We start from the raw sequence: 54285 nt of genomic DNA on the forward strand, positions 1-54285 counted from the left end.
CAGGATGCCGCCGACGGCCGCCCAGGGCGCGTTCACCAGGAAGCGGCGGCGCCGCGCGCGCAGCTCGGCGCGGTACGCGTAGGCGCCGCCGAAGCTGCCCGCGAGCAGGCCGACCGACGAGGTGATGTTCGCCGCGAGCGGGCTCATGCCCGCCGCGAGCATCGCCGGGAAGGTGATGAGCGTGCCGCCGCCCGCGGCCGCGTTGATCGCGCCCGCGCCGACGGCGGCGAGCGCGACGAGGAGGTAGCCGCTCAGCTCCACGGGGCTGATCCGGATGCGTGGCGGTGGTCTCGAGACGCGTGCGCCTTCGACGCGCGCTCCTCGACCAGCGGGAGGGGCGCGCGCTCGACCAGCGGGTGAGCCGCCGCGGCGGTCACTCGCGGCGCGAGACGCGGATCATCTCGTCGCGCGGCACGACCTTGATGCGGGCGCGGCCCTCCGGCTCGCCCAGGCCCATCTCGTGCTCGTCGAGGCGGATCCAGCCGGCGATGTCGGTCCAGGCGACGCCCCGCTCGGCGAGCAGCGCCGGCACCGCGTCGGCCTCGTAGGGCTGCGGCTCCCAGCGGCTGTTGTCATCGGCGAGCAGCTGCTCGATCGTCTCCTTCGCATCGGACTTCGTGTGGCCGATGAGACCCACGGGTCCGCGCTTGATCCAGCCCGTCGCGTAGACGCCCGGCAGCGGCCGGTGGCCGTCCATGACGCGGCCGGCCTCGTTGGGGATGACGCCGCGCAGCTCGTCGAAGGGGACACCCGGCACGGGCGAGGAGAAGTAGCCGACGGCGCGGTAGACGGCCTGCACCGGGAACTCCCGCAGCTCGCCCGTGCCCTCGAGGCCCGTGCCGTCGTCGGTGGGGCGCGTGCGCTCGACGCGCAGCGCCTCCACGCGCCCGTCGCCGAGCACCGCATCCGGCTTCGACCAGAAGTGCAGGTGCAGGCGACGCGACGCCTGCCCGACCTCGCGCGTGCGCCACTGCTCGAGCGTGCGCGAGATGACGAGGATCTGCTTGTTCTGCTTCTGCTGCTCCTCGTTCGGGTCGACCCCGAAGTCCTCGTCGTGCACGATCATGTCGACGTCGCGCAGCTCGCCGAGCTCGCGCAGCTCGAGCGGCGTGAACTTCACGCCCAGCGGGCCGCGGCGGCCGAAGACGTGCACATCGGTGACGGGCGAGGCCTTGAGGCCCTGGTAGACGTTCGGCGGCACCTCGGTGGGCAGCAGGTCCTCGGGGTGCTTCACGAGCACGCGGGCCACGTCGAGCGCGACGTTGCCGTTGCCGATGACGGCGATTTCCTTCGCCTCGAGCGGCCACTCGCGCGGCACGTCGGGGTGGCCGTCGTACCAGGAGACGACGTCGGCGGCGCCGTAGGATCCGGGGAGGTCGATGCCGGGGATGTCGAGCGGCGCGTCCTTCGTGGCGCCGGTGGCGAAGATGACGCCGTGGTAGTGCCGCTGCAGGTCGTCGAGCGCGATGTCCTCGCCGAAGCGGACGTTGCCGAACAGGCGCACGACGCCCGACTCGAGCACCTCGCGGAGCGCCCGGATGATGCCGGTGATGCGCGGGTGGTCGGGCGCGACGCCGTAGCGGACGAGGCCGTACGGGGCGGGCAGGTGCTCGAACAGGTCGATGAGCACGTCGCCGCCGCGCGCGGCGACCTCCTTCTTCAGGATGTCGGCGGCGTAGATGCCGGCGGGGCCGGCGCCGACCACGGCGATGCGGAGCGTCTCGCTCACGGTCCTCCTCGGGTGCGGGGCGGCTGCGCCGCCCGGGGTGTTCAGCGGGTGCGCGCGACGACGTGCTCGGCGAAGGCCTCGAGGCCTCGGCGCACGGTGCCGGCGGGCAGGGGGGCGAGCGCGGCGAGCGCCTCGCGCTGCCAGCGCTCGGCCTCGGCGACGGTCTCGGCGACGACGGGATGCGCCGACAGCTCGGCGATGGCCGCGTCGAGGTCGGCGTCGTCGGCGGGCGACTGGAGGCGCGCGCGCAGCGCGACCGACGCCTCGTCGGTGCGGCGCGCGAGCAGCAGCGTGGGGAGGGTGACGACGCCCGCGCGCACGTCGGTGCCTGCGTCCTTGCCGGTCTCCGGGTCGCTCGAGAGGTCGATGACGTCGTCGACGAGCTGGAAGGCGACGCCGATCCGCTCGCCGAACTCGCGCACCGCGGCGCGGTACGACGCATCCGCGCCGCTCACGACGACGCCGAGCTCGGCGGCCGCGGCGATGAGCGAGCCGGTCTTGTCGGCGAGCACCTGGATGTAGTGGTCGACGACGTCGCCGTCGCCCGGCCCGAGCGTCTCGTGCAGCTGGCCGAGGCACAGGCGCTCGAAGGTGCGCGACTGCAGCTCGGCCACTTCGGAGCCGAGCGGCGCGGTCAGCTGGCCGGCGCGCGCGAACAGCAGGTCGCCCGCGAGGATCGCGACGTTGTTGCCCCACACGGTGTGCGCAGAGGGCACGCCCCGGCGGGTGTCGGCCTCGTCCATGACGTCGTCGTGGTACAGGCTCGCGATGTGGGTGAGCTCGACCACGCCCGCCGCCTGCAGCACGCGCTCGTCGACGCCCGAGCCGAGGTGCGCCGTGAGCAGGAGGAGCAGCGGCCGGGCGCGCTTGCCGCCCGCCTCGAGCAGGTAGCGCGCGACCGCGTCGGCGACCGGATCGGTCACGCGGAGGTGCTGCTCGAGCAGCGTCTCGAGCTCGGCGAGGCCGCGCTCGACCTCGTCGACGACGCGGCGGTCGCCGGGCAGCGCGAAGCGCGCGCCCCTGAGCCCGAAGGCCTCGGCAGTGGAGCGCATCACGCCTCCTGGTCGTCCGCCTGCGCGTGGCGCGCCAGGCGGATGGCGCCGGTCGCCTCCGTGGGCTTGCGCCCGCGGTGCAGCGCGACGACGCCGAGCGTGAGGTTGCGGTGCGCGACGCGGGTGAAGCCGGCGGTGCGGATCCACTGCGACAGCGCCTGCTGGTCGGGCCACGAGCGGATCGACTCGACGAGGTAGCGGTACGCCTCCGGGTTCGAGCTCGCGAGGCGCGCCATGCCGGGCAGCACCGTGCCGAGGTACGCCTCGTAGCCGCGCCGCACGACGTTGACGGGCGGCTGCGAGAACTCGCACACGAAGAGCCGGCCGCCGGGCTTCAGCACGCGCAGGAACTCCGAGAGCGCCGCGCGCGGGTGCTGCACGTTGCGGAGGCCGAACGAGATCGTGACGGCGTCGAACGTGTCGCTCGCGAAGGGCAGCTCCTCGGCCGAGCCGTGCACGAACTCGATGTCGGGGTGCCGGCGCCGGCCCTCCTCGATCATGCCCGCGCTGAGGTCGAGGGCGGTGACGAGCGCGCCCGCCTTCGCCATCGGCGCCGACGACGCGCCCGTGCCCGCCGCGACGTCGAGGATGCGCTCGCCCGGCTGCGGCTTGACGGCGCGCTGCATGTGGATGCGCCACAAGCGGTCGTTGCCGCCGGAGAGCAGCGAGTTCAGGAGGTCGTAGCGCTTCGCGGTGGCGTCGAACATGCCCGCGACATCGTCCGGATCCTTCTGCATGTCTGCCCTGCTCACACGCACCATCCTAGGCGCCCCCCACGTGCGAGCGGCCCGGGCGTCGCCCAGGTGGGCGCGGGCGTAGGCTGGCGAGCATGGGAGGCCTGCGAGCGCGCTCCGAGCGCGCGGAGCTCGGGCGCCTGCTGGAGCACGCGAGCCCCCGCTCGCCGCTCGCGATCCGTCGCGGCGCCGACGGCATCGTCGGCCGCGGCGAGGCGATGCGGATGGGCTTCCGCGGGCCCGACCGCTTCGTCGACGCGGCGCGCGCCTGGCGCGAGGTCGCGGCCGCCGCCGAGGTGGACGACGCCGTGGGCGTGCCCGGGTCCGGCCTCGTCGCCTTCGGCGCCTTCGCGTTCGACGACGCCTCCGAAGCCGAAAGCGTGCTCGTCGTGCCGCGGCTCGTCGTGGGCCGCCGCGGCGACGACGAGTGGGTCACCTGGATCGGCGCCGACGGCGATGCCGACCTGCCGATCCACGAGACGGCGATCGACGAGGTGCGCGTCGAGCTCTCGGACGGCGCGATCGGCCGCAAGCGCTACCGCGCGATCGTCGCGGAGGCCGTGGCGCGCATCCGCGCGGGCGAGGCCGAGAAGCTCGTCGTCGCGCGCGACCGCGTGGGCGTGCTGCCGCAGGACGGCGACGTGCGCTCGGTGGTCGTGGGGCTCGGGCGGCGCTACCCCGATGCGGTGGCGTACGCGGTCGACGGGCTCGTGGGCGCCAGCCCCGAGACGCTCGTCGCCGCCCACCGCGGCCACTTCTTCTCGCGGGTGCTCGCCGGCACGGCGGCGCGCGGGGCGACGCCCGCGCTCGACGCCGAGATCGCCGAGGCGCTCGCCGCCGGCGACAAGGACCTCCGCGAGCACCGCTACGCCGCCGACTCGGCGATCGAGGTGCTGCGCGGGCTCGCGCCCGACGCGAGCGCGTCGGAGCCGTTCCCGCTCCGGCTGCCGAACCTCTGGCACCTCGCGACCGACATCACCGGCACGCTCGGCGACCGCTCGACGCTCGACGTGCTCTCGCTGCTGCACCCGACCGCGGCGGTCGCGGGCACGCCGCGAGAGGCGTCGCTGCGGATCATCCGCGAGCTCGAGGGCATCGACCGGGGTCGCTATGCGGGGCCGGTCGGCTGGGTCGACGGCGACGGCGGCGGCGAGTGGGTGATCGCGCTGCGGGGCGCGGAGATCTCGCCGGACGGCGCGATCCGCGCGTTCGCGGGCGCGGGCGTCGTGGCCGGCTCGGAGCCGGAGGCGGAGCTCGCCGAGACCGCGGTGAAGCTGCGGCCGATCACCGACGCGCTCGCCGACCCGCTGCCGTAGGGGCGCGGCGACCGCTGGTCGAGGAGCGCGCGGCGCAGCCGCACGCATCACGGGACCCGCCCCGCCGACGGGGTCTCGTGACGGCAGCGCCCTGGCGGGCGCGGCCTCCTCGACCAGCGAGGCAGCACCGGGCGGTCAAGCCCCCGGGCGTGCAGCCTCCTTCGACTTCCTCGACTTCTTCGACTTCTTGGCCTTCTTCGACTTCTTGGCGCTCTTGGGCTTCTTCGACTTCTTGGGCTTCTCGGACTGCTTCGGCTCGTGCAGCTCACTGGCCTTCACGACGCTCTCGTCCGCCTCCGGCTCCGCCACGGGCTCGACCGGCACGCCGCCCGCGGCGATGAGCCGCTCGCGCTCGGCCGCGACGTCGAAGTCGGCCGGCGGCCACTGCGGATCGACGCGCTCGAGCGCCTCGACGAGCAGCTCCTGCACCGCGAGCCGCGCGTACCACTTGCGGTCGGCGGGCACGACCGCCCACTGCGCGCTCGCCCGCGCCGTGCGGTTGATCGCCACCTGGTACGCCTCCATGTAGGCGTCCCAGTGCTCGCGCTCGTCGATGTCGCCGGGGTTGAACTTCCAGTGCTTGTCGGGGCGGTCGAGCCGCTCGAGCAGCCGCGCGCCCTGCTCCTCGCGCGAGATGTGCAGCATGACCTTGACGAGCTCGATCCCGCGCTCAGCGACCTCCTGCTCGAAGGCGACGATCCGGCCGTACCGCTCCTGGACCACCTCGGGCGTCGACAGCCCGCGCACGCGGTGGATCAGCACGTCCTCGTAGTGCGAGCGGTCGAAGACGCCGATCATGCCCGGCCCGGGCAGCGCCTGCTCGATCCGCCACAGGAAGTCACGGCGCCGCTCGGCCGCGGTGGGCGCCTTGAACGCCGTGATGCGCACGCCCTGCGGATCGACCTGGCCGACGACGTGCCGCAGGATGCCGCCCTTGCCGGAGGTGTCCATGCCCTGCACGACGAGCAGCACGGCGCGTTCGGCGCCCGCCCGGCTCGCGGCGAAGAGCCGCTCCTGCAGCTGGGCGAGCCGGTCCGCGCCCGCGGCGAGCGCCGCCTGCCCTGCGACCTTGTCGCCGGTGAAGCCGGGCGTCGACGACGGGTCGACGGCGTCGAGCCGCACGGATCGGGTGATGCGGAGGGCGTCGGTGATCTCGCTCATGCGCGGAGCCTAGCCCCGCCGCCTCCCGGTGCGCCGGGGCCGCTGGGCGGGGGCGGCTGCCTCGGGCGGCGCGGCCTCCGCGGCGGGCTGCCTCTGCCCGACGCCCGGCGCGACGGCCCTGCCGAGCCGCGGCCGCGCGGCGCCCTCCGGCTTCGACGAGATGAGCTGGCTGATCCACGACAGCCGCGGGTCGCGGTCGACGAGCAGCGTCTTCACCGCGAGCGTCGACGGCAGCGCGAGCAGCGCGCCGACCGGCCCGAGCGCGAACGCCCACACGAGCAGCGACAGGAACGACGTCGCTGGCGTGACGCCCACCGCATCCCCCGCCACCTTCGGCTGGATGAGCGACTGCATGACGAAGTTGATGACGCTGAACAGGATCGCCGTGAGCAGGGCGTTGAGCGGCCCGTTGGCGAGCAGCGCCATGAGCGTCGGCGGGATGACGCCGATGACGAAGCCGACGTTCGGGATGTAGTTCGTGACGAAGGCGAAGACGGCCCAGACGAACGCGAGCGGCACCCCGAGCGCCCACAGCGCCACGAGGTCGAGCGCCGAGACGATGAGGCCGAACAGCGTCGCGACCACCCAGTAGCGCTGCACGCCGGAGGCGAAGCGGTCGATGCCGCGCACGAGCCCCGGGTTCGTGGCCGCGATGCGCTGCATGCGCTCGGGCAGCTGCATCGAGTCCCAGGCGAGGAAGAAGATGACGACCGCGAGGGTGGCGAGGAAGCCGAGCGCGCTGCCGGCGTTCGAGAGCACGCTCGTGAGGGCGCCGGTGATGGCGCTCGGGCTGAACGCCGCCTGCAGCTGGTGCAGCGCCTCGTCCTGCGAGATGCCGAAGCCGGCGAGCCAGTCGAGCGTCTGCCGGTACAGCGCGTTGAACTCGGCCGAGTAGCCCGGCAGCTCCTGCACGAGCGACTGCACCGACCAGTAGAGCGACCAGAAGAGGGCGATGAGGAAGGCGAAGACGGTGAGCATCGCCGCGAGCGCCGCGACGGCCTTCGGCGCGCCGATGCGCAGCAGCCACTGCTGGAGCGGCATGACGGCGATGACGAGGTTGAACCCGAGGAAGACCGGCGCCACGAACGTCGCCACCTGGCTGAGCAGGATGAGGGTGGCGATGACGGCGATGATCGACAGCAGCACGATGAGCGCCCGCGGGAGGGCCCAGCGGCGCTCCTGGTCCTCGGTCACCTGCACGACGGGCGGCTCGGGCCGCCGTCGCTGCCACGGCCAGCGCATCAGGCGGTCCGTCCGCTCGCCGCGGCGTCAGCCGGCTGCGTCGCCCGCGTCGTCCTGTGCTGCGTCATCCTGCGCTCCCTCCAGCACCGCCTCAACGATGCCAGGCCGAGACTGCGAGAGGGCCCGGCGGAGGCCCGCCCGGTCGACGACGCGCTCGAAGTCCCAGCCGTAGGCGGCGGCGAGGTGCTCGAGGTCGACGTCGTGCGGGGTGCGCTGCACCCGGCGGAAGTCGTCGGGGTCGGCGGTGCCGGCGACCTCGAGCAGCTCGAACAGCGAGCCGCCGCGGTCGTTGCCGACGACGATCTGCAGGCGCGGGCGCTCCTCCCCCGGCGGAATGAGCAGGCCGCCCGCGTCGTGCAGCAGGGCGAGGTCGCCGATGAGCAGCCGCGTCATGCCGCCGGGCTGCTCGCGCTCGTGCGCGATCGCGACGCCGACGGCGGTCGAGACGGTGCCGTCGATGCCGGCGAGCCCGCGGTTGGCGCGCGCGGTGACGGCCTTCGGGCCCGCGTGGTCGTCGAGCTCGCGGATGAGGCGAGAGGCGGCGACGACGAGCCGGTCGTGGGGCCAGGTGCGGTCCCAGACGGCCGTGACGAGGTCGCGGCGCGAGACGCGCGTGCGCCCCTCGGCGAGCTCGGCGCGCGCGTAGTCGGCGCGCGCCAGGGCCGAGTCGGGCGCGGCCTCGGCGTCGGCGGCGGCCGCGAGCGCCCGCCCGGCCGACACCCAGCGCTCGATCCAGGCGCGATCGGTCTCCTCGGCCTCCTCGACCCGGATGCGGCCCGTGAGCACGCGGGTGGTGCCGGTGCCGCGGATGTTGTCCTGGCCGGCGCGGCCGAGCACGACCACCTCGACGGCGGGATCCCGCAGGAGCGCCGCGATCGGGCGCGTCAGGGTGGGATGCCCGATGACGACGGCGCGCCGCACCTCGCGGTGGAGCGCCGCCACGACCTCGCGGCCGTGCTGCACGAGGTGGGGGCCGAAGCGGGCTCGGGAGGTGGGCTCGGCGACGAGCGGCGCGCCGATGGCTTCGGCGAGGTCGACCGCGGCGGCGCCCGCATCGGCGCCGGCGACGACGACGGTGCGCTCGGCCGCGTCGAGCGTCGCGCTCGGCATGGGCGGGCGGCCGACCGCCTCGACGGCGGGGCCGGCGGCGGCCTCGCCGCCGGAGAGCGGCTCGCGGAAGCCGACGTTGAGCTGCACGGGGCCCGGCTCGGTGTGGCCGTCGTCGCCCGTGCCGCGCCAGCCGAGCGCCGCGCGGACGGCTGCCACCGCATCCGCCTCCGGATCGGACAGGTCGTCGGCGCCGATGTCGAGCACGACGCGGGCGCCCTCGCCGAGCGCGCCCGGCTGCCGGGTGGTCTGGTTGGCGCGGATGCCCTGCAGCTCGGCGGGCCGGTCGGCCGTGATGGCGATGAGCGGCACGTCGCTGTGGTGCGCCTCGAGGAAGGCGGGCGCGAGGTTGGCGACGGCGGTGCCGCTCGTGACGACGACCGCGGCAGGCGCGCCGGACTCGCGGGCGAGGCCGAGCGCGAGGAAGGCGGCGGTGCGCTCGTCGATGCGCACGTGCAGCGCGATGCCGCCGGCCCGCGCGGTGCGGGCGGCGGCGAGGGCGATCGCCTGCGAGCGGGATCCCGGGCAGACGACGACGTCGGCGACGCCGGCGGCCGCGAGCGCGGCGACGAGCCGGTCGGCGTAGGCGGCGGCGGGCAGCGCGGCCCGCCGGTCAGGCACGTGCGGAGGGGCCGTCGCCGGGCGCGCGGTGGCCGCGCTCGTCGGTCTCGTCGTCGGCGGCCGCGGGCTCGGCCCCCTGCTCTGGAGCGGGCTCCGGGGCCTCGGGCTCGGCGGCCGCCTCGGGCTCGGGCTGGGGCTGCGGGCGCTCGGGGCGGCGGATCTCGATGTCCTCGGCGTCGAGCGCCGCGAGCTGCGCCTCGAGCTCGGCGATGCGGCGGTCGGCCTCGGCATCGGTGACGTCGCTCGAGCGCGAGAACGAGGGGTCGTCGTCGGGCGCCATGGGACGGGCGGAGGCGCGCGGGCCCTTGCCCCATGCGAGCCAGCCGAGCGCGCCCAGCACCGGGACGAGGACGATGAGCACGACCCACAGCACGCGGTTCAGGCGACGGATGCGGCGGTCGTCCGTGACGGTGAGGTCGACGAGCGCGTACACCATGACCACGAGGGCCAGGATCCCGCCGATGATGAGCCACCTCATAGGGATCACACTACGGCGCGCACCTATGCACCGCTCATAGGATTGGTGCATGGCCCCCTCCCTGCGGTACCTCGTCGTGCGCACGGTGCTGTTCCTCGTGCCGTTCGCGCTGCTCATGGTCGCCGGGGTCGAGTGGTGGCTCTCGCTGCTCGTCGCCCTCGCCTTCGCGTTCGCGGCGAGCCTCGTGTTCTTCGCGCGCCTCCGGAACGACGCCGCGGGCGATCTGCAGCGGCTCCGCGAGGGCCGGCGCCGCGAGGGCGCGGCCGCCGACGACGGCGACGTCGAGGACTCCGCGATCGACGCGCCCGAGGATCCCGAGCGCCCGATCCGCTGACCCCGGGCTACGGGATGGGTGCGGGCGGCGGCACGAAGCCGACGGGTCCGCCCCAGATGGCGACGGCGAGGCCGACGCCGTAGAGCAGCGCCGTCAGGCCCGTGAGCCCGAGCGCGAGGATGAGGTCGCGCGGCGTGCGCGCGAGGCAGACGATGACGATCGCGGGGCCGGCGATGAGCAGCACCACGAACACCGCGGCGCCGTAGACGAGCGCGTACGAGAAGATCCACAGCACCGCGAACGGGACGAGCATGAGGAACGCGTAGAGCGCCTTCGAGGCGCGGCGGCCGATGAGCGTCGGCAGCGTGCGCTTGCCCGCGGCCCGGTCGGTGTCGATGTCGCGCAGGTTGTTCGTGAGCATGAGCGCCGCCGAGATGCAGCCCATCGCGATGCCGAGCGCGACGGCGTCCTCGGTGATCCGGCCGATGATGGCGTAGGTGGTGCCGACGACCGCGATCGGGCCGAAGAACAGGAACGAGACGAGCTCGCCGAGACCGAGGTAGCCGTAGGGGCGCTTGCCGCCCGTGTACGTCCAGGCCGCCACGAGCGCGACGGCGCCGACGAGCAGCAGCCACCAGCGCTGCGAGAGCAGCACCACGACGACGCCGGCGATCGCGCCGGCGACGAGGAAGGCGATCGCGACGTTCCGCACCGCCGCGGGCGAGGCCTTGCCCGCGCCCACGAGCCGGCCGGGGCCCACGCGCACGGCGTCGGTGCCGCGCACGCCGTCGGCGTAGTCGTTGGCGTAGTTCACGCCGATCTGCAGGCACAGCGCGAGCACGAGGCAGGCGAGCGCGATCCCCAGGTGGTAGCCCTCGGCGTTGAAGGCCGCGGCGGTGCCGAGCGCGACGGGCGCGACCGCCATCGAGAGCGTGCGGGGCCGGGATGCGGCGATCCAGTCGCGCGCGGTCGCCGGTCGGGGTGCGGTGCCGGCGGCCTGGGCGCGCTTGGCGGGGTTGCCGGATCGGGGGTGCGGTGCCATCGCCTCCGATCGTATCCGCGCCCGCCACGACCGGCCGCGGGACGACGACGGCGGCGGCCTCCTGGGTGGAGGCCGCCGCCGGGTCGGACGCGCGCTAGAGCCCGAGGAAGGGCACCACGAACAGCGCGAGGGTGACGAGCGGTCCGATGATGACCATCGACAGGCCCCACGTCGCGAGGTGGCGGTACAGGCGCGGCCGCTCCTCCTCGACGCCCGAGGCGACGATCGTCGCGCCCGTCGTGCCGAAGGGGGCGCAGTCGACGAGCGAGGCCGAGATCGCGAGCGCGTAGATGAAGCCGGTCATCTCGAGCCCGCCGCCCGGCACGAGCAGCGGCACGGCGAGCGGGATGAGCGCGCCGATGATGCCGATCGTCGACGCGAAGGCCGAGACCAGCGCGGCGATGACGCACATGACGAACGCTGCGAGCAGCGGCACGTTCACCGAGCGCGCGACCTCGCCGAGCTGGTCGATCGCGCCGAGGCGCGTCAGCACGCCCACGTACGTGATGATGCCGCCGAGCAGCAGGATCGTGTTCCAGTCGATCTTCCCGAGCGACTCCTTGCCGACCTTCGGGTCGATGAACGCGAGCAGCACCGCGAGGGTGAGCGCGACCGCGCCGAGGTTGAGGTCGATGTCGAGCATCGTGACCGTGGCGAAGCCGACGATGAGCACGGGGATGGCGACGAGCGTGAGCACGCCGAAGCCGCTGAGGCGCACGGGCGCCTCGGTGCGGGTCGCGACGGCGACGCCGCCGCCGCTGCCGGCCGGCTCGCCCGCGTCCGCGGCGGCCTTCGCGGCCCGGCCGCGCGCGATGAGCTCGCGGCCGCCGAACATGAGGAACGCGGCGAGCGACACGACCACGTTGATGCCGACCGAGAGGCCGAACATGAGCGCCGGGTTGTAGGGGATGTCGGCCGTGTTCGCGACCGTCATCACCGTGATGCCGACGATGCTCGTCGGCGCGAGCGCGCCGCCGACGATCGCCGAGCTCATGAAGATGCCCATCATCGTCGAGTGGATGCGGTGCTTGTGCGCGAGCGACATCGCGATCGGCACGATCGTGAACGCCGCGTGCGAGGTGCCGAGGCACGCGACGAGCGTGCCGACGAGCAGCATCGCCCACGGGATGAGCGCGACGCGGTCGCCGATGAGGCGCACCGAGCGGTCGACGAGCCAGTCGACGGCGCCGACCGTGCGGGCGATGCCGAACAGGTAGGTGATGCCGAGCAGGATGAGGAGCGCGTCGACGGGGAAGCCGCCGAGCACGTCGTCGAGCGGCTCGCCGACGACGATGACGCCGACGAGCAGCGCCGCGACGAAGGCGAGCGCGCCCATGTGGACGTTGCGGATCGCCGAGATCGCGAAGACCGCGACCAGGACGACGAGGGCGATGGCCTCGATCATGCGCGGGCCTCCCTCACGGGCGGGCGGGCGGGGGCGTGGTGCATCGTCGTCGAGCTCCTCGTCGTGGGTGGGTGCTGGGTGCGGGGTGGGTCAGGCGCCGAGCGCCAGGCCGGCGCGGTACGCCTCGAGCGCGCGCTCGGGCACGCCCTCCAGGTCGGCGAGCCGGACGAGCTCGCCCGCCGGCACGTCGGCGAGCAGCCGGGCGCCGGAGAGCAGGTAGTAGGGCGCGACCTCGCCCGCGTCGGGGTCGATGATCACGGGCGCGACGCCGGCGATCTCGTGGTGGTGGCCCTCGACGCGGAACTCGGTGCCGGCGGCGAGGTCGGCCGTCGCGCGCGCCGCGAGCACCGTGTGCTGGCGGGGCTCGGCGACGACGGCGGTGCCGTCGACGGCCGCGGCGATCGTGAGCGGCGTCTCGACCCCCATGTAGTGGTACGGCCAGTAGATGCAGGCGTAGCGGCCGTCGCGGCTGATGACGTGCCCCTTGCCGCGCAGCGTCTCCCACGTGACGGGGTCGCCGGTGCGGACGACGACGAAGACGCCGCCCGCGAAGCTCGCCTCGCCCGGCAGGCGCAGCATCGAGAAGACGTCGACGGATCCGGTGCGGCCGATGAGGCCGCCGTCCTCGCGCGCGGCGTACAGGTCGGCGAGCTCGTGGGGGCGCGCGACCGGGTAGTGCATCGCCTCGACGTCGCTCACGGCGCCCGTGTAGAGCGAGACGACGTTCATCTCGCACGCATCGGCGGCCGCGGCGCGCTTGAGGCCGGCGACCTGCTCGGCGCGGGCGGCGAGGGTCGCGTGCGGGTCGTCGCCGAGCTCGAGGAGGCCGGCGAGGCCGGGTGCGTCGACGCGGACGCCGTTCTGGTCGACGACGCCGGTGGCGGGGTCGAAGCGGAGGTCGTACTCCCCCGACTTGCCGAGGGCGACGATGTCGAACCCGGTCTCGAGCACCCAGGCGACGAGCCGCAGGAGGTTGGCGGGCTGGTCGCCGTCGCCGGGGAGGTAGCGCAGGCCGAGGCCACGCGCCTTGGCCGACAGCGCGACGCCGGCGACCGACTCGATCTCCTTCGACACCATGACGACGTGCGCGCCGGCGTCGAGCGCGGCGTGCGCGTAGCCGACGCCCGCCTCGACGCGGCCGGTGGCCTCGACGAGCACATCGACGGCGCTCCAGTCGATCGCGGCGCCGTCGGCGAGGGCCGCGACGCGGCCGTCGGCGAGCGCGGCGGCGGTCTCGGCGGCCGTGGTCGGTGCGACGATGGCTGCGGGGTCGACGCCGAGGTCGACGAGCATGCGCGAGACGCCCTCCACGTCCGGGTCGACGAGCTGGGCCGCGCCCATGTCGGGCAGGCGCCGCAGCTGGTCGAGCAGCGTGCGGCCGTAGCCGCCGTTCGCGCCCGTGAGGACCACGCGGATCGGGGAGGTGCGGCGGGGCGCCTGGCTCTGGATCACCATCGTTCCTGTCGTTCGTGCGAGAGCCCCCGCGGTCGGCGAGGGCGAGCGTGGCAACTGTATCCGAGGTTCACAGATTGTCAAGCATCGTCACAAATCATCACATACACTGGTCGCGGCAGGGGCATCCGCCCCCGTCGCCGCAGAACGAAGAGGCCCCCATGCACATCGGCGCCGTCGCCGACGACTTCACCGGAGCGACCGATCTCGCCACGACGCTGCAGGCGCGCGGGCTCCGCGCGGCCGTCGTCATCGAGGACCGCCCGGTCGACGAGCGCGCCCTCGACGGGCTCGACGCCGTCGTCGTCGCCCTGAAGTCGCGCACCGCGCCCGTCGAGGAGGCCGTGGCCGCCTCGCAGCGCGCGCTCGACCGCGTGCTCGGCTGGGGCGCCGACCGCGCCTACGTGAAGTACTGCTCGACCTTCGACTCCACCGACGCCGGCAACATCGGGCCCGTGCTCGACGCCGCCCGCGAGCGCCTCGGCGTCGACCGCACCGTCGTCGTGCCCTCGTTCCCCGCGAACGGCCGCACCGTCGAGGACGGCCTGCTGCTCGTGCACGGCGAGCTGCTCGAGGACTCCCCCATGCGGCACCACCCGCTCACCCCCATGACGCGCTCCCGCGTGCGCGACCTCCTCGCCCCGCAGACGGCGCAGCCGGTCTCGGAGATCCCGCTCGCGGTGGTGCGCGAGGGCGCCGACGCGCTCCGCGCCGCGATCGACGGCGCCGACCCCGGCTACCTCGTCGTCGACGCGGTCACCGACGACGACCTCCGCGTCATCGCCGCCGCCTCCGAGCACCTGCGCCTCCTGAGCGGCGGCGCGGCGCTCGCCGCCGGCATCGACGCGACGGGCGGCCACGGCGCCGCGCCCATGCCGCCGCTGCCGGGCGGCCGGCTGGTCGTGGCGGGCTCCGCCTCCGCCGCCACCCGCGGCCAGGTCGCCGACGCGATCGCCGCCGGCCTGCCCACCCGCCAGGTCGACGTCGCCGCCGCGATCGCCGACCCCGATGCCGAGGCCGACGCGCTGGCCGCCTGGGTGCGCGGCCGCATCCCCCGCGTCGTGCCCGTGGTCTACTCCGTGGCGCAGCTCTCGGACGTGCGGCCCGACCCCGACGGCGTCGCGGCGGCCGCGGTCGAGCGGGTGCTCGCGCGGCTCGTCGCCGAGCTGGTCGGCACCGGCGAGGTCGACCGCGTCGTCGTCGCCGGCGGCGAGACGAGCGGCGCCGTCGTGCAGGCGCTCGGCGTCGGCATGCTGCGCATCGGGCCGCAGCTCGCGCCCGGGGTGTGCTGGAGCGCCGCGACCACCGCCGACGGCCGCGAGGTGGGCCTCGTGCTCAAGAGCGGCAACTTCGGCGCGCCCGACCTCTTCACCAGCGCCTGGGAGGCACTCCGATGACCGCGCCCGACCTCGCTGCCGCCCTCATCGACGCCGGCCGCCAGCTCGTGGACGCGGGGCTCAGCCCGGGCAGCTCCGGCAACGTCTCGGTGCGCGACGGCGACCGCATCCTGATGACCGGCACCGGCACGCGGCTCGGCGCGCTCGAGCGCACCGACCTCGCCGAGCTCGCGCTGGACGGCACGCCGCTCGGCGGCGCCCGGCCCTCCAAGGAGGTCGCGCTCCACCTCGCCCTCTACGCGAAGAACCCCGAGCACGCCGCCGTCGTGCACGTGCACTCCCCCAGCGCCGTCGCCGCAGCCTGCCTCGCGCCGTGGAGCGACGAGAGCGCCGTGCCGCCGCTCACGCCGTACGCGCTCATGCGCGTCGGCCAGGCGCCGCTGCTGCCCTTCGCCGCGCCCGGCGACCCCGCCATGGGCGAGCGGATCGCCGCGAGCCCGCACCCGTTCCGCGCCGCGCTGCTCGCCAACCACGGGGCCGTCGTCAGCGGCGAGGACCTCGCCCGCGCGGTCGACAGCACCATCGAGCTCGAGGAGTGGTGCCGCATCGCGCTGCTCACGCAGGGCGCCGCGCGTACCCTCATCGCGCCCGAGCACGTGCGCGCGCTCGCCGACCGTTGGGGCATGCCGTGGACCGGCCCGCTCGCGTGACGCGGATCGCCTAGGCTGACCGGCGGGGAGGGCCGAGGATGACCGAGCAGAGCATGGCCGACGCGGCCGCGGCGAGCGCGCCGCTCATCCCCGAGCAGCGTCGCGAGAGCATCGTGCGCCACCTGCAGCGCGAGCGGGTGCTCAGCTTCCGCCAGCTCACCGAGCTGCTCGGCGTGAGCCACATGACCGTGCGCCGCGACGTCGCCGCGCTCGAGGAGCAGGGCCGCGTCGCCGCGACGCCCGGCGGCGCGAAGCTCGCGCCGCGCCTGCTCGCCGAGCCGAGCCGGGCAGAGAAGCAGGACGCGGACCTCGCCGAGAAGGACGCGATCGCCCGCGCGGCCGCCGCGCTCGTGCGCGACGCGATGACCATCTACCTCGACGCGGGCACGACGATGCAGGCGATGCGCCCGTACCTGCAGGGCGTCTCCGACCTCACCGTCGTCACGAACGACCTCGCCACCGTCCAGGCGTTCCTCGACCACCCCTCCGTCGACCTCATCTCGATCGGCGGCCGGGTCGAGCGCTCGAACCTGTCGACGATGGGGCGGCTCGCGCGGCTCGCGCTCGCCGAGCTCTCGATCGACGTCGCGTTCATCTCGTCGAGCTCGTGGGACCTCCAGCACGGCATCACGACGCCCGTCGAGGCCAAGGTCGAGGCGAAGCGGGCGGCGATCGAGGTGGCCGAGACCGCGGTGCTCGCGGCCGACTCCTCGAAGTACGGCCGGTTCGGCAAGTACCGGGCGCTGCGGCTCGACGAGATCGACGTCGTGATCTCGGACGCGGGGCTGCCGCCCGAGGCCGCCGCCGACCTCCGGGCCGCCGGCGTCGACCTGCGGATCGCCGGCGAGCCCGCGGCCGACGCGGCCTGAGCCCGCGGGGGCGACCCGCCCGCCACGCGGCGGTCTCGACTCGGGCGGCGCCTGCGGCGCCGTCCGGCTCGACCGGCGGAGGGGCGAGCGGCTACCCGAACAGGCCGCGGCGGCGGCGCTCGCCCGTGCGGCTCGCGACGAGCTTCTGCAGGCGCTTGCGGTCGGGCTTGCCCGACGCGGTCGTGGGCATCACCGACACCGTCACGAGGTGGTTCGGGCGCGCGGGCTTGCCCAGCGCGTTGCCGACCGCCGCGCGGATCTCGGCGAGCGACGGCTTGAGCGTCGTCACGACCGCCGGCACCTCGCCCCACTCCGGGTGCGGCGCGGCGACGACCACCGCATCCGGTGCGAACACCTGCACGACGTGCTCGACCGAGGCGAGCGAGATCTTCACGCCGCCCGAGATGATGACGTCGTCGATGCGGCCCGACACCTGCAGCGTGCCGCCCAGCAGCGACCCGGCGTCGCCCGTGCGGTACCAGCGCACGCCCGCCCCGTCGGTGATGAAGCGCTTCGCGGTGAGCTCCGGGTCGTCGTAGCCGTCGGCGAGCTGCGGCCCCGAGATCTCGATCTGGTCGGTGAGGCGGATCTTCACGTCGCGCAGCGGCCGGCCGTCCCACACGCAGCCGCCCACCGTCTCGGTCGCGCCGTACGTGCGCGTCACGCGCCAGCCGAGCCGCGCGGCGCGCTCGATGAGGCCGAGCGGCGCGCGCTGGCCGCCCAGCAGGATGCGGTCGAGGCGCGCGATGGGTCCGATGAACGAGCGGTCGAGCGCGGCAGCGTCGACGAGCCGCGCGAGCTGCGTGGGCACGAGCGACGTGAACGTGCGGTCGTGCTCGAGCTGGCCCAGCGCCTCCACGAACGCCTCCGCGGTGAACGACCCCTCGGTGCGCACGAGCGGCGCGCCCGACGCCTCGTTGCGCCAGATCACGTTCTTGCCCGCGATGTAGTGCTCGGGCAGCGCCAGCACCCACTGGCCCGCGCCGCCGAGCCGCTCGTTGGCGGCGTCGGTCGAGGCGCGGATCGCCTCCTCCGAGATCACGACGCGCTTGGGCACGCCGCTCGACCCGCTCGTCTCCACGACGATCGGCATGCGGTCCACCTCCTCGTGCGTCAGTACTGCCACGGGAACGGCGACCAGTCCGGCTCCCGCTTCTCGAGGAACGCGTCGCGCCCCTCCACGGCCTCGTCGGTGCCGTAGGCGAGCCTCGTGGCCTCCCCCGCGAACACCTGCTGGCCCACCATCCCGTCGTCGACGGCGTTGAACGCGAACTTCAGCATCCGGATCGCCGTCGGGCTCTTCGTCAGGATCTCGCGCGCCCAGTCGAGCGCGGTCGTCTCGAGCTCGGCGTGCGGCACGGCCGCGTTGATCGCGCCCGCCTGCAGCGCGCGCTCCGCCGAGTACTCCCGCGCGAGGAAGAACACCTCGCGCGCGAACTTCTGGCCCGTCTGCCGCGCCATGTACGCCGAGCCGTAGCCGGCGTCGAACGAGCCGACGTCGGCATCCGTCTGCTTGAAGCGGCCGTGCTCGAGGCTCGCGATCGTGAGGTCGCAGACGACGTGCAGCGAGTGCCCGCCGCCGGCCGCCCAGCCGGGCACGACCGCGATGACGACCTTCGGCATGAAGCGGATGAGGCGCTGCACCTCGAGGATGTGGAGACGGCCGGAGCGCGCCTGGTCGATGGAGTCGGCGGTGTCGCCCTCGGCGTAGCGGTAGCCGTCGCGGCCGCGGATGCGCTGGTCGCCGCCCGAGCAGAACGCCCAGCCGCCGTCCTTCGGGCTCGGCCCGTTGCCCGTGAGCAGCACGACGCCGATTCGGGGGTCCTGGCGCACGTCGTCGAGGGCGCGGTACAGCTCGTCGACGGTCCGCGGACGGAACGCGTTGCGCACCTCCGGGCGGTCGAACGCGACGCGCGCGATCCGGCCGTCGAGCGACCTGTGGAGCGTGATGTCCTCGAACCCGGGAGCCGCGTCCGCCCACTCGGCGGGGTCGAACAGGGGCGAGATCGTCACCCTCGCAAGCCTAGTCGCGAGGGCCATGCCGCGGGCTGGGCGTCAGCCGCAGGGCCCCCAGTCGAAGCTCGCCGAGCCGCGCATGTATGCGTTCGGCTCGAGGCACTCCCAGGTCTCGGTGCCGTCCGCGGCGCGCTGCACGCGGACGGGCACGTCGACGTGCTGCACCTGGTAGTTGCCGCTGCCCGACGTCCCGGACGTGACCCCGATCGCGACGCCGAGCTCGATGCTGTCGGGCCCGTTCATCCCGCTGAGGTACGCGGGCTGGATCCCCTCGAACCGCGCGTCGGCGGGCAGGTCGCACGCAGGATCGGCTGCGCACGCGGCCGCGCGGCGCAGCGCCTCCTCGGTCGCCGCCTCGGAGAGCTCGGGCACGACCTCGGTCGAGAGCATGACCTCGGACGGCGTCGTGGGGTCGCCGTCGACGCGCACCTGGCCGGGCTCGACCCGCACCCACTCGTCCTCCTGCTCGTCCGTGGTGTAGATCCCCGGGTACAGCAGCGACGGCCGCGCCGGGTCGAGCGCGACCCCGGCGATCGTCGCCGCGGCGCCGAAGCCCATGTCGTACAGCAGGACCGGCTCGGCGAGGGAGGTGCGGATCGTCCACCCCTCGGCCGCGCGCTCCGCCTCGAGCGTGCGCGTGCGCTCGCCGCTGCTCGAGCGGAACCGCACGTCGACGCGGGCGCTGTCGCCGTCGATCTGGACGACGCCGACCGCGGGCTCGCCGATGCGCTGCGCCGTCGCGAGCACGGCGTCGACGAGCAGCGGTGCACCACCGGGCGCCGATGGCGGCACGAGCGCCGTCGCGTCGTCCGCCCGCCCCTCGGCGATCGCGGTGACGTACTCGAGCGCGAGCGCCTCGAGGCCCGCCCGGTCGGCCGCGGCGGCGCTGCGCTCGACCGCCTGGAGGCCGCCTGGGATCGCCGCGCCGACGACGACGCCGATGGCGCCGGCCGCGATGAGCTGCCGCCACGGACGTCGCGAGCGGACAGGCGGATGCTCGCGCGGCTCGAGCTCGGAGGGATGCAGCGCCGTGACGCCGGGTGCGGGCCGCTCGTCGAGCTCAGGCGGAGCGCTGGCGGCCGGCGGTCCCGCAGGCGGCTCGACCGGCATCACGAACTCCGGCATCGTCCCTGCATCTCGGTCCGCGGTCATGGCCTGCTCCCTCGTCCGGGCCTCATGGTGCCTCCCCCCGGCACGGCGCGAGCTCGGCGCCGTCCGCATCCGCATCGCCGACCGGGCCTCGGCAGGTCCATGCCGGCGTCCCGTCCTCGGCGACCGTGCCCCGCACGTCGATCGCGAGCTGCGCCGGCGCCTGCTCGCCCGACCGCAGGGCGGCCGTGCTGATGCGCACCGTCATGCCGCCGTCCTCGCCGAGCGCCAGCACGGAGAGCGAGCGCTGGCCGGTGAGCGCGCCGTCGGCCAGCGGGCACGAGCCGTCCGCCTGGCAGGCGGCGAGGTGCGCCGCCGCGATCTCGAGCTGCGCTTCGGGCGACGAGCCACGGGGCGACAGGACGACGCCGAACGGCTGCCCGCCCGGCACGCCGTCGACGACGACGCGGGCCGGCTCGTACGCCCACAGCGCCGCCACGTGCGGGTCGGTGCCGTAGGCGCCCGGGTAGAGCAGGCTCGACCCGTCGAGCGCGAGCGGGATGCCGCGGATGCTGGGGGCGATGCCGAGCGCCGGCTCGTCGCGGATCGCGACCGGCTCCGCGAGCGACGTGGTGAGGACCCAGCCTGCACCGACCCTCGCGGCGTCGAGCGAGCGCTCGACGGCGCCGCTCCACGCCCGGTACGCCACCCGCACGGAGGCGACGTCGCCGTCCACCTCCACGGCGCCGACCTCGGTGCCGGAGATGCGCTCGGCGCCTCCGAGCACCGCGTCCAGCAGCAGCGACGCGTCGCCCTCGACGGGCGCGAGCTCGGTGGCATCGGCGGCACGGCCCTCCTCGATGGCGTCGAGATATGCCTGCGCGAGCGTCGTCACCGCCTCGATGTCGGCCGCCCGCGCCTCGCGCGCCATGCGCTGCGCGAGGACCGAGCCACCCGCCGCCAGCATGATCGCGACGGCCGCGATGATGCCGACCACGAGGCGCGTCCGACGCGGTCGCTCCACGGTGCCCGAGCCGGGCGTCGTCTCGAGCACCTCGCCCGGGGCTCGGTCCGGCGGCATCTGGAACTCCGGCATCCGCGACGACACTTTCCCATCATGGCGCCCTCGCTGCGACCCGTCGAGGGAGCCGGCGGCATGTCCCGGCCGGAGCCGAGGAATCCCCAGCTTCCCCGCGCGGTCGCGGATCCATCACGGCGGTGCGCCCCCGCACGGCCCGAACGGGGCCGTGCCTGCGTCGTCCAGTGGCACGGGGCCGGCGCACGACCAGGCCACCGCGCCCCGCCCGGTGGCGGTCGCGAGCACGTCGACGACCACCTCGACCTGCTCGCCCGCCCGCTCGGCGGCGCTCCCGATGCGCCCCGCGACGCCCCCGTCCCCGGCGAGGCCGAGTGAGCTCCAGGTGGTCTCGCCGAGACGGGCGTCGAGCCCGCGCGGCGCGGGCACGCACGCGCCCGCATCGCGGCACGCGGCGAGGTGGAGCGCCGCGAGGTCGACCATCGCAGGGAGCGGGGAGCTCGCGCCCGCCAGCTGCATCGCCACCGGGTTCGTCACGGTGCTCGGATCGCCGTCGACGGCCACCCGTGCCGGCGACAGCGTCCAGACCGCTGCACGGGCGGCGTCGGTCAGGTACAGGCCCGGGTAGAGCAGCGACGCTCCGCGCACGGCGAGCGGGAGGCCGGCGATCGACGGCCCGACGCCGAACACCGGCTCGGCCTCCAGCGCGACCGGCTCGGCCAGCGACGTCGTCAGGCGCCAGCCCTCGGGCGTCCGCTGGGCATCGATCGCGCGGCGGACGGGCCCGTTCCACGCGCGGTACGCGACCTGGACGGTGGCGCCGTCGCCGCCGACATCGACCCGGCGCACGACGGCGTCGGAGATCCGCACCGCCGCGCCGAGCACCGCGTCGACCAGCAGCGCCTCGTCGCCCTCGACCGGCACGAGCGCCGTCGCATCCGCGGCGCGGCCGTCCTCGATCGCGTCGAGGTACTGGGCCGCGAGCCGGGCGACGGCGTCCGAGTCGGCGGCTCGCGCGTCTGCGGCCGCGCGCTGCACCATCGCCGAGGCCCCGGCACCCAGGAGCAGCGCCACCGAGGCGACGATGCCCGCGATCAGGCGCGCCCGCCCCCGAGGAGCCTCGGAGCCGTCGTCGATCGGCGAGCGCGCCGCCCGGGCCGCGCGGACGGATGCGCGGGACGACTCCCGCGGCATCTCGAACTCCGGCATCCGCGTCGGCACGCCTCCATGATCGCTCGCGCGCACCCGGAGCGCGAGGGGTCGATCGTGCCGCTGATGGCCGTCGAGGGCTCGGGCTCAGACCGTCTCCGACAGGGCCGCGAGGAAGCCCCAGCCGAACGAGGAGGCCGCGCCGAAGAGCACGAGGCTCGCCAGCGCGAGCGCCGCGCCGAAGGCACCGGTGCGGCGACCTCGGCGCGAGGCGAGCGCGACGCAGCCCGCCACGACCGCCGCGACGCCGAGGAGCGTCGCCGCGACGATGCCTGCGATCACCGCCCCCAGCTCCCCCGGTCGCGGGGCGAAGAGGTAGCTGAGCTGCTGCGCGAGCGAGAGGGCCTGCAGGAGCGCGGAACCGCCGAGCAGCCAGAGCGACAGCGGGCCGAGCCGGGCGCGGTCGAGGCGGCGGACGGCGGAGGGCACCGGGCGAGCGTACGCGGCGATCGGGCGAGGGCCGGACAGGCGCGCTGTCCGCGCATCGCCCGCCGCGTCAGCGCAGGATGCCGAGCGCGAAGCCGATGACGAGGAACAGCACAGGGTTCGAGACCACGAGCAAGCCGCCCGCGATCGCCGCCATCGTCACGTTGCCCGCTCCGCGCCGCGCGGCGGCCGTGATCGCGAACGCGACGGCGAGCAGCGTCACGACGCCCCACACCGGCAGCACCCAGACGACGAGGCCCGCCAGGCCCGCGTAGCCGATCACGAACGAGAGCAGGAAGAGCGCGCCGCAGACCACCGCGGCGACGAGCGCGAGGATGCCCCAGACCGGGCTGCGTCGGCGGCCAGCGGGCGTGCGCGTCTCGACGACCCAGGGCAGCTCCACGCCGCCATCCTGGCAGGCGCCCGGCGGCCCCGCGACGCGGCGCGCGTGGGAGCATGGCCGCGTGGACCTCGACCTGGAGCGGCTCGCCGACCGCATGCACGTCGTCTCGCTGCCGCTCGCGACGCGCTTCCGCGGCGTCGACGAGCGCGAGGTGGCGCTGTTCTCCGGCCCGGCCGGCTGGGGCGAGTGGAGCCCCTTCCTCGAGTATCCGCCCGAGGAGGCGGCACGCTGGCTGCGCGCGGCGCTCGAGGACGCGGACCTGGAGCGGCCCGCGCAGGTGCGCGCATCCGTGCCGGTGAACGCCACGCTGCCCGCCGTGGAGCCCGCGCGCGTCGCATCGGTGCTCGCCCGCTACGACGGCTGCCGCACCGTGAAGGCGAAGGTCGCCGAGCGCGGACAGCTGCTCGCCGACGACGTCGCGCGCATCGCCGAGGTGCGGGCGCTGCTGCCGGATGCGCGCATCCGGGTCGATGCGAACGGCGGCTGGAACGTCGACGAGGCCGAGACCGCGATCCGCGCGCTCGAGCGCTTCGACCTCGAGTACGTCGAGCAGCCGTGCGCGAGCGTCGAGGAGCTGGCCGAGCTGCGGGGGCGCGTGCACCGGCTCGGCATCCCGATCGCCGCCGACGAGTCGGTGCGGCGGGCGGAGGATCCGCTGCGCGTCGCCCGGGCCGGCGCCGCCGACCTGCTCGTCGTCAAGGCCCAGCCGCTCGGCGGCGTGCGGGCGGCGCTCGCGATCGTCGAGGAGGCGGGGCTGCCGGCGGTCGTCTCGTCGGCGCTCGACTCGAGCGTCGGGCTGTCGATGGGGGCCGCGCTCGCGGCGTCGTTGCCCTCGCTGCCGCACGACTGCGGGCTCGGCACCGGCGCGCTGCTCGCCGCCGACGTCGCGTCGCCGCCGCTCGTGCCCGTCGGCGGCGCCGTCTCGCCGGCCCGCGTCGCGCCAGACCCGGCCCTCCTCGCCTCCCTCGCCGCACGGCCCGCTCGCGTCGACGCCTGGCGCGCCCGCCTCGCCGCGACCCTCCCCCACCTCTGACCCGCGCTGGTCTCAACCGGGTCAGTGGTCAGCCGACGGGATAATGCCCCCGGCCGACCATAGGACCGGTTGGGATCTCCACAGACCGCCTCCTGCCGCGCGTGCGCGTCGGCTGGTGCCCTGCAGAGTGCGCGCATGGACTTGGTGGAATGGATGCGCGCGACCGGCGGGCTGTGCACGGTGCAGGCGGCGCGCGACCGCGCGAGCAGTGACGAGATCGATGCGATGCGCGGAAGCGTGCTGTGGTCGCCGCTGCGAGGCTGGCTCGCGCTCGCCGGGATGCGCGACGAACGCACCTGGGCGCTGCAGCACGGCGGCGTCGCGACCTGCGTCACCGCCTTCGCGCGCCATGGGATGTGGGTGCCGCACGGACCGCAGCACGTGCATGTCCGCGTCAACCGCGAGACGCACAGCGCCAGGGTCGCCGCTGCAGCGAGCGTGCCCGGGATCGTCCTGCACCGGATGCACCTGCGGCTGCCTGACCGCAGGCCGGGACACGGCGTCGACGTGCCCCTCGCGGCCCTCGCCGTCGCGTCGGGCTGCGTGTCCGCCGACGATCTCGTGGCGGCGGCGGACTCCGCGCTCGCGGCCGGTCTCATCGGACGAGACGATCTGCGAGCGCTGGCAGCTGCGCTCCCGCGTCGTCGCCGACGAGGTCTCGAGCGTGCCTCTTCGCTGTCCGGATCCGGGACCGAATCGGCCTTCGCCGCCGTGCTCCGCCGTGCAGGCATCGCGTTCGCTCAGCAGGCCGAGCTCGTGCCCGGCGAGTACGTCGACTTCCTGATCGGCACGTCGCTCGTCGTCGAGATCGACTCGCAGCGCTGGCACGGGAGTCCGGATCAGCAGGCTCGTGATCGGGCTCGGGACGCCGCACTCACTGCCCTGGGCTACCGCGTGCTCCGCTTCACCTATGAGCAGGTGCTGTTCGAGCGCGAGCGCTGTCTGGCCGCGATCCTGGCGATCGTGCGTCGTGACGGGCACCGACGCAGGAGCTGGCGTTGAGATCTCAACCGGGTCTGTGGCCGCCCGAGGGCACTATCCCCTCCGCCGACCACAGAACCGGTTGAGAAGCGCGGGGCTAGAGGCCGCTGTAGGCGTGGAGGCCCTTGAAGAAGAGGTTCACGACCGTGAAGTTGAAGAGGACGGCGACGAAGCCGACGAGCTGCAGCCACGCGGAGCGCGAGCCGCGCCAGCCGCGCGTCGCACGGGCGTGGATGTAGCCGGCGTAGACCACCCAGATGATGAAGGTCCACACCTCCTTGGTGTCCCAGCCCCAGTAGCGGCCCCACGCGTGCTCGGCCCAGACGGCGCCGGCGATGAGCGTGAAGGTCCAGAAGATGAAGCCGATGACCGAGACGCGGTACGAGAGGTCCTCGAGCTGCGTCGACGACGGCAGCGACCGCAGGAAGCCGCCGGCACGCCGCTCCTTGAGCAGCTGCAGGATCGACAGGCCGGATCCGAGCGCGAAGAAGCCGGTGGCGAGCGTCGCCACGAAGACGTGGATGACGAGCCAGTACGACTGCAGCGCCGGCGGCAGCGGGATCGGCTCGACGTAGAAGTTCACCGTCGCGACACCGAGGAACGCGGTCGCGAGGCCCGTGATGTAGACGCCGAGGAACGTGAGGTCGCGCCACAGCCGCGACAGCACGAACACGCCGACGATCACGGCGATGCCGGTGAGCGCGAACTCGTACATGTTCGCCCACGGCACGCGGCCGGCGGCGACGCCGCGGAGGACGACGGACGCGACGTGCAGCGCCCAGGCGAGCACCGTGAGCACGAAGCCGATGCGGGCGCCGCGGCCAGGGCCGATCGCCACGGGCTCGGCGGGCGCCGACACCGCCGGGCCGCCGGCGCCGACGAGCTCGTGCGCCGGCACGGGCCTGGCGGCCGAGCGGCGCGCGACGTCGACCGCGAACGCGACGAACGCGACCGTGTAGACGGCCATGGCCGAGTACACGAGCAGCAGCGAGAGCGCGTCGAGGGCGGGCGTGTTCATGCGTCGATCCTACCGTCGGGGCCTCGCCGGGCGGCGGGGCCGGTGGCGTCGGAGCGGGGCTCCGGGGTGGTGTCGGAGGCGGATGCGGCGGCGTCCGCGTCGGGGCGCGCGGAGGCATCCGAGCGGGATGCGTCGGCGCCCGGTTCGGGATGCGCCGAAGTCTCGGAGCCCGCCTCCGCCTCGTCGCCGCCGATCCGCCTCGCGAGGTCGGCGACGGCACGCTCGAGCGTCGGGTCCTCGCCGCGCGCGAGCCCCGCGAGCTCGAGGCGCCCGCCCGCGGCCTTCACCCACATGCGGCGGCGCGGGATGAGCAGCGACGCCAGCAGCGAGACGAACAGCACGATCGTGATCCAGAGCACCGGCACCTGCGTGACGTCCTCGTGCACCTCGATCACGCCGTAGCGCTGCACGTCGGCGAACTCGATCGTGCCGAGGCCTCCCGGGATCTCGGCCGTCTCGCCGAGCGCCATCGTCAGCTCGTCGGCCTCCGCGTCGCCGCCCGCGATGGGCGTCAGGTCGTCGGTGTCGAGGGCGTAGACCGAGCGCGGCACGCCTGCGTCGAGCCCGAGGTCGCCGGTGAAGCCGCGCAGCGACAGCACGGGGTTCAGGAGGTCCGGGTAGATGGAGGCGAGCGCGCCGGTCTCGAGCTGGCCGGCCGACGGGTAGAAGAAGCCGAGGAGGCCCAGCTGCTCGTCGAGGCCGTCGGGCACCTTGAGCACGCCGAGGCTCGTCATCATCGGGTCCTCCTGCGCGAGGAACGGCGTGTACTCGTCGAACACCACCTCGCCCTCGGCGTCGCGGACGATGACGCGCGGCGCGTACCCGTTGGAGATGAGGTAGAGGTTGGCGCCGGCGATGCGCAGGGGCTCGTTGACCTTGATCTGACCGGGCCGCGCCTCCTGCCCCGGCTCGGTCACGGTGACGCTCGCGGTGAAGTCGAGGGGTGCCCCGATCGCGTTCGGGTTCTCCATCTCGTACACGACGTCGAGGTCGTCGAGCGAGAGCGAGAACGGCTCGAGCGCCCCCTCGTCGAACCAGCGGCCCGACGTGAACGTGTCGTACGACGACTGCGCGTTCGCGAAGGACCGCCCCTCGACCACGAGCCGCTGCCCCTGGTAGCCGAAGCCGGATCCGATGCCGACCACGAGCAGCAGCGCGAGCATCGAGATGTGGAAGACGAGGTTGCCGGTCTCGCGCAGGTAGCCCCGCTCGGCCGAGATCGAGTCGCCGTAGCGGGCGGTGCGGTAGCCGAGCTTCCGCAGCACGCCGTCGGCGCGATCGAGGTCGGAGGCGTCGCCGGCCACGGTGCGGAAGCCGACGAGCCGCGTCAGCCGCGCGGGCGTCCTGGGCGGCTGCGCCCGCATGGCGCGCCAGTGGTGCGCGAGGCGCGGGATGACGCAGCCGACGAGCGACGTGAACAGCAGCAGGTAGATGGCCGAGAACCACGGGCTCGAGTAGACGTCGTGCAGCGAGAGCGCGTCGTAGAGCCAGACGAGCTCGGGGTTGTCGGCGCGCACCTGGATGACGCCGTTGGGGTCGGAGGATCGCTGCGGCACGAGGCTGCCGGGCACCGCGGCGATGGCGAGCAGCAGGAGCAGCACGATGGCCGTGCGCATCGAGGTGAGCTGCCGCCACAGGAACCGCAGCCAGCCGACGAACCCGAGGCGGGGGTTGCCGCCGTCGCCCGCCGCCTCGGGGGCGGCGTCGATGTGGTCGCTCGGCCGGAGCGGGTCGGACTCAGACGATCGTGACAACGGAGGCGATCCATCCCTGGAGCTGGTACATGAGGGCGTTCCACGCGCCGCTGACCATGAGCAGGCCGACGGCGACGAGCATCGCGCCGCCGGCGACGTTCACGGCGCGGATGTGGCGGCGCAGCCAGCCGACGGCGCCGCCGGCCCAGCCGAGCCCGAGGGCGATGGCGAGGAAGGGGATGCCGAGGCCGAGTGCGTAGGCGAGGCCGAGCACCGCGCCCTGCCAGGCGCTGCCGGTGGTGACGGTGAGGGCGCTGATCGCGGCGAGCGTGGGGCCGGAGCACGGCGTCCAGCCGAGCGCGAAGACGACGCCGACGAGCGGCGCCGACCACATGCCGCCGGAGCGCACCTGCTGGGGCTTCCACATCCGCTGCAGGAACGAGAACTGGCCGACGAACACGAGGCCCATGACGATGAGCACCGCGCCGAGGATGCGCACGAGCAGGTCGCCGTGCTGCAGCAGGAAGCCGGAGACGGCGCCGACGATCGTGTTCGCGAGCACGAAGACGAGCGTGAAGCCGGCGATGAAGAGGCCGACGCCGCCGACGAGCCGCCCCCGCCCGGCATCGCGGTCGCCGACGAGCGAGCCGACGAGCCCGAGGTAGCCGGGCACGAGCGGCAGGATGCAGGGGCTCGCGAACGAGACGAGCCCGGCGAGCAGCGCGATGGGCACCGAGACGAGCAGCTGGCCGCTGAGGACGGCGCCGGCCGGGTCGAAGGACGCGAGCGCCAGCACGGCGGGCAGGAGCGCGCTCACCGCGCGAGCTCCTCCTGGAGGAGCGTCGAGAGGATGCTCGTGTCGCTCACGGCGCCCGAGACGCGCGCGGCGACGCGGCCCTCGCCGTCGAGCACGAGCGTCGTCGGCACGGCGTTCGGCGCGACGATCCCCGAGAACGCGAGCTGGGCGGAGGAGGTCTCGTCGTCGAGGATCGACGGGTACTCGATGCCGAACTGCTCCTCGAAGGCGAGCGCCTGCGCGGCGCCGTCGCGGGTGTTGACGCCGATGAAGTCGACCTGGTCGCCGAACTCGGCGTGCAGCTCGGCGAGCACGGGAGCCTCGACGCGGCAGGGAGGGCAGCCCGCGTACCAGAAGTTCACGACCGAGACGCCGTCGAGCGAGGCGGAGTCGAACTCGCCGCCCTCGGCGAGCGGCCCCGTGAAGGGGGTGGGCGCCTGCCGCTGGTCGGGCACGATCTCGGTGATGAGGCCGTCGCCGGCGATGTAGCCGGCGTCGCCGACCTGGCCCGCGACGCCGTCGGCGCTCGAGCAGCCGGCGAGGGCGAGCGCGGCGACCGCGACGGCGGCGCCGATGCGGAGGCGGCGCATCACACGGCCCCCGCGTCGATCGCGTCGACCTCGGCGGCGGGCTCGGCGTAGCCGACCTCGACGAAGGCGTCGCCGCGGCGCTCGAGGCTCGTGATCGACGACAGCTGGCAGCGGCGCCGGCGCGGGTCGTGCCAGAGCGGCTCGCCCGCGAGGTGGCGGTGCACGATCCAGATGGGCGACTGGTGCGAGACCATCACGACGTCGCCGTCGTCGGCCGACTCGTCGAGCTCGCTCCAGGCATCCTCCATCGCGGCGACGACGCGGTGCGCGATCGCGCGGTACGGCTCGCCCCACGAGGGCCGGAAGGGGTTGCGCAGGAGCGGCCACGCGCTCGGGTGGCGCAGCGCGCCGGAGGCCTCGAAGGTCTTGCCCTCGAACTCGTTCGTCGGCTCGATGATCCGGTGCTCGGTGCGCACGTCGAGCCCGAAGCGGTCGGCCCACGGCTCGGCCGACTGCTGCGCGCGCTCGAGCGGGCTCGCGACGAGCCGCACGACGGGTCGCGCGGCGGCGCCGTCGGCGAGGTGGTCGGCCGCGAGCGCAGCCATGCGCTGACCCCGCTCCGAGAGGCGGAAGCCGGGGATGCGCCCGTAGAGGATGCGATCGGGGTTGTGGACCTCGCCGTGGCGCACGAGATGGATGCGACGGGCGGGCATGGCCTCCAGCCTACCGAGCGTTCCTATCAATCGTTCAGGTCGCTCAGGCCTGGCACCATGGCCGGGTGCCCCTCCTCGTCCCCGTCGTGCTCGCCCTCGTCGTGGCGCTCGGCGCGTGCCTCATGTGGGTGCACACCCGCTACCTCGCGCAGCGCACGCTCGGGGCGCCCGCCGCCCTCGTGGTCGTCGTGCTCGCCGCCGCCGGCGTCTGGGCGATCGTCGCGTCCGAGCAGGTGGGCGACGCCGGCACCGCGGTGCTCGGCTGGTCGCTGCTCGCCGCGTCCGGCGCCTGCCTCGTGGGCGGCTGGTTCGCGCTGCGCGCCTTCGCGCCGCCGCGCCGCGAGGCGCCGCGCCGCCGGTAGGGCCGCCGAGGCCGAGGACGGGGCGGCCGAGCGCCGTCGGTAGGATCGTCGCCGTGACCCACACCCAGCCCCGGACGCTCATCAAGGACCTCGCCACGCTGCCCGACGGGCCCGTGACCGTGCAGGGATGGGTCGAGACCGTCCGCGACCAGAAGCGCGTGCAGTTCGTCATCCTCCGCGACGAGTCGGGCTCGGCCCAGCTCGTGAACCCCGTGAACGAGGACACGGCCGAGACGGCTGCCACGATCTCGGGCCTCATGCACGGCTCGTTCGTGACCGTGCGCGGCGACCTGAAGGCCGACGAGCGCGTCAAGCTCGGCGGGCTCGAGGTGAAGGTGGGCGAGCTCGTCGTCGAGACGGTCGCCAAGGACTCCCCCATCGCCGACGACTCGTCGATCGACAAGCGCCTCGACTGGCGCTTCCTCGACCTCCGCCGCCCGGAGGCGCAGCTCATCTTCCGCGTGCAGACCACGATCGAGCACGCCTTCCGCCAGCACTGGATCGACGAGGGCTTCATCGAGATCCACACGCCGAAGCTCATGGCGACGGCGTCGGAGTCGCGCGCCGAGCTCTTCGAGGTGCCGTACTTCGAGACCACCGCGTACCTCGCGCAGTCGCCGCAGCTGTTCAAGCAGATGGCGCAGTCGGCCGGCTTCGGCAGGATCTTCGAGATCGCCCCGGCGTTCCGCGCCGACCCCTCGTTCACGAGCCGCCACGCGACGGAGTTCACCTCGGTCGACGCCGAGATCTCGTGGGTCGAGAGCCACGAGGACGTCATGGCGATGCACGAGCAGCTGCTCGCGAAGGCCGTGACGGCCGTCATCGAGCGCCACGGCGAGGAGATCCAGCAGCGCTTCGGCATCGAGCTGCAGGCCCCGACGCTGCCGTTCCCCCGCATCCCGCACGCCGAGGTGAAGCGGATCGTCGAGGAGGGCGGGCACACGATCGAGCGCGCCGACGGCGACCTCGACCCCGAGGCGGAGCGCCGCATCTCTGCCCACGTCAAGGAGACGCAGGGCCACGACTTCGTCTTCGTGACCGAGTACCCGTCGACGGTGCGGCCGTTCTACCACCTGCGCCCCGAGGGCCGCGAGGAGGTCACGAACTCGTACGACCTCATCTACAACGGCGTCGAGATCTCGACCGGCGCGCAGCGCGAGCACCGCATCGAGCGCCTCCGCGAGCAGGCGCTCGAGAAGGGCATGGACGTCGCGGAGCTCGAGGAGTACCTCGGCTTCTTCGAGTACGGCGTGCCCCCGCACGGCGGCTTCGGCATGGGCCTCGCCCGCGTCGTGATGCTCATGCTGGGCCTGTCGTCGATCCGCGAGACGACGTTCCTGTTCCGCGGCCCGACGCGCCTGCACCCGTAGGCGCGGCCGTGGTCGAGGTCACGCTGCTCGCGAAGCCCGGCTGCCACCTCTGCGACGAGGCGCGGCCGGTGGTCGAGCGCGTCGTCGCCGGGTTCGAGGGCGTCACGCTCGCCGAGGTGTCGATCCTCGACGACCCGGCGCTCGAGGGGCGCTGGAGCGAGGACATCCCGGTCGTGCTCATCGACGGGCGCCCGCACTCGTCGTGGCGCGTCGACCCCGTGAAGCTGGCCGACCGCATCCGGGCGCGGCTGGAGGCCTAGCGGCGCGCTCGCCGGTCGAGCCGCCCCCGAGAACGCTGAAGCCGGGATCCTGCAGAGCAGGTCCCGGCTTCGACGTGTGTGCGCGCTACTTGCGGTTGCGGCGCTGGTGGCGGGTCTTGCGAAGCAGCTTGCGGTGCTTCTTCTTCGCCATGCGCTTGCGGCGCTTCTTGACCACAGAACCCATCGAGGTTCCTCACTTCCATCGGATTGCTCGTCGACGCTGCGCGATCGGGTCGACCGGCGCAGGAAAACGCTCAGAGCATCGTACCGAACCCGCGCGCGCACCGCACACCCGGGCCGGGCGGGCGGGGCTCAGTCGAGCTTGGCGTCGTCGCCCTCGCGGGCGGCGTGGCCGTCCTCGAGCGCGCCGGGCGCCTCGTCGTCGCGGCCGCGGATGCGGTCGCGCGCGCCGTCGATGCGCTGGCTCGCGCGGCCCTGCAGCTCCTGGATGCGGTCCTGCACGTCGTGGATGCGGTCGCGGGCCTCCTGCACGCGGGCCTCCAGCTCGTGCACGCGCTCGGCGGCGCGGCGGCCGAGCGAGGCGCCGACGGGCGCGGGGTGCTCGACCTTGTCGCTGACGCGCGCGAGCGCCTGCTCGGCGGCGACGCGCGCCTGCTCGGCGGCCTGGCGCGCCTGCTCGGCGGCGGCGCGCAGCGGCGCCTGCACGTTGGCGCCGGCCCAGGCGGCGAAGGCCGCGGCGCCGAGCGAGACGTCGTGCGCCTGCTGGCCCTCAGCGAAGATGAACGGCATCAGCCAGTCGTCGACCTGGTCGAAGGGCTCGAGCACGATCGCGTAGAGGCGGTGCTGGCCCTCCTCTCGCACGGTGACGAGGCCGACGTCGCGCAGGGTGCGCAGGTGCTTCGAGATCGTGGGCTGCGGGACACCCAGCGCGTCGACGATCTCGCTGACGCTGGCCTCCCCCGTCGTGGCACGCCGATCGAGCAGCACGGAGAGGATGTCCCGTCGCGTGCTGTCGGCGATGACGGAGAAGATGTCGGCCATGGTGGAAGCATGGCAGGGCGTGGCGGGCCTGCCAAACCGCGGCGACGCGGCACGCCAGGCAGACCCGGCACGTCAGAGAACGGGGCTACAGTGACTCCGGCCCTGCGCCGCCGGACGGCGCGGCCCCTGTGCAGGAGGCGGAACGGTGGCTGAGCAGCGGACGGGCGCGGATCGACCGCTCCTCGTGCGATGGCGCGATCGCTTCGAGCAGTTCGCCTCGCAGTACCCGTCGCGCTTCGCGATCCTCGTCTTCGGCGGCCTCAACGTGCTCTGGACCGCCCTCCTCATGACGCCGTGGGCGTCGGCGACGGGCGAGCCGACACCGCTCGTGGACGCCTTCTTCCAGGCGGTGTCGATCATCTGCGTGACGGGACTCACGGTCGTCGACATGGCGACGCACTGGAGCCCGTTCGGCAACGCGCTCGTGCTCGTGGGCGTGCAGGTGGGCGGCATCGGCGTGCTGACCCTCGCCTCCATCCTCGGCCTCACCGTCGCGCGCAAGCTCGGCCTGCGCCAGCGCCTCCTCGCCGCGGGCGACTCGAACCCCTCCCGCGTGCGCAAGGGCGCCGTGGTCGAGAACCAGGCCGTGCGCCTCGGCGACGTGGGCGCGCTGCTGCGCACCGTCGCGCTCTCGGTGCTCGTGTTCGAGGCCGCGCTCATGCTGCTGCTGTACCCGCGCATCCTGCTCGAGGGCACGAATCCGCTGCAGGCGCTCTACGAGGCCGCCTACTGGTCGTTCATGTCGTTCACGAACTCGGGCTTCGTGCCGACCGTCGCCGGGCTCGAGCCCTACGCGACCGACCCGTGGTTCCTCACGGTGCTCATGATCGGCGTCTTCCTCGGCTCGCTCGGATTCCCCGTCTACTTCGTGCTGCTGAAGAACCTCGGCAACCCGCGCCAGTGGTCGCTGCACGTCAAGCTCACGATCACGGTCTCCGTGCTGCTCTTCCTGCTCGGCGGCCTCGTCTTCCTCGTGCTCGAGTGGGGCAACAGCAACTCGTGGGGCGAGGAGGACTTCGGGCAGCAGGTGCTGCAGGCCTTCTTCCTCTCCTCCATGGCCCGGTCCGGCGGCTTCGCCGTGTACGACCTGGGCCTGCTCCACAACTCGAGCCTGCTCGTCACCGACATGCTCATGTTCGTCGGCGGCGGCTCCGCCTCCACCTCCGGCGGCATCAAGGTCACGACCCTCGCGATCCTCTTCCTCGCAGCGGTCGCGGAGGCGCGCGGCCGCAGGTCGATGGAGGCGTTCGGCCGCCGCATCCCCTCGGATGTGCTGCGCCTCGCCGTCGCCGTCACGCTGTGGAGCGCGACGATCATCGCGGGCGTCACGATCGTGCTGCTCGAGATCACCGGGGCGCCGCTGTCGTTCGTGCTCTTCGACGTGATCAGCGCGTTCGCGACCGTGGGCCTCTCGACCGGCTTCACGCATCCGGGCCTCGAGGAGGAGGCGAAGGTCATCCTGGCACTGACGATGTTCGCCGGCCGCATCGGCAGCGTGACCCTCGCCGCCGCGCTCGCGGCGAACCAGCGCACGCAGCTGTTCACGCGACCGGAGGAGCGCCCGATCGTCGGTTGAGGACGCCCGCGCGGCGCACCCGGGCCGCCGGCCCTACGCTGGTGCGCATGGTGGACAGGATCCCGCACGACGCCCCCGTGCTCGTCATCGGGCTCGGCCGCTTCGGCGCGGCCACGGCAGGACAGCTCGCGCGCCTCGACCGCGAGGTGCTCGCGATCGACGGCAGCATCGACCTGGTGCAGAAGTGGTCGGAGCGGCTCACGCACACCGTCCAGGCCGACGCCCGCTCCATCGACGCGCTCAAGCAGGTCGGCGCGCACGAGTTCTCGATCGCGGTCTGCGCCGTCGGCTCGTCGATCGAGGCCTCGGTGCTCATCGTCGCCAACCTCGTCGACCTCGGCATCCCGCAGATCTGGGCGAAGGCCATCAGCCAGTCGCACGGCAAGATCCTCAGCCGCATCGGCGCCAACCACGTCATCTACCCGGAGGCGGAGGCCGGCGAGCGCGTCGCGCACCTCGTCTCGGGCCGGATGCTCGACTACATCCAGTTCGACGACCGGTTCGCCATCGTGAAGATGTACCCGCCGAAGCACATCCGCGGCGTCACGCTCGCCGAGTCGAGGATCCGCTCGAAGTACCACCTGACGGTGGTGGGCGTGAAGAGCCCCGGCGGCGAGTTCACGTACGCGACGCCCGACACGGTCGTGTCGAACCACGACCTCATCATCGTCTCCGGCAATCAGGACGACATCGAGCGGTTCGCGGGCCTCGGCTCGTGACGCGGCCCACCCGCTGCCCCTGCGGCACCGGCCTGCCGCTCGACGAGTGCTGCGGCCCGGTGCTCGCCGGCGAGCGCGAGGCGGCGACGGCCGAGACGCTCATGCGCTCGCGGTTCACGGCCTTCGCGCGCGGCGACGTCGACCACCTGCTCGCCACCTGGCACTCCTCCACGCGGCCGCGCTCCCTCGAGCTCGACCCGGGCATCCGCTGGCTGCGCCTCGACGTGCTCGGCACGAGCGGCGGCGGCCCGTTCGACGCCGAGGGCACCGTGGCGTTCGAGGCGCACTGGGTGGCCGACGGCACGCGCGGCTCGATGCGCGAGCTCAGCCGGTTCCGCCGCGACCGCGGCTGGCAGTACGTCGACGGCGACGCGATCTAGCGGGGCCGGCAGCGCGGAGGCGCAGCCTCAGTTGGCCGCGAGCTCCTGCGCACGGGCGAGCGCCGCGGCCGTCGCGCGGTCGAAGACCTCGCCGAGCCGCGCGTCCTGCAGCACGGCGACGGCCCGCTCGGTCGTGCCCTTCGGGCTCGTGACGCGGCGGCGCAGCTCCGCCGGCGGCAGCTGCTCCGCGGCGAGCAGCTCCATCGCCCCGCGGAACGTGCCCTGCACCATCGTGGCCGCCTGCTCGGGCGTGAACCCCATCCGCTCGGCCGCGTCCGTGAGCTCCTCCACGAGCAGGAAGACGTAGGCGGGCCCGGAGCCCGAGATGCTCGAGAGCGCGTCGATCTGCGCCTCGTCGACGACGAGCACCTCGCCGACCGCCTCGAACAGGCCCACCGCGAGCGCCACGTCCGCCTCCGACGCCCGGCTGCCGCCGGCGACGCCCGTCACGCCGAGCCCGACGTGCGAGGGCGTGTTCGGCATGGCGCGCACCACCGCGACGCCCTCGGGCAGCACCGCCTCGATCGCGGCGATCGGCGTGCCGGCGGCGATCGAGACGACGACGGATCCGGGGCGCAGGTCGCCCGCGACCTCCCGGGCGAGGTCGACGATCCCGTACGGCTTCACGCCGAGCACGACGAGGTCGGCCTCGGCCGCCGCGCGGCGGTTGCCGCCCGGCTCGTCCTCGAGCGCGATCGCCTCGACGCCCTCCTGCGCGAGCGCGGCCGCCTTCTCGCGGCTGCGGTTCGTGGCGAGCACGCGGCCCGCGCCAGCGCGCAGGAGGCCTGCCAGGATGGCGCCGCTCATGGAGCCGGTGCCGAGGAACGCGATGGTGGGCTGCGACATGGCGCCAGGCTATCGGCGACGGTGCGCCCCGACCCGAGCGGTGGCCCCGTCGTGCGCCCGCCGCGACCCGCATCGCGGCCGTCGCCACGCCGCCGCGCGTAGACTCGCCGCCGTGAGCGCAGAGCACGGCACCAGAGCAGTCATCGCGGCCTTCCTGGCGAACACCGGCATCGCGGTGACGAAGTTCGTCGCGTGGTTCTTCTCGGGCTCCGCCTCGATGCTCGCCGAGGCCATCCACTCCGTCGCCGACGCCGGCAACCAGCTGCTCCTGCTGCTCGGCGGCCGCCTCGCCAAGCGCAGCCCCACGAAGGAGCACCCCTTCGGCTACGGCCGCGAGCGATACGTGTGGGCGTTCATCGTCGCACTCGTGCTGTTCTCGGTCGGCGGCCTCTTCTCGATCTACGAAGGCATCGACAAGCTGCAGCACCCGCACGAGCTGACGAACGCCTGGCTGCCGCTCACGGTGCTCGCCATCGCGATCGTGATGGAGTCGCTCTCGTTCCGCGTCGCCATCCGCGAGGCGAACCGCACGCGCGGCACGGCCCGCTGGAGCCAGTACATCCGGAAGGCGAAGTCGCCGGAGCTGCCCGTCATCCTGCTCGAGGACTTCGCGGCGCTCACGGGCCTCGTGTTCGCGTTCGCGGCGGTCGGCCTCTCGGTCCTCACGGGCAACCCGGTCTTCGACGCGATCGGCACGCTCTTCATCGGCGCCCTGCTCATCGCGGTCGCCGTCGTGCTCGCGTTCGAGATGAAGTCGCTGCTCATCGGCGAGGGCGCGACCGACGAGGAGCACGCCGCCATCCAGTCGCTCATCAACGAGGCGCCCGGCGTCGAGGCGCTCATCCACATGAAGACGCTCTACCTCGGCCCGGAGGAGCTGATGGTGGCGGCGAAGATCGCATTCCCGCCGCGCTCGACGGTCGAGCACATCGCGCGCTCCATCAACGCGCTCGAGAAGGCGATCCGCGAGCGCGTGCCGCACGCCCGGGTCATCTACATCGAGCCGGACCTCTACGTCGAGGAGCCGGAGATCGCGCCCTCGACCGACCACATCGTCATCCAGTCCGGCAACTGACCGGGGCGCGAGCCGCGCGCTTGTGTAGGCTGTCTGCATGGACTTCCTGCACTCGCTGCTGCTCGCCGTCCACTTCGTGGGCGTCTCGATGCTCGTCGGCACGTTCGTGCTGCAGATGCGCACGCGCGCGAACCACGCCTTCTGGGCGCTGCTCATCGGCGCCTCGCTCCAGCTCGTCTCCGGCGTCGGCCTCTACGGCCTGGCGATGGCGGGCGACGACGAGCCGAACCACATGAAGCTCGGCATCAAGACCCTCATCGCGCTCGTGGTCTTCGTCGCGGCGCTCGTGGGCTTCCTGCGCCAGCGCGCCATCCGCGCCGAGCGCGCGACCCTCACCGCGAACGGCGCGAACGTCGTCGCCGACGTGTCGATCGAGCGCAAGCTCGGCCCGTTCTTCCACACCGCCGGCGGCCTCGCGGTCGTCAACCTGCTCATCGCCGTCTTCTGGCGCTGAGCGCGCGCGGCGGCGGTCGCTAGCGCCGGCCGGCGAAGAACGCCGCCAGCTGCGCCTCCGCCTCGCCCGCGAGCACGCCCGCGACGACCTCCACGCGGTGCGGCAGCCGCCGCTCGCGCAGCACGTCGAGCACGCTGCCGGCGGCGCCCGCCTTGTCGTCCCACGCGCCGAAGACGACCCGCGCGATCCGCCCCTGGAGGATCGCGCCCGCGCACATCGCGCAGGGCTCGAGCGTGACGACGAGCGCGCAGCCGTCGAGCCGCCACGAGCCGAGCGCCGCCGCCGCCTCGCGCATCGCGACCACCTCGGCGTGGGCGGTGGGATCGTGGCGCAGCTCGCGCTCGTTGCGGCCGCGGCCGAGCACCGCGCCGTCCGGGCCCAGCACGACCGCGCCCACGGGCACGTCGTCGGTCGCCGTCGCCGCCGCGGCCTCCGCGAGCGCGAGGCGCATGGCCTCCTCGTCGCGTGCCGTCGGCCGCATGCGCACCGCCCCTCCCGGGCCCCGAGCCCCGCGGCGCCACTACCCTGGAGCCTATGCGAGTGCACGTGGCAGACCATCCGCTCATCACCCACAAGCTGACCGTGCTGCGGGACGAGCGCACGCCGTCGCCGACCTTCCGCTCGCTCGTCGGCGAGCTCATGACGCTGCTGGCCTACGAGGCGACCCGCAACGTGCGCGTCGCGCCCAAGGAGATCCGCACGCCCGTCACCACGACGGTCGGCGTCGCGATCGCCGAGCCGCGCCCCATCGTCGTGCCGATCCTGCGCGCGGGCCTCGGGATGCTCGAGGGCATGACCACGATGGTGCCGACCGCCGAGGTCGGCTTCCTCGGCATGGCGCGCAACGAGGAGACCCTCGAGCCGTACACGTACGCCGAGCGCCTCCCCGATGACCTCTCCGACCGCCAGTGCTTCGTGCTCGACCCGATGCTCGCCACCGGCGGCTCGCTCTCGGCGGCGATGCAGTACCTCTTCGACCGCGGCGCCGTCGACGTCACCGCCATCTGCCTGCTCGGCACCCCCGAGGGCATCGAGCGCATCGAGCGCGACATGGGCGACCACGACGTCACGATCGTGCTCGGCGCGCTCGACGAGCGCCTCAACGAGCAGGGCTTCATCGTGCCCGGCCTCGGCGACGCCGGCGACCGGCTCTACGGCACCGTCGGCGACTGACGCCGACCCGCGCAGCGGCCCCCGTCTCCCTCCGCAGCGCGGGGGCTCGCCGCATCCGGGCACGATCTGCGCGAAGTCGTCGAGATTGGGCAGCGCGCGCTCCTGCCATGGTCGATCCGCGAGTCAGACACCGCACGCCTCTGGTCACATCGCGCAGTCGAGGCGGCACCCGCGACGCACTCCGCATCCGGAGGCGTCACATTTCGTCATGATCGTCAGCCATGTCGTTTGACACGGGGCGTCATATATGTGGATACTCGCAACCATGACGACCACCACTGCCCTCAAGCCCGTCTTCGCGGCCCAGGGGACGAACGGCATGATGATGCCGATGGTCGACATGCGTCGAATGTGTGCTTGAGCCTCGCTCGCACCCCGTCCGACCGCTCCCGCCGGCAGCTGACACGCTGCGCTGAGGCCGCTCGCTGATCCAGCGGCCCCGCTCCCGGCACAGGCCCGCACCGAGCACATGCCCGCAGGCCGAGCGGTCCGTGAGTCCTCCAGCGACTCGCACGACACCTCGACACCCCAGGTCGGCAGACCACCGCCCCTCCAGCGGACGGCGCCGACCGCACCCGGAAGGCCTCCTCCGATGACGCTCACCGCTCTCCCTACCCGCCGCCCCGCCGCCGTCCGCACGCACGGCGCCACCGCCCTCGCCACCCGCCCCGCCGTCGCCATCGCTCCGACGCCAGCGCCGAAGCCCCGCATCCGCGCCGTCCCCGATGGCGTCAAGCGTCCCGTCCGTGCCGTCCCCGACGGCACGGAGGCCCGCGGCTTCGTGCTCTACGTCGGCCTCGGCGAGGGCGCCGCCGCCGCCGACCAGATCGAGCTCGCCCGGCTCGTGAGCGAGCTGCGCACGCTCACCGCCCGCCTCGCGCCGAGCGCCGAGACGCACGCCGCCGTCGCGCTCGCGCCGGCAGGCTCCGGCGGCCGCGACGTCGACGTCGTCCGCCGCGCGCTCCAAGACCCCGCCGTGCAGCAGCCGGTCGCCGAGCCCGACTCGGGCATCGTCATCGACCTGTCGCGCAAGCGCGTCGCGATCGGCGACGACATCGCGCCGCTCACGTACAAGGAGTTCGAGCTGCTGCAGCACATCGTGCTTCGCGAGGGCTCGACCGTCGGCCGCGAGGCGATCATCGACGCGCTCTGGCCCGACGAGGACGACGCGAACCGCCCGAACGAGCGCACGATCGACGTGCACGTCCGCCGCCTGCGCGCGAAGCTCGGCGACTACGCCGAGGTCATCCGCACGGTCCGCGGCTCGGGCTACCGCTTCGACCGCCACGCGGACGTCACGGTCCTCGCCGACGGCCCGAGCCCCGACCGGTTCTGAGCCTCCGAGCCGGCCGCCGGGCGCTGGAGCCACAGACATTTCTCAGGCGGATCTAGGCTCGTTCGTTACCGATCCGTTATACGGTGGTTCCACGTTGATCGTAGTGCTGTGGCGGTCAACGGAAGCGAAGCTCAAGGCCTCGCTTGGTGCAAGGGACTGGGGCCGGTCGGGATCTCCCGACCGGCCCTGCACCATGTCCGGGGCACGTCGATCTGCCCCCGCCGCACGCCGCCTCAGGCGGCGGCCGCGTCGCCGCGGAGGCGCGCGGCCAGGAAGGCCGTCGCCTCGCGGCGGAAGGCGCCGGAGGTCGGCGCGTTCATGTGGTTGCGGCCCGGGATGGGTGCGAAGCGGCCGTCGGCCAGCAGCGGCACGAGCGACGCCGAGTCCGGCGCGCGCGTGTCGCGGTCGCCCGTCATGAGGAGGGTCGGCGCCGTCGGCGGCGCCTGCTCCGGGTCGAACAGCGAGTCGGACACCTCGGCGGCGAGGTGGACGAGCGTGGCCGGGTCGTGCTCGGGGAAGACGCCCGCGAGGTCGACGACGAACGACTCCGTCGGGCCGGCCTCCGCCTCCCCCGCCATCGCCCGCAGCGCCAGGTCGAGGTCGAAGCGCTGGAACGGGTCGCCGGCGGGCAGGCCGCCGAGCACGAGCGCCCGGAAGGCGAGCGTGCGCGTGCCCGCGTGCCGCCACAGCAGCCGCGCGCCCATTGAGTAGCCGATCGCGCCGGGCGGCTCGTCGAGCATGAGCTGCTCGAGCACCGCGTCGACGTCGTCGAGGAACCGCGGCACCTCGTAGCCCGTCGTCGGGCGGCCGCTGTCGCCGTGGCCGCGCAGGTCCATCGCGATGCCGCGGAGGCCCGCCTCGGCGAGCGCGCCGCTCCAGCCGGTGTCGATCCAGTTGCGCTGCGCGTTCGACGAGAAGCCGTGGATGAGGAGCACGGGCGCGCCGTCGGGGTCGCCGAGCTCGTGGAGCGCGATGCGGACGCCGTCGGGCGACATGGCGAAGACGGTCACGGGCACCTCCGGGTGCAGGGATGCCGGCGCGGCGGCCGGGGCTCGACCAGGCTACGACGCGCGGTGCGCGGCGACGGTCGCGCGCGTCACGGGGCGACGTCGATCGTGGCGGCGTGCGGGCCGCCGCACTGCTCGGAGCCGCCCGTGCGCTGCCACGCCGGCTCGACCTCCGCCTCGCCGAGCAGCGCGCCGGACTCGTCGAGCATCCGCACGGTCACGCGCTCCGGGGCGTCGAGCAGGCCCCCGGCCAGCCACCGGCCGGCGCCGTCGGGCTCCGGCGCGGCGTGCGCGAAGGCGCCGGTCGAATCGGGGCTCGCGGCAGCCTCGGACGACGAGCAGCCGTCGGTGTCGCAGAGCTCGATGGATGCGACGCGGTCGTCGGCGACCTCGACCGCGAGCGTGTGGAGGTAGCCGATCGCCGGGCAGACGGTCTGGGCGCAGGCGGTCGTCGAGAGCGCGGCGACGAGCGCGATCGCTGCCGCCGTCGCCCGCATCCGCATGGGGCCAGGCTAGGCGGTCGCCGCGCCCGCTGGTCGAGGAGCACGCGCCCGCTCCCCCGCTGGTCGAGGAGCACGCGCCCGCAGGGCGCGCCCGTCTCGAGACCACCGCACGGAGCACCGCTCGCCGCGCTGTGGTCTCGACACGCTCAGCGGCCTGCGGCCGCGGAGCGGCTCGACCGGCGGAGGGTCAGACGACGGGGCGGAGGATGCCCACCGGCACGTCGGCGCTGCGCTGCACGAGGCCCAGCGGCTCGGCGAGCCGCTCCCCCGTGCCCTCCGGGATCGCACCGACCCGCTCGAGCAGCGCGATCGCCACCGGCGCGCCCGCGCGCCGCGCGCCGTCGGCCGCCTTCACCACGACGGTCGTGCCGTCGGGCGCGACGATCGCCTGCGTGCCCTCGGCGCCGAACTTCGTGGCGCATCCGGTCTCGGCGATGACTACCGCATCCGGCTTGCCCTCGCCGTCGATGAGCACCGGATGCGCGCGCATCGCGTCGCCGACCGCGCGGAAGGCGCCCTCACCGTCGGGCGCGAGGCGGCGGAAGGCGCGCGCCATGCCGACGGGCGTGGTGGAGAAGACGAGCGCGCCGCAGCCGTCGTGGGCGACGAGCCCCTCCGCCTCCCCCGCGGCCTGCGCGACGCCGCGGCGCAGCAGCGCCCCGAGCGGGTGCTCGTCGGCCCAGTAGCCTTCGGGCTCGCCGAGCGCGCGGGCCGCGGCCGCCATCGTGATGTGCTTGCCGACGCACATGTGCGCGAAGCGGCGCTCGCCGCCGCCCGGCGCGCGCATCGGCGGGCAGCGGAGGGCGTCCTCGTCGACGCCGAGCGCCGCCGCCATCGCCGTCGCGGTGTCGACGTGCACCTGCTCGCCGTGGTGGCTCGCGCTCGCGAGCGCCGCGCACGCGGGCTCGAGCTCGACGAGCCCGGCATCGAGCATCGTGGCCGCGTAGAGCGGCTTCAGCGCGCTGCGCGCGAGGAACGGCAGCGTGACGTCGCCGTGGCGCTCGATCACCCGCCCGTCCGGGTCGATGACGACCGCGACGCCGCGGTGCTCGGACTCGACGAAGCCGTCGCGCTCGACGACGGCGAGGAGCTCGGTGTGTGGCACCCGACCACCGTAGTCGCCCGGATCGCCCGCTCTCAGCCCGCCTCCACAGCCAGCAGCAGCCGCTTCGCAGCCTCGCCGCCCGCGTACTGCCCGAGCGAGCCGTCGCTGCGGACGACGCGGTGGCACGGGATCGCGATGGGCAGAGGGTTGCGGCGGCAGGCGGTGCCGACCGCGCGCACGGCGCGCGGCGAGCCGGCCGCCGCGGCGACCTGCGCGTAGGAGCGCGTCTGGCCGTAGGGGATCTCGCGCAGCCGCTCGACGACCTCCCGGCTGAAGCCGCGCGCGAGCGCGAGGTCGAGCGGGCCGTCGAAGGCGCGGGCGCGGCCGTCGACGAGCGCCTCGAGGGCGCGCGCGGCGGCGTCGAGCCGCGCGGGTGCCCGCAGGATCCTCGGGCTCAGCTCGCGGGCGAGCCGCTCGAGCGTCGCGTCCGGATGCTCGCCGTCGAACGTGACCGAGACCAGGCCGCGCTCGGTGGCGGCGAGCAGCAGCGCACCGACGCGGGTGTCGAGGGTGCGGACGGCGACGTCGAGCAGCCCGGCGCCCGCCGCGTCGGCCGCGAGGCGCGCGCGCAGCGCGTCGAGCGGCGCATCCGGCACCGCGAGCGGCAGCTCGTGCTCAGGCATCGGCGCCTCCCAGCAGCTCGCGCAGGCGGCGCACGCCGTCCGACGAGGCGCGCCGCACCGCATCCGACGACGTGCCCAGCTGCGCCGCGACGTCGAGGAACGGCAGGCCGCCCAGGTGGTGGAGCACGACCGCCTCGCGCTGCCGCTGCGGCAGCGCCGCGAGCGCCCTGGCCAGATCGAGGTCGCGCGCCCGCTCGGGCGCCGGCCGGTCGGCGGGCTCGCCCGCCACGAGCCGCGACGAGCGGCGGAGCACGTCGACCGCGCGGCGGTGGGCGACGGTCACGAGCCAGCCCTCGATGCGCGCCGGATCGAGCGTCGGGTAGGCCTCGAGCGCCGCGAGGAAGGTCTCGCTCCACGCGTCCTCGGCATCGGCGTGCGCGAGCAGCGCGCGGCAGACGCGCCACACGCGGGCGCCGTGGGCCTCGACGATCGACTCGAACGGCGCACGGCTCACGCGACCGAATCTAGCCGCGCGCCGCGCTCGTGATCGAGCAGGTGGCGCTTGCGCTCGACGCCGCCGGCGTACCCGGTGAGCTGGCCGGTCGACCCGACGACCCGGTGGCAGGGCACGACGATCGAGAACGGGTTGCGGCCGTTCGCGAGCCCCACGGCCCGCACGGCGGTCGGCTGGCCGATCCGCTCGGCGATCCAGCCGTAGGTGCGGGTCTCGCCGTAGGGGATCTCGGCGAGCGCGGCCCAGACGCGCCGCTGGAAGGGCGTGCCGACCTCGGCGAGCGGGAGCGCGAAGGCGGTGCGGTCGCCCGCGAAGTACGCGCGCAGCTGCGCGGCGGCCTCGGCGAGCGGGCTGCCGGCGGCGGGCGCGTCGTCGCACTCGCCCCAGGTCGCCTCGTCGGGCGCGGGACGGTGGTCCTCCATCGTGATGGAGGTGAGGCCGGCCTCGCCCGCGACGATCGTGAGCGTGCCGATGGGGGTGTCGATGGTGGTGTGCGTCATGCCCGGATTCCTCTCATGCCCCGCCTTCGCGCGGGGAGGTCGGGATGTGAGCCTGTGGAATCTCCGCATCCGCGCCGACGTAGGCTCGGAGCATGGAGATCGCCCTCGTCCGCCACGGCCAGACCGACTTCAACCTCCACGGCAGGCTGCAGGGCACGAGCGACATCCCGCTCAACGAGACCGGCATCGCGCAGGCGCACGCCGCCGCCCGGCTGCTCGCCGACGAGTCGTGGGATGCGGTGGTCTCGTCCACGCTGCAGCGCGCGATGGTGACGGCCGACATCATCGCGGCCGAGCTCGGGCTCGAGGTGGGCGGCCGCTACGAGAGCCTCGTCGAGCGCGCGTACGGTGAGGTCGAGGGGCTCACGAAGGAGGAGGCGGTCGCCCGCTTCGGCGAGGAGTGGCCGGGCGAGGAGCCGTACGACGCGCTCCAGGAGCGCGCCGTCGCCGCGGTCGACGACGTGGCCGGCCACGTGGCGGTCGACGGCCTCGTGCTCGTCTGCCACGGCACGTTCATCCGCGCCTTCGTCGACGCCGTGACGGGCCTCGAGACCCGCACGCCCGACAACGCGCACTCGGTGCGCTGCACCGGAGGTCCGGGCGCGTGGCGCGTCGCCGAGGGCCTGGTGCTGCGGTGACCGCCGCCGCCGCGACCGCGCTCGACGACCTGCGGGCGGCGCTGCCCGCCGACGTCCTCGTCACCGAGCCGGCGGCCCTCGAGGTCGCCCGCGCCGATCGCTCCGGCCACAGCTCGACCGGCGCGCCGCTGGCCGTCGTCGAGGCGACCGAGGTCGCCCACGTGCAGGCCGCGATGCGCTGGGCGAGCGCGCACGGCGTGGCGGTCGTGCCGCGCGGCGCGGGCACGGGCCTCGCCGGCGGCGCGAACGCCGGGCCGGGCGAGCTCGTCGTCTCGGTCGACCGGATGCGGCGGCTGCTCGACGTCTCGCTCGTCGACCAGACCTGCACGGTCGAGCCGGGCATCCGCAACCTCGAGCTCGACGAGCTGCTCGCGGGCCACGGCCTGTGGTGGCCGCCGGACCCGGCGAGCCGCGCGATCTCGACGGTCGGCGGCAACATCGCGACGAACGCCGGCGGGCTCCTCTGCGCCAAGCACGGGGTGACGCGCGAGTGGGTGCTGTCGCTCGACGTCGTGCTCGCCGACGGCGAGCTCATCCGCACCGGCCACCGCACCGTCAAGGGCGTGACGGGGCTCGACCTCACCGCGCTCGTCATCGGCTCGGAGGGCACCCTCGGCATCGTCGTCGGCGCGGTGCTGAAGCTGCGCCCCGCGGTGACCGGTGCCGTCTGGACGGTCGGCGCGTTCTTCTCCGACGAGGAGCGCGCCGCGGCCGCGTGCACCGCGATCACCGCCGCGCGCCTCCGCCCGGCGATCATGGAGCTCGTCGATCGCGAGGGCGTCGGCATGCTCGCCGCCTACACGGGCGAGCCGCTCGCCGGCGCGTTCGTGCTGCTGCAGGCCGACGAGGCGGGCGCCGAGGAGGTCGCGCGCACCGCCGCGGCGATGCTCGAGGCGCACGGCGGCACCGTGGAGGTGACCGACGACCCGGCGCGCAGCGACCTGCTCGTGCAGGTGCGGCGGCAGGTGCACTTCGCGCTCGAGTCGTTCGGCACGATCCTCGTCGAGGACGTGTCGGTGCCGCGCTCGCGCATGGCCGACATGTTCCGCATCTGCCGGGATGCGGCTGCGCGCCACGGCGTGCGGCTGCCGGTCACGTGCCACGCCGGCGACGGCAACCTGCATCCGACGTTCGTGTTCGAGGGCGGCGGTCCGGACGGCACCGAGCCGCCGGCGGCGGTGTGGGCGGCGGCGGACGAGGTGTTCCAGGCGGCGATCGCGCTGGGCGGCACGCTCACGGGCGAGCACGGGGTCGGCACCCTCAAGCGGCGCTGGCTCGTCGACGAGCTGGGCGAGCGGCAGCTCGCGCTGCAGCACGCGATCAAGGCCGCGTTCGACCCGCAGGGCATCCTCAACCCCGGTAAGGCGCTGTAGCGCCGACCCCGGACGCGGCGAGAGGTGCCCCTCTGCCCGAGGGGTGCCGGTGGACCAGCACCTGTTGGGCGGAGGAGCACCTCTCGCTCGGTGGAGCTACAGCGCTAGCGGACCGCGATGAGGTCGCAGACGAAGATCAGCGTCTCGTTCGCGCCGATGACGCCGCCGGCGCCGCGCTCGCCGTAGGCGAGGTGCGGCGGGATGACGAGCTTGCGGCGGCCGCCGACGCGCATCCCCTCGATGCCCTGCTCCCAGCCCTTGATGACCATGCCGACGCCGAGGGGGAACTCGAGCGGCGCGCCGCGGTTGTACGAGGCGTCGAACTCCTCGCCGGTGGAGTGGGTCACGCCCACGTAGTGCACGGACACCTGCTTGCCGGCCTCGGCGAGGTCTCCCTCGCCGACGGTGATGTCGGTGATCTCGAGGTCAGCGGGCGCGGGGCCCTCGGGGGCGTCGATCTCGGGCTTCTCAGTCATGCACCCATCCAAGCACCAGCGCGCCGGTCAGTCGCCCTGCATCCGCTCCAGGCGGATCTCCTGGTCGTCGAGCGCGGCGAGCACCTGCGCGATCGCCTCGGACGAGAACTCGCCGCGTCGCCGCTCGCGATCGAGGGCGGCGCGCTCGGCGTCGATCTCGACGCGCTGCAGCGCCTGGATGCGCTGGATGAGCGCGAGCCGCGACCCGTCGTCGGCGGCCTCTGCGACCGCGTCGGCCCTCGCGGAGCGGTCGTCGATGCGGCGGCGCAGCTCGGCGGCCGCGCGGCGGTCGACGTCGTCGTCGCGGGCGGCCTCGTCGACCGCCTCGGCACCCACCGCCTGCAGCCGCTCGAGGAGCCGCACGAGCTGCGTGCGCTCGCTCACGTCGCTGTCGCGCTCGAGCCGCAGCCGCCGCACGACGACCGGCAGCAGCAGCCCTTGCGGCAGCAGCGTCGCGACCGCGACGACGAAGGCGATGAGCACGAGCGGCTCGTACAGCGGGTGGTCGCCCGGCAGGGTCTGGGCGGCCGCGATCGTGACGACGCCGCGCATCCCGGCCATGCCGAGCACGACCCCGTCGCGCCAGCCCAGCGCCCCGTCGCGCTCGGCGCTCACGTCGTGCTGGCTGCGGTCGACGCTCCCGCGGAAGCGGTCGAGGCGGGTGCGGATGCGCGGGTCGTCGACCGTGCCGAAGCGCTCGTCGGCCGCCGCCATCCTGTCGGCCGCGACCTCCTGGCGCCGCTCGAGCTTGCCCGCGCGGGCGCGGATCGACCACAGCAGCAGCGGCATGACCGCGAGCCGCAGCGCGATGAGCACGGCGGTGACGACCAGGCCGATGCCGACGACCGCCCCGAGGCTCTGCGGCCCCTCCTCGACGGCCACGACCACCGGCGGCAGCAGGTAGCCCATGAGCAGGAACACGCCGTTCTCGACGAGCATCGTGAACGTGCGCCAGTTGACGCCCTCGGCGCGGCGGTGGGCGGCGCGGATGCGGTAGGCGCCGCCGTTGCCGACGACGATGCCGGCGACGACCACCGCGACGACGCCCGAGGCGGCGATGTGCTCGGCGACGAGGAACGCGACGAACGGCACGACGAGCGAGACGGCGGTGTCGAGCACGCTCTCGCGCACGCGCGCCCGCAGCCGCACCGCCACGGTGCCGACGAGCCAGCCGACGAGCACGGCGCCTGCGACCGCCCAGGCGAAGTCGGAGGCGAGGTCCCAGCCGTCGAGCGCGAGCCCCTGGTCGGCGGTCGCGACCGAGAGCGCGGTGCTCAGCAGCACGAGCGCGGTCGCGTCGTTCACGAGCCCCTCGCCCTCGAGGATGGTGACGATGCGCGGCGGCAGGCCCAGGCGCTTGCCGAGCGAGATCGCCGCGACCGCGTCCGGCGGCGAGACGACGGCCCCGAGCGCCAGCGCGAGCGCGAGGCCGACGCCGCCGAGCAGCGCGTGCACCACGAGGCCGGCCGCCGCCGCGGAGACGACGACGAGCACGACGGACAGGAACGCGATGACCCGCAGGTTGCGGCGGAACTCGACGAACGGCACCTGCAGCGCGGCCGCGTAGAGCAGCGGTGGCAGCACGACGGTGAGGATGAGCTCGGGCTCGAGCTCGATCTCAGGCGTGCCCGGGACGAGCGCGAGGACCACCCCGACGACGACGAGCGCCAGAGGCGCGGCGACGCCGATGCGGCTCGCGAAGTGCGAGACGAAGCCGATGATGACGACGGCGACGACGGCCATCACCGTCAGCTGCTCGAGCGGTGGCATGCGTCGAGGCTACGGCCGCGGCATCGGTGCGGCCCTGGTCCGGCCCAGGCGCCGGCCGTAGCCTGGGCCGGTCGGCCGCACAGGGCGACCGACGCCTGAGGAGGTTCCCGCATGCCCATCACCTCGACCGCGAGCACCCAGTGGACCGGGGGCCTCGGCTCCGGATCCGGCACGACGACGCTCGGCACCGGCTCGACCTTCGACCTCACCTGGCGCGCCCGCGCCGAGGAGGGCGGCGCCACCACGCCCGAGGAGTTCCTGGCCGCCGCACACGCGTCCTGCTACGCCATGGCGCTCTCGCACACGCTCGGCGAGGCGGGCCACGAGCCCGAGACGCTCGCGACGAGCGCGAAGGTCTCGTTCGTGCCGGGCACGGGCATCACCACGAGCGTGCTGACCGTCCAGGGCTCCGTGCCCGGGCTGTCGCAGGAGGAGTTCGCCGACTACGCCGAGCAGGCGAAGGCTGGCTGCCCCGTCTCGCAGGCGCTCTCGGGCGTCGAGATCCGGCTCGAGTCCGCCGAGCTCTCGGCCTGACGGCGACCGCGGCGCACAGCCGTCGCGAGGCGTATCCCCCGGTCACCGGGGGATCGCTCCCGGCGCCCGGCCATCCGCGTGTCGGAAACTTTGCAATAGCGGAAAGCACGCTCCGACCCGTATAACAGAAGGGTCGGTTCCCCCCACTCACAGATCGGAGCGCATCATGCGTCCCAACAAGAACGACCTCAGCACCAGCAAGTCCGGTGACGGCTGGATCATCATGGACGCCGTCGCGCGCTCGGGCGACGGTTGGATCATCATGCGCTGACCAGCGCGCTGACGGCCGCGGCCCCGCACCACATCGGTGCGGGGCCGCGGCCGTCCGTCCGGGAGGTCCGGGTCGTCAGGGCAGCACGACGGCGCCGTCGACGAGCCGCGGCAGCGCCGCGATCGCGTCGTCGCGGAGCGCGGCCGGCAGGAGCGCCTCGGGCACGTCCTGGTACGCGACGGGGCGCTGGAACCGCTCGATGGCGAGCGAGCCGACCGAGGTCGACCGGCCGTCGGAGGTCGCGGGGAACGGGCCGCCGTGCACGACGGCGTGGCCCACCTCGACACCGGTCGGCCAACCGTTCACGACGATGCGGCCCGCGAGCTCCTCGAGGGCGATCACGAGGTCGGCCGCGAGGGAACGCTCGTCGTCGGGCGCATCGTCGAGGTCGACGTGGACGGTGGCCGTCAGCTGCCCCTCGAGCGCCGCGAGCGCCGCGCGCAGCTCGCGCTCGTCGCCCCAGCGCAGCACGAGCCCGGTCGCGCCGAACACCTCGTCGGCCAGCGCCGGCTCGGCGACGAGGTCGGCCGCCGCCGCCTCGACGAGGCTCGGGGCGGGCGCGCGCTCGGCGCCCCCGCCCTCGGCGATGCGAGAGCCGCGGCCGGCGAGCGCGTCGCGGCCGGCGACGTAGGCGTCGCGGATGCCCTCGGTGAGCATGACCTGCCCGTCGCGGGCGGCGAGCGCCTCCGCGGCTGCGGCCACGAAGGGCTCCCCGGCCTCGCCGGAGGGGACGAGGACGAGGCCGGGGTTCGTGCAGAACTGGCCGGCGCCGAGCAGCAGCGAGTCGACGAAGGCGCGGCCGCGCTCTGCCGTGGCGGCGGACGGCAGCACCACGACGGGGTTGACGCTGCTCATCTCGGCGTAGACGGGGATGGGGACGGGCCGCTCGCGCGCGGCCCGCACGAGCGCGAGCCCGCCGGAGCGGGAGCCGGTGAAGCCGACGGCGCGGACGCGAGGGTCCTCGACGAGGGCCGTGCCGACCTCACGCCCGGAGCCGAGGAGCGCCTGGTACGTGCCGGCGGGCAGCCCGAGCCGCTCGACGACCTCGACGACGATCGCCGACACGAGCTCCGCGACGCCGGGATGCGCCTGGTGCGACTTCACGATGACGGGGCAGCCCGCGGCGAGCGCCGAGGCGGTGTCGCCGCCGGCGTTCGAGAAGGCGAACGGGAAGTTGCTCGCGCCGAAGACCACGACCGGGCCGAGGGGCAGCCGCCGCTGGCGCAGCTCGGGCCGCGGGGCGGGCGCACGGTCGGGCAGCGCGGGGTCGATGCGGAGGCCCTCGGACAGTCCCGACTCGACGAGGCCCGCGAACAGGCGCAGCTGGCCGCTCGTGCGCCCGACCTCGCCGACGAGCCTCGCCTGCGGCAGGCCCGTCTCGAGCCGGGCCCGGTCGACGAGCTGCCCGGAGGCGGCGTCGAGCCCGTCGGCGATGCCGCGGAGCAGCGCGGCGCGGGTCGCGGGCGGCGCGGCGCGCAGGACCGGGGCCGCCTCGGCGGCCGCGGCGGCGGCGTCGGCGGCGTCCTGGCGCGTCGCGAGGCCGAAGGCGGGCTCCAGCCGCTCGCCGGTGGCGGCGTCGACGCCGCGCACCTCCCCCGCCGTGCCGCGCCGGCGCCTGCCGGCGACGAAGGACTCCCCCGTGAGCGCCGCGCGCTCGGCGACCTCGACGGCGCTCATGCGGCGACCCGCTCGGCGATGCGGGCGATGAGCGCGGCGAGGTCCTGGCGCTCGTCGGGGCGGAGCTCCGAGAGCGGCGGGCGCACGGGGCCGCCGTAGCGGCCGATCGCGTCGACGCCGGCCTTCACGATCGAGACGGCGTAGCCGCGGCCGCGGTCGCGGATCTCGAGGTAGGGCAGCACGAACTCCTTGAGCCGGCGGGTGACCCCGGCGCGATCGCGCGCCCGCACGTCGGCGTAGAAGGCGGAGGCGAAGTCGGGCACGAAGTTGAACATGGCCGACGAGTAGGTGGTGACGCCGAGTTCGAGGTAGGGCAGCGCGAAGGTCTCGGCGGTCGGCAGGCCGCCGACGTAGAGGAGCCGGTCGCCCACGGTCGCGACGATCCGGGTCATCCGCTCGAGGTCGCCGATGCCGTCCTTGTAGCCCATGAGGTTCGGCAGCTCGTCGGCGAGCTGCTCGAGCGTCTCCGGCTCGAGCACCGCGTTGGCGCGGCCGTAGACCACGACGGGCAGGTGCGTGCTCGAGGCGACGGCGCGGATGTGGTCGCGCAGCCCCGCCTGGGACGCCTCCGTGAGGTACGGCGGGAAGAGCAGGAGGCCGGCGGCGCCCGCCTCCTCGGCGATGCGCGCGTGCTGCTGGGCGCTGCGCGTCGAGCCGCCCGCCGGGGCGAGGATCGGCACGGCGCCGCCCGAGCTCTCGAGCGCGAGGCGGATCGTGGTGGCGACCTCCTCGGGCGTGAGCGAGAAGAACTCGCCCGTGCCGCCGGCGGCGAAGAGGCCGCTGACCTCGTGCTCCGAGAGCCACGAGACGTGCTCGCGGTAGCGCTGCTCGTCGAGCTCGCCATGGGCGTCGAAGGTGGTGATCGGGAACGAGAGCAGCCCGTCGCCGAGCCGGTCCGCCAGTTCCTGGTGCGATGCGTGCATCCTGTTGCTCCTCACTCGCCGCGGTGCGGCTGCCGCCACGCTAGGGCGGCTGCGTCATGCATGTCTAGAATCGTTTGGGTCTTGTCAGATGCGCTTCGCGCATCACCGCACGGCGGAGCTCTGCCCGAGCGGCATGTGCACGAAGTGCGCCCCGAGCGGCTCGTCGGGATCCACGCCCGCCGCGTCCGGGAAGCGGTCCGCGTACCGCTCGGAGTCGTCCTGCGGCGCGAAGCCGATGCGGCGCCCGCCCTCGAGCGAGCACCAGCTGCGCGCGTTCGCCGAGACGCCCCAGACGATCTGGAACGGCTCGATGTCGTGATGGAGGCTCGCGTCGACGAGCCCCCTCGCGTCGCCGGGCGAGAGCCACACGGGCAGCCGGGGACCGGTGAGCGGCTCGGGGAAGCAGTGGCCGATGCGCAGCGCGACGCCGCGCATCGAGCCGCGCTCGCAGTAAAGCCGCACGAGCGCCTCGCCCGCCGCCTTCGACCAGCCGTAGTAGGTGTCGGGCCGCGGCGGCGCGTCGTCGGCGAGCCGGCCGTCGGGCCCGGCGTCGCTCGGCGCGTAGAAGCCCACGGCGTGGTTGCTCGAGGCGTAGACGAAGCGGCCGACGCCGTGCTCCTCCGCCGCGTCGAGCACGGTGCGCGTGCCCGTCACGTTGACGTCGAGGATCGCCTCCCACTCGTCCTCGGTGCTCAGCGCCCCGAGGTGGACGACGTCGGTCGCCTCGCGCATCGCGTGCCGCACGGCATCCGCGTCGGTGAGGCTGCCGAGAACCTGCTCGACGTCGCCGCGCGAGGCGAACGGCTCGGGCAGCGGCGTCGGATCGAGGACGACGGACCGCCAGCGCTCCCGCGCCGGCCGGTCGAGCAGCATCCGCCCGATCGTGCCGGCGCCGCCCGTGATCATGACCACGCGGTCGCTCATCGGACCTCCGTCCGCTCGATGGTGTGCGCTGCGATGTGCTCGAGGTCGAGCTCGACGCCGAGGCCGGACCGCTCCGGCAGGGTCACCCAGCCGTCGTCGTCGAGCGGATCGACGACCGACGCGAGGTGCGGCGGCAGCCAGTCGTAGTCGGCGTGCGGGTGCAGCAGGCCGCGCTCGTAGAGCTGCGACGCGAACGTCGCACCCACGACCGCGAGGCTCGCCGCGCCGTTGCCGTGCACCTCGCACGTCATCCCGACGCTCTCGGCGAGGTGCAGCGCCTTGATCGTCGAGGTGATGCCGCCGCCGTTCTGCGGGCCGATGCGCAGGATGTCGACGGCGCCCGCGAGCACCCAGTCGCCGCGAGCGTGGTTGCGGCCGGCGACGGTCTCGGGGCCGATGACCGGGATGTCGAGCTGCTCGCTGAGCCAGCGGTAGGCGGCCATCGAGTTCTCCTCGATGGGCTCCTCGAACCAGCGGAAGCCGAGCTCCTGGATGCCGCGGCCGATCCGGAGCGCCTGCTGTCGGTCGTACCAGTGGTAGCCGTCGAGCATGAGGTCGACGTCGGGGCCGACCGCCTCGCGCACCGCGGCGCACGCCTCGAGGTCGCGCTCGACGCTCGGCGCGAACGAGACCGGCGGGAACCAGGTGTGGAGCTTGATGGCGCGGTAGCCCTGCTCGACGAGCTGCACGGCGAAGGCCGCGAAGTCGGCCGGTGTCGCGAGGCCGCCGGGCGTCTCGTCGCCGCACATGGTGCTCGCGTAGGCCTGCACCCGGGAGCGGGCGCCGCCGAGCAGCCGCCACACGGGCTCCCCGGCGCGGTGGCCGATGAGGTCCCAGAGGGCCTCGTCGACCACCGCGAGCCGCCGCTCGGCGATGTCGATCGGGTTGCCGCGCTGCGCGATCGTGAGCTGCCGCTGCAGCGCCTCGACCGCCACCGCCGGCTTGCCGAGCAGCGGCCGCAGCATCGGCTCGACGATGCCGTCGGCGCGGAGGCTCCGCACCGGTGCCACCACCCGTCCCTCGACGCCGTCCGAGTCGCGGACGGTGAGCAGGGCCTCGGTGGCCGGCGCGAGCGGGCCCGGATGCCGGTGCCCGTTCGCGTCGCGCTGCGACCTGGTCTCGGTCTCGAAGACCGCGATCTCGAACGACTCGATGGTCGCCGTCATCGGCTGGACTCCAGGTACGCCTGCTGCGCCTCCGTCATCTTGTCGGCCCAGAGCGTCAGGAAGTCGGCCGGGGCGAGCTCACCCAGCAGCACGCGCTGCAGCTCGGGCTCGAGGTCGTTGCGCATGATCGTGCCGTAGTCGGGCAGGTGCGTGGGCGCCGAGAGGATCGTGACGCCCTCGCCCTCGATCCAGTCGCTCGCGATGCTCACCGACTGCGACGACGTGAGCCAGTCCTCGCTGCGCGACTCGAGGTTCGAGGGGATCTGGCCGATCGTCTCGTTCAGCGCGCCGTTCGACGACTCGCTGAGCATGAAC

At 74.4% G+C, this 54285-nt stretch carries 60 protein-coding genes (2 of these 60 cut by a window edge); 20 read left to right on the plus strand and 40 right to left on the minus strand.

The window, feature by feature from the left end; all coding sequences use genetic code 11:
* From IEW90_RS11985 to IEW90_RS12000, 4 genes are all read right to left on the minus strand, one after another.
* Positions 1–261: the 5' end (the start) of a sulfite exporter TauE/SafE family protein gene (locus IEW90_RS11985; protein ID WP_188718510.1), read on the minus strand. It extends 504 nt beyond the left edge of the window; the window shows 261 of its 765 coding nt (coding positions 1–261); the start codon lies at positions 259–261; its stop codon lies beyond the left edge, outside the window.
* Between the two features lie 112 nt (positions 262–373).
* Positions 374–1729 (minus strand): FAD-dependent oxidoreductase, encoded by a 1356-nt coding sequence (locus tag IEW90_RS11990; RefSeq protein WP_188718511.1) that lies wholly within the window; start codon positions 1727–1729, stop codon positions 374–376.
* Positions 1730–1770: 41 nt separating this feature from the next.
* A complete protein-coding gene (locus tag IEW90_RS11995) occupies positions 1771–2781 on the minus strand; it encodes a polyprenyl synthetase family protein (RefSeq protein ID WP_188718512.1) in 1011 nt (336 codons plus the stop codon).
* On the minus strand, positions 2781–3542 hold the full coding sequence (locus IEW90_RS12000) for a class I SAM-dependent methyltransferase (protein WP_229679655.1): 762 nt from the start codon (positions 3540–3542) through the stop codon (positions 2781–2783). Before IEW90_RS12000 ends, IEW90_RS11995 begins: the two co-directional genes overlap by 1 nt.
* 68 nt (positions 3543–3610) lie before the next feature.
* Here IEW90_RS12000 and IEW90_RS12005 point away from each other — a divergent pair, with 68 nt between their 5' ends.
* Positions 3611–4831, plus strand: coding sequence for an isochorismate synthase (locus tag IEW90_RS12005; RefSeq protein WP_188718513.1), 1221 nt, complete (start codon positions 3611–3613; stop codon positions 4829–4831).
* A gap of 135 nt (positions 4832–4966) precedes the next feature.
* On the opposite strand, the gene IEW90_RS12010 is transcribed toward IEW90_RS12005, so the two are convergent.
* From IEW90_RS12010 to IEW90_RS13930, 4 genes are read right to left on the minus strand one after another with little or no spacing between them, the layout of a single operon-like run.
* Entirely contained in the window at positions 4967–5992 is a 1026-nt protein-coding gene (locus IEW90_RS12010) for a PPK2 family polyphosphate kinase (protein ID WP_188718514.1), read from the minus strand.
* Between the two features lie 9 nt (positions 5993–6001).
* Positions 6002–7234 carry an AI-2E family transporter gene (locus IEW90_RS12015; protein WP_188718515.1) on the minus strand — a complete coding sequence of 411 codons (1233 nt, stop codon included), beginning with the start codon at positions 7232–7234 and terminating at the stop codon, positions 6002–6004.
* Between the two features lie 27 nt (positions 7235–7261).
* Positions 7262–8962: a 2-succinyl-5-enolpyruvyl-6-hydroxy-3-cyclohexene-1-carboxylic-acid synthase gene (gene menD, locus IEW90_RS12020; protein ID WP_229679700.1), complete on the minus strand. Its 1701-nt coding sequence runs from the start codon at positions 8960–8962 to the stop codon at positions 7262–7264.
* Entirely contained in the window at positions 8955–9440 is a 486-nt protein-coding gene (locus IEW90_RS13930) for a PLDc N-terminal domain-containing protein (protein ID WP_268236833.1), read from the minus strand. The genes menD and IEW90_RS13930 overlap by 8 nt, the downstream gene beginning before the upstream one ends.
* A gap of 49 nt (positions 9441–9489) precedes the next feature.
* Here IEW90_RS13930 and IEW90_RS12025 point away from each other — a divergent pair, with 49 nt between their 5' ends.
* Positions 9490–9774 (plus strand): DUF4229 domain-containing protein, encoded by a 285-nt coding sequence (locus IEW90_RS12025; RefSeq protein WP_188718517.1) that lies wholly within the window; start codon positions 9490–9492, stop codon positions 9772–9774.
* A 7-nt stretch (positions 9775–9781) separates the two neighbouring features.
* Here the strand turns inward: IEW90_RS12025 and IEW90_RS12030 are convergent, their stop codons facing one another.
* The 3 genes from IEW90_RS12030 to IEW90_RS12040 all read right to left on the minus strand — a co-directional run bounded on the left by IEW90_RS12030 (position 9782) and on the right by IEW90_RS12040 (position 13616).
* A complete protein-coding gene (locus IEW90_RS12030; RefSeq protein WP_188718518.1) occupies positions 9782–10756 on the minus strand; it encodes a 1,4-dihydroxy-2-naphthoate polyprenyltransferase in 975 nt (324 codons plus the stop codon).
* Between the two features lie 94 nt (positions 10757–10850).
* The gene (locus IEW90_RS12035; RefSeq protein ID WP_188718519.1) at positions 10851–12161 is read right to left on the minus strand and encodes an SLC13 family permease; all 1311 of its coding nucleotides are present in this window, start codon (positions 12159–12161) and stop codon (positions 10851–10853) included.
* Positions 12162–12251: 90 nt separating this feature from the next.
* Positions 12252–13616: a homoserine dehydrogenase gene (locus tag IEW90_RS12040; RefSeq protein WP_188718520.1), complete on the minus strand. Its 1365-nt coding sequence runs from the start codon at positions 13614–13616 to the stop codon at positions 12252–12254.
* 158 nt (positions 13617–13774) lie between these two features.
* Between IEW90_RS12040 and otnK the strand changes: the two genes are divergently transcribed.
* The 3 genes from otnK to IEW90_RS12055 are packed head-to-tail and all read left to right on the plus strand — an operon-like array spanning position 13775 to position 16529.
* Complete coding sequence (gene otnK / locus IEW90_RS12045) at positions 13775–15010, plus strand: 3-oxo-tetronate kinase (RefSeq protein ID WP_188718521.1); 1236 nt, start codon at positions 13775–13777, stop codon at positions 15008–15010.
* Complete coding sequence (locus tag IEW90_RS12050) at positions 15007–15660, plus strand: class II aldolase/adducin family protein (protein WP_188718522.1); 654 nt, start codon at positions 15007–15009, stop codon at positions 15658–15660. Before otnK ends, IEW90_RS12050 begins: the two co-directional genes overlap by 4 nt.
* 38 nt (positions 15661–15698) lie before the next feature.
* The gene (locus IEW90_RS12055) at positions 15699–16529 is read left to right on the plus strand and encodes a DeoR/GlpR family DNA-binding transcription regulator (protein WP_229679656.1); all 831 of its coding nucleotides are present in this window, start codon (positions 15699–15701) and stop codon (positions 16527–16529) included.
* Between the two features lie 91 nt (positions 16530–16620).
* Here IEW90_RS12055 and IEW90_RS12060 read toward each other — a convergent pair whose 3' ends face one another.
* The 7 genes from IEW90_RS12060 to IEW90_RS12090 all read right to left on the minus strand — a co-directional run bounded on the left by IEW90_RS12060 (position 16621) and on the right by IEW90_RS12090 (position 22708).
* Complete coding sequence (locus tag IEW90_RS12060; RefSeq protein WP_188718523.1) at positions 16621–17622, minus strand: AMP-binding protein; 1002 nt, start codon at positions 17620–17622, stop codon at positions 16621–16623.
* Between the two features lie 20 nt (positions 17623–17642).
* On the minus strand, positions 17643–18542 hold the full coding sequence (locus IEW90_RS12065) for a 1,4-dihydroxy-2-naphthoyl-CoA synthase (RefSeq protein WP_229679657.1): 900 nt from the start codon (positions 18540–18542) through the stop codon (positions 17643–17645).
* A gap of 42 nt (positions 18543–18584) precedes the next feature.
* Positions 18585–19697: a hypothetical protein gene (locus IEW90_RS12070; RefSeq protein ID WP_188718525.1), complete on the minus strand. Its 1113-nt coding sequence runs from the start codon at positions 19695–19697 to the stop codon at positions 18585–18587.
* A gap of 22 nt (positions 19698–19719) precedes the next feature.
* The gene (locus IEW90_RS12075; protein ID WP_188718526.1) at positions 19720–20742 is read right to left on the minus strand and encodes a hypothetical protein; all 1023 of its coding nucleotides are present in this window, start codon (positions 20740–20742) and stop codon (positions 19720–19722) included.
* 102 nt (positions 20743–20844) lie between these two features.
* On the minus strand, positions 20845–21891 hold the full coding sequence (locus IEW90_RS12080; RefSeq protein WP_188718527.1) for a hypothetical protein: 1047 nt from the start codon (positions 21889–21891) through the stop codon (positions 20845–20847).
* 75 nt (positions 21892–21966) lie between these two features.
* Positions 21967–22308 (minus strand): hypothetical protein, encoded by a 342-nt coding sequence (locus tag IEW90_RS12085; protein ID WP_188718528.1) that lies wholly within the window; start codon positions 22306–22308, stop codon positions 21967–21969.
* A 67-nt stretch (positions 22309–22375) separates the two neighbouring features.
* A complete protein-coding gene (locus IEW90_RS12090) occupies positions 22376–22708 on the minus strand; it encodes a hypothetical protein (protein ID WP_188718529.1) in 333 nt (110 codons plus the stop codon).
* A gap of 61 nt (positions 22709–22769) precedes the next feature.
* On the opposite strand from IEW90_RS12090, the gene IEW90_RS12095 reads away from it, so the two are divergent.
* Together IEW90_RS12095 and IEW90_RS12100 are read left to right on the plus strand one after the other, a co-directional pair.
* Positions 22770–23741: an o-succinylbenzoate synthase gene (locus tag IEW90_RS12095; RefSeq protein WP_268236834.1), complete on the plus strand. Its 972-nt coding sequence runs from the start codon at positions 22770–22772 to the stop codon at positions 23739–23741.
* 135 nt (positions 23742–23876) lie between these two features.
* A complete protein-coding gene (locus tag IEW90_RS12100; RefSeq protein WP_188718531.1) occupies positions 23877–24743 on the plus strand; it encodes an endonuclease domain-containing protein in 867 nt (288 codons plus the stop codon).
* Positions 24744–24819: 76 nt separating this feature from the next.
* Here IEW90_RS12100 and ccsB read toward each other — a convergent pair whose 3' ends face one another.
* From ccsB to IEW90_RS12125, 5 genes are read right to left on the minus strand one after another with little or no spacing between them, the layout of a single operon-like run.
* Entirely contained in the window at positions 24820–25740 is a 921-nt protein-coding gene (ccsB, locus tag IEW90_RS12105; protein ID WP_188718532.1) for a c-type cytochrome biogenesis protein CcsB, read from the minus strand.
* Complete coding sequence (resB, locus tag IEW90_RS12110; RefSeq protein ID WP_188718533.1) at positions 25737–27494, minus strand: cytochrome c biogenesis protein ResB; 1758 nt, start codon at positions 27492–27494, stop codon at positions 25737–25739. Before resB ends, ccsB begins: the two co-directional genes overlap by 4 nt.
* Entirely contained in the window at positions 27478–28251 is a 774-nt protein-coding gene (locus IEW90_RS12115; protein WP_229679658.1) for a cytochrome c biogenesis CcdA family protein, read from the minus strand. Before IEW90_RS12115 ends, resB begins: the two co-directional genes overlap by 17 nt.
* Positions 28248–28820, minus strand: coding sequence for a TlpA family protein disulfide reductase (locus IEW90_RS12120; RefSeq protein WP_188718534.1), 573 nt, complete (start codon positions 28818–28820; stop codon positions 28248–28250). Before IEW90_RS12120 ends, IEW90_RS12115 begins: the two co-directional genes overlap by 4 nt.
* Entirely contained in the window at positions 28820–29473 is a 654-nt protein-coding gene (locus IEW90_RS12125; protein ID WP_188718535.1) for a histidine phosphatase family protein, read from the minus strand. Before IEW90_RS12125 ends, IEW90_RS12120 begins: the two co-directional genes overlap by 1 nt.
* Positions 29474–29538: 65 nt before the next feature.
* Between IEW90_RS12125 and IEW90_RS13880 the strand changes: the two genes are divergently transcribed.
* The 3 genes from IEW90_RS13880 to IEW90_RS12135 are packed head-to-tail and all read left to right on the plus strand — an operon-like array spanning position 29539 to position 31465.
* Complete coding sequence (locus tag IEW90_RS13880) at positions 29539–29835, plus strand: hypothetical protein (protein ID WP_229679659.1); 297 nt, start codon at positions 29539–29541, stop codon at positions 29833–29835.
* 53 nt (positions 29836–29888) lie between these two features.
* A complete protein-coding gene (gene aspS / locus IEW90_RS12130; RefSeq protein ID WP_229679660.1) occupies positions 29889–31205 on the plus strand; it encodes an aspartate--tRNA(Asn) ligase in 1317 nt (438 codons plus the stop codon).
* Between the two features lie 8 nt (positions 31206–31213).
* A complete protein-coding gene (locus IEW90_RS12135) occupies positions 31214–31465 on the plus strand; it encodes a glutaredoxin family protein (RefSeq protein ID WP_188718537.1) in 252 nt (83 codons plus the stop codon).
* A gap of 85 nt (positions 31466–31550) precedes the next feature.
* Here the strand turns inward: IEW90_RS12135 and IEW90_RS12140 are convergent, their stop codons facing one another.
* Both IEW90_RS12140 and IEW90_RS13950 read right to left on the minus strand, forming a co-directional pair.
* Positions 31551–31649, minus strand: a complete 99-nt coding sequence (locus IEW90_RS12140) for a 30S ribosomal protein bS22 (protein ID WP_021011861.1) — start codon at positions 31647–31649, stop codon at positions 31551–31553.
* A 128-nt stretch (positions 31650–31777) separates the two neighbouring features.
* Positions 31778–32467, minus strand: a complete 690-nt coding sequence (locus IEW90_RS13950) for an ArsR/SmtB family transcription factor (RefSeq protein ID WP_188718538.1) — start codon at positions 32465–32467, stop codon at positions 31778–31780.
* Between the two features lie 145 nt (positions 32468–32612).
* On the opposite strand from IEW90_RS13950, the gene IEW90_RS12150 reads away from it, so the two are divergent.
* From IEW90_RS12150 to IEW90_RS12160, 3 genes are read left to right on the plus strand one after another with little or no spacing between them, the layout of a single operon-like run.
* A complete protein-coding gene (locus IEW90_RS12150) occupies positions 32613–34043 on the plus strand; it encodes a TrkH family potassium uptake protein (RefSeq protein ID WP_229679661.1) in 1431 nt (476 codons plus the stop codon).
* A 47-nt stretch (positions 34044–34090) separates the two neighbouring features.
* Positions 34091–34762, plus strand: a complete 672-nt coding sequence (locus tag IEW90_RS12155; RefSeq protein WP_188718539.1) for a potassium channel family protein — start codon at positions 34091–34093, stop codon at positions 34760–34762.
* On the plus strand, positions 34759–35142 hold the full coding sequence (locus IEW90_RS12160) for a YchJ family protein (protein ID WP_188718540.1): 384 nt from the start codon (positions 34759–34761) through the stop codon (positions 35140–35142). The genes IEW90_RS12155 and IEW90_RS12160 overlap by 4 nt, the downstream gene beginning before the upstream one ends.
* Before the next feature lie 27 nt (positions 35143–35169).
* Here IEW90_RS12160 and proC read toward each other — a convergent pair whose 3' ends face one another.
* A complete protein-coding gene (proC, locus tag IEW90_RS12165; protein ID WP_188718541.1) occupies positions 35170–35988 on the minus strand; it encodes a pyrroline-5-carboxylate reductase in 819 nt (272 codons plus the stop codon).
* Positions 35989–36100: 112 nt separating this feature from the next.
* Between proC and IEW90_RS12170 the strand changes: the two genes are divergently transcribed.
* Complete coding sequence (locus IEW90_RS12170) at positions 36101–37063, plus strand: cation diffusion facilitator family transporter (protein WP_188718542.1); 963 nt, start codon at positions 36101–36103, stop codon at positions 37061–37063.
* Between the two features lie 37 nt (positions 37064–37100).
* Entirely contained in the window at positions 37101–37517 is a 417-nt protein-coding gene (locus IEW90_RS12175) for a hypothetical protein (RefSeq protein ID WP_188718543.1), read from the plus strand.
* Between the two features lie 19 nt (positions 37518–37536).
* On the opposite strand, the gene tadA is transcribed toward IEW90_RS12175, so the two are convergent.
* Positions 37537–37998: a tRNA adenosine(34) deaminase TadA gene (gene tadA, locus IEW90_RS12180; protein WP_229679662.1), complete on the minus strand. Its 462-nt coding sequence runs from the start codon at positions 37996–37998 to the stop codon at positions 37537–37539.
* 53 nt (positions 37999–38051) lie between these two features.
* On the opposite strand from tadA, the gene upp reads away from it, so the two are divergent.
* Positions 38052–38690: a uracil phosphoribosyltransferase gene (upp, locus tag IEW90_RS12185; protein ID WP_188718544.1), complete on the plus strand. Its 639-nt coding sequence runs from the start codon at positions 38052–38054 to the stop codon at positions 38688–38690.
* A gap of 592 nt (positions 38691–39282) precedes the next feature.
* Positions 39283–40026, plus strand: coding sequence for a winged helix-turn-helix domain-containing protein (locus IEW90_RS12190; protein ID WP_188718545.1), 744 nt, complete (start codon positions 39283–39285; stop codon positions 40024–40026).
* A gap of 233 nt (positions 40027–40259) precedes the next feature.
* Here IEW90_RS12190 and IEW90_RS12195 read toward each other — a convergent pair whose 3' ends face one another.
* The 6 genes from IEW90_RS12195 to IEW90_RS12220 form a co-directional block, all read right to left on the minus strand.
* On the minus strand, positions 40260–41036 hold the full coding sequence (locus IEW90_RS12195; protein WP_188718546.1) for an alpha/beta fold hydrolase: 777 nt from the start codon (positions 41034–41036) through the stop codon (positions 40260–40262).
* Positions 41037–41122: 86 nt separating this feature from the next.
* Complete coding sequence (locus tag IEW90_RS12200; RefSeq protein ID WP_188718547.1) at positions 41123–41536, minus strand: hypothetical protein; 414 nt, start codon at positions 41534–41536, stop codon at positions 41123–41125.
* A gap of 187 nt (positions 41537–41723) precedes the next feature.
* Entirely contained in the window at positions 41724–42641 is a 918-nt protein-coding gene (locus IEW90_RS12205; protein ID WP_188718548.1) for an asparaginase, read from the minus strand.
* A gap of 32 nt (positions 42642–42673) precedes the next feature.
* Positions 42674–43264 carry a methylated-DNA--[protein]-cysteine S-methyltransferase gene (locus IEW90_RS12210; protein ID WP_188718549.1) on the minus strand — a complete coding sequence of 197 codons (591 nt, stop codon included), beginning with the start codon at positions 43262–43264 and terminating at the stop codon, positions 42674–42676.
* Entirely contained in the window at positions 43257–43718 is a 462-nt protein-coding gene (locus IEW90_RS12215) for an RNA polymerase sigma factor (protein WP_188718550.1), read from the minus strand. The genes IEW90_RS12210 and IEW90_RS12215 overlap by 8 nt, the downstream gene beginning before the upstream one ends.
* Positions 43715–44218, minus strand: coding sequence for a methylated-DNA--[protein]-cysteine S-methyltransferase (locus IEW90_RS12220; RefSeq protein ID WP_188718551.1), 504 nt, complete (start codon positions 44216–44218; stop codon positions 43715–43717). Before IEW90_RS12220 ends, IEW90_RS12215 begins: the two co-directional genes overlap by 4 nt.
* A 92-nt stretch (positions 44219–44310) precedes the next feature.
* Between IEW90_RS12220 and IEW90_RS12225 the strand changes: the two genes are divergently transcribed.
* On the plus strand, positions 44311–44856 hold the full coding sequence (locus IEW90_RS12225) for a histidine phosphatase family protein (RefSeq protein WP_188718552.1): 546 nt from the start codon (positions 44311–44313) through the stop codon (positions 44854–44856).
* Positions 44853–46229 carry an FAD-binding oxidoreductase gene (locus IEW90_RS12230; RefSeq protein ID WP_188718553.1) on the plus strand — a complete coding sequence of 459 codons (1377 nt, stop codon included), beginning with the start codon at positions 44853–44855 and terminating at the stop codon, positions 46227–46229. Before IEW90_RS12225 ends, IEW90_RS12230 begins: the two co-directional genes overlap by 4 nt.
* 104 nt (positions 46230–46333) lie before the next feature.
* Here IEW90_RS12230 and IEW90_RS12235 read toward each other — a convergent pair whose 3' ends face one another.
* The gene (locus tag IEW90_RS12235) at positions 46334–46705 is read right to left on the minus strand and encodes an FKBP-type peptidyl-prolyl cis-trans isomerase (protein ID WP_188718554.1); all 372 of its coding nucleotides are present in this window, start codon (positions 46703–46705) and stop codon (positions 46334–46336) included.
* A gap of 27 nt (positions 46706–46732) precedes the next feature.
* Complete coding sequence (locus tag IEW90_RS12240) at positions 46733–48475, minus strand: cation:proton antiporter (RefSeq protein ID WP_188718555.1); 1743 nt, start codon at positions 48473–48475, stop codon at positions 46733–46735.
* A 111-nt stretch (positions 48476–48586) separates the two neighbouring features.
* Here IEW90_RS12240 and IEW90_RS12245 point away from each other — a divergent pair, with 111 nt between their 5' ends.
* Positions 48587–49009, plus strand: a complete 423-nt coding sequence (locus tag IEW90_RS12245; RefSeq protein WP_188718556.1) for an OsmC family peroxiredoxin — start codon at positions 48587–48589, stop codon at positions 49007–49009.
* A 346-nt stretch (positions 49010–49355) separates the two neighbouring features.
* On the opposite strand, the gene IEW90_RS12250 is transcribed toward IEW90_RS12245, so the two are convergent.
* The 5 genes from IEW90_RS12250 to IEW90_RS12270 all read right to left on the minus strand — a co-directional run.
* Entirely contained in the window at positions 49356–50957 is a 1602-nt protein-coding gene (locus IEW90_RS12250) for an aldehyde dehydrogenase (NADP(+)) (protein WP_188718557.1), read from the minus strand.
* Positions 50954–51880 carry a 5-dehydro-4-deoxyglucarate dehydratase gene (gene kdgD, locus IEW90_RS12255; protein WP_188718558.1) on the minus strand — a complete coding sequence of 309 codons (927 nt, stop codon included), beginning with the start codon at positions 51878–51880 and terminating at the stop codon, positions 50954–50956. Before kdgD ends, IEW90_RS12250 begins: the two co-directional genes overlap by 4 nt.
* Before the next feature lie 102 nt (positions 51881–51982).
* Entirely contained in the window at positions 51983–52804 is an 822-nt protein-coding gene (locus tag IEW90_RS12260) for an NAD-dependent epimerase/dehydratase family protein (RefSeq protein ID WP_188718559.1), read from the minus strand.
* Positions 52801–53970 carry an enolase C-terminal domain-like protein gene (locus IEW90_RS12265; RefSeq protein WP_188718560.1) on the minus strand — a complete coding sequence of 390 codons (1170 nt, stop codon included), beginning with the start codon at positions 53968–53970 and terminating at the stop codon, positions 52801–52803. Before IEW90_RS12265 ends, IEW90_RS12260 begins: the two co-directional genes overlap by 4 nt.
* Positions 53967–54285 carry the final stretch of an ABC transporter substrate-binding protein gene (locus tag IEW90_RS12270; protein WP_188718561.1) on the minus strand. It continues 992 nt past the right edge of the window, so the window shows 319 of its 1311 coding nt (coding positions 993–1311); its start codon lies off the right edge, out of view; its stop codon occupies positions 53967–53969. Before IEW90_RS12270 ends, IEW90_RS12265 begins: the two co-directional genes overlap by 4 nt.

Source organism: Agrococcus terreus, assembly GCF_014645235.1.
Classification (GTDB): domain Bacteria; phylum Actinomycetota; class Actinomycetes; order Actinomycetales; family Microbacteriaceae; genus Agrococcus; species Agrococcus terreus.

What these genes read in the sequence shown, in the direction of transcription:
- IEW90_RS11995 (WP_188718512.1), bottom strand. Translation starts at nt 2,781, where the DNA reads ATGCGCTCCACTGCCGAGGCCTTCGGGCTCAGGGGCGCGCGCTTCGCG.
- IEW90_RS12000 (WP_229679655.1), bottom strand. Translation starts at nt 3,542, where the DNA reads ATGGTGCGTGTGAGCAGGGCAGACATGCAGAAGGATCCGGACGATGTC.
- IEW90_RS12005 (WP_188718513.1), top strand. Translation starts at nt 3,611, where the DNA reads ATGGGAGGCCTGCGAGCGCGCTCCGAGCGCGCGGAGCTCGGGCGCCTG.
- IEW90_RS12010 (WP_188718514.1), bottom strand. Translation starts at nt 5,992, where the DNA reads ATGAGCGAGATCACCGACGCCCTCCGCATCACCCGATCCGTGCGGCTC.
- IEW90_RS12015 (WP_188718515.1), bottom strand. Translation starts at nt 7,234, where the DNA reads ATGCGCTGGCCGTGGCAGCGACGGCGGCCCGAGCCGCCCGTCGTGCAG.
- IEW90_RS13930 (WP_268236833.1), bottom strand. Translation starts at nt 9,440, where the DNA reads ATGAGGTGGCTCATCATCGGCGGGATCCTGGCCCTCGTGGTCATGGTG.
- IEW90_RS12025 (WP_188718517.1), top strand. Translation starts at nt 9,490, where the DNA reads ATGGCCCCCTCCCTGCGGTACCTCGTCGTGCGCACGGTGCTGTTCCTC.
- IEW90_RS12030 (WP_188718518.1), bottom strand. Translation starts at nt 10,756, where the DNA reads ATGGCACCGCACCCCCGATCCGGCAACCCCGCCAAGCGCGCCCAGGCC.
- IEW90_RS12035 (WP_188718519.1), bottom strand. Translation starts at nt 12,161, where the DNA reads ATGATCGAGGCCATCGCCCTCGTCGTCCTGGTCGCGGTCTTCGCGATC.
- IEW90_RS12040 (WP_188718520.1), bottom strand. Translation starts at nt 13,616, where the DNA reads ATGGTGATCCAGAGCCAGGCGCCCCGCCGCACCTCCCCGATCCGCGTG.
- otnK (WP_188718521.1), top strand. Translation starts at nt 13,775, where the DNA reads ATGCACATCGGCGCCGTCGCCGACGACTTCACCGGAGCGACCGATCTC.
- IEW90_RS12050 (WP_188718522.1), top strand. Translation starts at nt 15,007, where the DNA reads ATGACCGCGCCCGACCTCGCTGCCGCCCTCATCGACGCCGGCCGCCAG.
- IEW90_RS12055 (WP_229679656.1), top strand. Translation starts at nt 15,699, where the DNA reads ATGACCGAGCAGAGCATGGCCGACGCGGCCGCGGCGAGCGCGCCGCTC.
- IEW90_RS12060 (WP_188718523.1), bottom strand. Translation starts at nt 17,622, where the DNA reads ATGCCGATCGTCGTGGAGACGAGCGGGTCGAGCGGCGTGCCCAAGCGC.
- IEW90_RS12070 (WP_188718525.1), bottom strand. Translation starts at nt 19,697, where the DNA reads ATGACCGCGGACCGAGATGCAGGGACGATGCCGGAGTTCGTGATGCCG.
- IEW90_RS12100 (WP_188718531.1), top strand. Translation starts at nt 23,877, where the DNA reads ATGGACTTGGTGGAATGGATGCGCGCGACCGGCGGGCTGTGCACGGTG.
- ccsB (WP_188718532.1), bottom strand. Translation starts at nt 25,740, where the DNA reads ATGAACACGCCCGCCCTCGACGCGCTCTCGCTGCTGCTCGTGTACTCG.
- IEW90_RS12120 (WP_188718534.1), bottom strand. Translation starts at nt 28,820, where the DNA reads ATGCGCCGCCTCCGCATCGGCGCCGCCGTCGCGGTCGCCGCGCTCGCC.
- IEW90_RS12125 (WP_188718535.1), bottom strand. Translation starts at nt 29,473, where the DNA reads ATGCCCGCCCGTCGCATCCATCTCGTGCGCCACGGCGAGGTCCACAAC.
- IEW90_RS12140 (WP_021011861.1), bottom strand. Translation starts at nt 31,649, where the DNA reads ATGGGTTCTGTGGTCAAGAAGCGCCGCAAGCGCATGGCGAAGAAGAAG.
- IEW90_RS13950 (WP_188718538.1), bottom strand. Translation starts at nt 32,467, where the DNA reads ATGGCCGACATCTTCTCCGTCATCGCCGACAGCACGCGACGGGACATC.
- IEW90_RS12155 (WP_188718539.1), top strand. Translation starts at nt 34,091, where the DNA reads ATGGTGGACAGGATCCCGCACGACGCCCCCGTGCTCGTCATCGGGCTC.
- proC (WP_188718541.1), bottom strand. Translation starts at nt 35,988, where the DNA reads ATGTCGCAGCCCACCATCGCGTTCCTCGGCACCGGCTCCATGAGCGGC.
- IEW90_RS12175 (WP_188718543.1), top strand. Translation starts at nt 37,101, where the DNA reads ATGGACTTCCTGCACTCGCTGCTGCTCGCCGTCCACTTCGTGGGCGTC.
- tadA (WP_229679662.1), bottom strand. Translation starts at nt 37,998, where the DNA reads ATGCGGCCGACGGCACGCGACGAGGAGGCCATGCGCCTCGCGCTCGCG.
- upp (WP_188718544.1), top strand. Translation starts at nt 38,052, where the DNA reads ATGCGAGTGCACGTGGCAGACCATCCGCTCATCACCCACAAGCTGACC.
- IEW90_RS12190 (WP_188718545.1), top strand. Translation starts at nt 39,283, where the DNA reads ATGACGCTCACCGCTCTCCCTACCCGCCGCCCCGCCGCCGTCCGCACG.
- IEW90_RS12200 (WP_188718547.1), bottom strand. Translation starts at nt 41,536, where the DNA reads ATGCGGATGCGGGCGACGGCGGCAGCGATCGCGCTCGTCGCCGCGCTC.
- IEW90_RS12210 (WP_188718549.1), bottom strand. Translation starts at nt 43,264, where the DNA reads ATGCCTGAGCACGAGCTGCCGCTCGCGGTGCCGGATGCGCCGCTCGAC.
- IEW90_RS12220 (WP_188718551.1), bottom strand. Translation starts at nt 44,218, where the DNA reads ATGACGCACACCACCATCGACACCCCCATCGGCACGCTCACGATCGTC.
- IEW90_RS12225 (WP_188718552.1), top strand. Translation starts at nt 44,311, where the DNA reads ATGGAGATCGCCCTCGTCCGCCACGGCCAGACCGACTTCAACCTCCAC.
- IEW90_RS12235 (WP_188718554.1), bottom strand. Translation starts at nt 46,705, where the DNA reads ATGACTGAGAAGCCCGAGATCGACGCCCCCGAGGGCCCCGCGCCCGCT.
- IEW90_RS12240 (WP_188718555.1), bottom strand. Translation starts at nt 48,475, where the DNA reads ATGCCACCGCTCGAGCAGCTGACGGTGATGGCCGTCGTCGCCGTCGTC.
- IEW90_RS12245 (WP_188718556.1), top strand. Translation starts at nt 48,587, where the DNA reads ATGCCCATCACCTCGACCGCGAGCACCCAGTGGACCGGGGGCCTCGGC.
- IEW90_RS12250 (WP_188718557.1), bottom strand. Translation starts at nt 50,957, where the DNA reads ATGAGCGCCGTCGAGGTCGCCGAGCGCGCGGCGCTCACGGGGGAGTCC.
- kdgD (WP_188718558.1), bottom strand. Translation starts at nt 51,880, where the DNA reads ATGCACGCATCGCACCAGGAACTGGCGGACCGGCTCGGCGACGGGCTG.
- IEW90_RS12260 (WP_188718559.1), bottom strand. Translation starts at nt 52,804, where the DNA reads ATGAGCGACCGCGTGGTCATGATCACGGGCGGCGCCGGCACGATCGGG.
- IEW90_RS12265 (WP_188718560.1), bottom strand. Translation starts at nt 53,970, where the DNA reads ATGACGGCGACCATCGAGTCGTTCGAGATCGCGGTCTTCGAGACCGAG.